The following is a 57,671-nucleotide window of genomic DNA, read 5'->3' on the forward strand; positions in this document are numbered from 1 at the left end:
TCATTCTCTCCTAGCGCGGTGGCTCTAGTTCTTCTTTTGCCACCGTTCTCATCTTTGGTTAGTCTAAACTACAGTAAAAGAATGCAACTGTAGGCCCGTGATCCAAACCATGAGCTTCCTCAGTCATTCCCAATTCTTTAATTGAAAATCCCACATCAAACATGGTATGAGATCCTGTAGCCAGTGCGATCGCCAGATAGCTTGAGAATGCAAGAGAGCGCTCAAACAAATTTGTGCGTAAATTCACTGGTAAAATCCACTCTCCCTTTGCGTAACATTGCAGGATCTAATCTTTCAGTGGTGTTGCAAGTCATCAAAACTACGAGTTTTTGCTGAAATTGAATGCCGTGTTCGTCGATGACGCTTTGATACAAAGTTCCATCCAGCAAACTCAAAATATGTTCAGTTTTGTTAGTGCGTTGGCCCTCTGCGGTCGATCGATCTTGAGCCAAATTATCAGCCTCATTGATAATAATACAAATCCGCTCTAAATAACTCGGTGGCACAAAATTTTCCACAGCATCGTGGTCTAAGATAAAAATCACATAACCCAGCGGCACTAAAATTTCCTTTGCTACCGCTTGCGTCCAAGCAGTTTTGCCCGTGCCCGGTTCCCCACTAACCAAAACAGCCAACTGATTTTGATCCAAAATTGCCTGCTGAACTGTATCGGTAAAACTTTGAACCTCCGCAGAAAACGTGCGAATTGGGAACTGGCTGTGAACCTGTCCGACGCGGCTTTTGTACCCGCCCAGAATCACCGCTAAATTATAAGTTGCCTTGCTAACGAGCGGCGCAATATCTTGACAAATCAGAGTGTAGCAGCGTCTTCCCCTGTCGTAGCTGTCAATTTGCAGCCAGCAGCCGAATCGGGCCCAAGAAGCATAAACAGTACCCAAAACTTCCAAGCGTTCCCAGCTAATAAATCGCTCCGGGGGATAAGAAAAATGTCGCTCCATAAAAGACTGGGTAATTGCATCCGGTTTCCCTAGCAAATCCAGAACTTTAAAAACAGTAATCTCTTGGAGTTTGTTGAGAACGTAGTCAATGGGAATGCTAGCGCGGCTGACCAATTGCACCACAGGCGTTTCGGTAACTAAAACATCTTTGTAGCGGTAATCCGGGTAAACTGGCTGCGGAGTAATGTAATCCCAAAATTCATCAATTTCGTAGCGAGTATTTTCCGAGAATACATTTAAAATATTTGCCCACCAAGTATATTGGTGTCGTCCCATTGCGTCGGCAATGTCGCTAGCTGCACCTAAAGTTTTTTGAGCTAGTTCTAAGGGGTCGCTAGACGCTAAATGTACCAGGTGTTCCAAATCAAATTGACGGTAAAAAGGTCGCCAACCAGAGCCTAGCAGACCTCTATTGGGAGAATTGTTTTGATGAAAATTGTTATCGCGATCACCCATATCTTCCGCACTCATTTTGCAAAACTCCTACTTACTCTTATTTTACAGTTTTTGTGGTACACATTCTACAAAAAAAGTGAAAATAATCAACTTATTTTGAGATAAGCGGGCGGCACAAAATCTACTAACCAAACTTTATTTTCCGAGCAGTAAAATGTATGACCGTCGCGTTGCATGGCTGCGGCATCTACAGTAAAGACTGCCGGGATGCCATGTCTTGCACCTACTTGGCGCGCCGTCTGAATATTCACGGACAAATGAACGTGATGCCGCGACATTTTCCTAATTCCTTGACTGAGAATAGACTCGACGGCAGTGCTACCTGTTCCGTGATATAAAATATCCGGGGGAACACCGGGTTCTAACTGCAAGTCAACCTCTACGCTGTGTCCTTGGTTAGCACGAATTAGAGTGCCTGTGGAGTCAAATGAAAAGCGCTGCTTGTCGTTTTGCGCGACTACTTTTTTGAGTTCTGCAAGCTGAACAGGAAAGTTATTTTTTTGGCACGCATCGAGGAGTTCGCTAACAGGAATCCAGCCACCGGGAGCGAGTTTAATACCGATGCGCCCGGGCGCGTGGCGCAGGTGTTTGCTGAGATATCTGCTGATTTTTAGTAATCGAGAATCGTTCATAATTTTACTTTCTTTATTGAGCTTTTAGAATCACCTTTTACCCAATGTCAGTAGCGGGTTATATCGTTGATTGGATGCGGGTTTGTTGAATCTGTTTGCACTGCCAGAGGGCGCTTGAGTGAACCCGCCTCTACAGGTGTTCGGAAAATGATTCCCGGAGGCAAAAAATGATCTGGCGCGCGAATTATAGCGGTAATGTGCGCCATTAAAGACTACAAAACCCGGTTCTGCGCCCGGAACAAAAGAGTGTTTGGTGTGCCGTTTTTTACGAGCTTTATATTTTGAAAATTATCAAAAACTTTGCCGTATGCCGAATGCCTTCTACCTTGGGATAACTCCGCCAAAAATAGCAAAATTTAGATAGCGCCAGTGACATCCAGCGTCGGCAAAACCAGCTTCGGCAAGCCACATTGTCTGGTCTTCCACAGAGGATGGAATATCTTCTTCTCGATATTTTTTAAACCAGGCTGCATCGTCTTCTCCGTTAGCTTTCATGTACTGCCGCCACAACTGTTCGTATTGCTCAGTCAGCCGGGGAGTAGCACCTGTGACAATATCTCGAATTAGCAATATTCCCCCTGGATTCATCGAGTGGAAAAGTTTGTGAAATAGCTGTTGTTTGCCTGCGCTGTCGAGGTGGTGGATTGCCAAGCCTGAAACTACCAAATCGTAACCGCTGCCGAAATCATCTTCGGCAAAGTTTCCTTGCTGCAAGGTCAGCCGTTCTCGGAAAGCGGACAAGTTAGTTTGGCAAGTTTTTAGCATATTTTGGGCGATGTCAAAGGCTAGGACTTTTGCTTGAGGAAATGCTTGCAGAATCATAGCCGACAGTATGCCAGTTCCCGCGCCTAAATCCAGAACTTTTATGTTACCATTAGTTTCAGAAGTGATTAACTGCAATATTACATCGTGTTGCTCGCGATAGCGCGGAATGAGGCGGGGAATTAAACCGTCATAATCAAAGGCTCTTTGTTCAAATTGCTCGCGTACAGCGTCTAAATTCACAGACTATTTTCCTCAAATTCTTAATAGTTGAGTACGCCAATGCAGTTGGGTGGTTCTCTTCTCGGAAGTTATATTACATTTATAATACAAAAAATATACATACCTGTCAAGATGTAGAATAAAATAATTTAAAAGAAGTTACGGACGATCGCCAGATAGGGACTTTGTGCGCCCAAACCCGCCCCTGATTTGGGAACTGTCTAGCCATGCACATATATCTCATTTAGTGCAGATGAGGCAGAATGCCACAGACGCGAAAGCCTGCCGAAGACGAGACTTTGTGCCAGATACTAGGAGTAATTGTGAGCAAAAAGTTGACGGTTATGATACCCGTTTCAAACAAGAATGCAACTGTCGGTGTGTGATCCACACCATAAAATTCTCAGTGATTCCCCTTAGTAAAATATAAAAGATACCAGATAAGAAGGAATGAGCCACCAGCCGACGATCGGCTAGACATGAAAAAATCCGTCCTCAGATTGACAAACTTTAGCCAACTATAAACAAAAATTAAGGTGACTCCCGAGTGGATGTGGTGCCTGCCAATTTTTCAGGAAGATGAAGAGATACAAAATATTACACCCGCCGGTGCGGGAAAGAAAATTGTGATAATGAATCAGGATGCGAGTAGATTAGGTGTCAGCCGTCAGGGGAAGATAGAAGCAATGGAAATCCAACAACGGAGTAAGGATAAGCCCGATCGCCAGCAACAAAACGCGTCCGATCGGCTCGGTCAATTTTCTACGACAAAAGAACTAGATTCGTCGCTACAAGAATGTTTAGATTTTAAAATAGCGATCGACAGATCGGCACTTGCGGTGAGGACAAACGCGCGAGGAATTATTAACTATGTCAGCGATCGAGTTTGCTCCATCTCCAACTATTCGCGCGTAGAACTAATCGGCAGCCATTTCGGCATCCTCCATTCGGAATATAAATCTTCGGAAATAATTAAAAATCTGCTATCAACTGTTGCCAAAGGTGAAGTTTGGCAAGGAGACATTCAGAATAAAGCTAAGAATGGAACTGATTATTGGGTGTACTCCGCAGTAGTTCCACTGTTGGACTGTAAGGGAAAACCGTGTCAGTATTTGGCGATCGGATTCGACATCACCGATCGCAAAGCCGTTGAAGCAGCCCAAGCCGAAGCCAACCGGGCAAAAGACGAATTTCTGGCGATCGCCTCCCACGAGCTGCGATCGCCCCTGAGCGCGATTTTGGGATGGGTGCAGCTAGCCCGATCGCGCAATTTAAACGAAGCCACCACCAGCCGCGCTTTGGAAATCATCGAGCGCAACGCCAAATTACAAAACCGACAAATAGACAATCTCCTCGACCTCTCGCGGCTGCTGCGAGGGAAAGTGTGCCTGAACATCGGCCAAGTTCACCTCCCGTCTATCATAGAATCTGCGATTGACACCCTCCGCCCCGCCGCCGATGCTAAAAACATCCGCGTAGAAACACATTTCGACCCCGCCGTCAGCTACATTTTGGCAGATGCAGAACGCTTGCAGCAAGTAGTCTGGAACCTCCTTGCAAACGCCATCAAATTCACCCCAGAATCGACACCAGGCCCAGTTCAAGTGGGGATCGAGCCTACTCCGTCGGGCGTCTTGATTCAGGTCAGCGACAGCGGTTGCGGCATCGATCCCAAATTTCAGCCGCACATCTTTGACTACTTCCGCCCTGCAGACAACTTCCAGACCAAGGAACAAAATCGGCTGGGGCTGGGGCTCTCAATTGTGCAGCAGTTGGTAGAACTGCACGGGGGAAGTTTTTGGGCTTCGAGTCCCGGTATCGGTCAGGGGGCGACCTTTGGGGTGCTGCTACCGATTGCCAACAAAAATGCACCCGACGATCGCAGCAGTGCGATCGCCCAAAGTGAAAGCAGACCCGGATCGGTTTCCAAACCCCTAGCGGGAAAGCAAGTCCTGGTGGTGGAAAGCAGCGCCGAGATCCGGAAATTTCTCAAAACTGGCCTCGAAGCATTTGGAGCCAAGGTAACAGCGGTGGGTAGCGCCTGCGAAGCGATGGCGGAGTTGCAACAGTCGCGACCTGACGTGTTGGTGAGCGATATGACGGTATCGGGAGCCGACGGCTGCGATTTGATCCGCCGCATCAGAGCAATGGAACTGTCCGAGCACAGGCAACTGCTGCCGGCCGTGGCGCTGACGGGAGGCATTGAGGAAGAAGATTCGGCATCGGCGCTGGAGGCGGGGTTTCAGAGGCATTTGTCGAAGCCGGTGGAAGCGAATCAGTTGGTGAGCGCGATCGCCCAATTGGCTGGACTGACTGGATTCGGCTCCGGAGAGTGGGGTTCGGGGAATATCCGGGCGACCACACCCCAGGCCCTGCTACCGGAACCTAACAGTTTTGACGACAAAAATCATCTGGAACAATTAACAAGTGACAGCAGAGAATTACCGCTGTTGCTGGTAGTAGAAGACAATAATTTTCTGCTGGCTTACCTCCAAACTTTATTAACTCCGTACTATCGAGTCGCTGTGGCGATGGACGGGGTTGAAGGTTTAGAAAAAGCCAAAACTTTGCAGCCAAATTTGATTGTGAGCGACCAAATCATGCCCAGACAAAACGGACTGGATTTGCTCAAGGAGATTCGGAACACGCCAGAATTGAAATCGACTCCGGTAATTTTTTTGACAGCGCGATCGGGGATGGAAGCTCGGATCGAAAGTTTGGATGCGGGTGCTGACGATTATATTTCCAAGCCTTTTGACGAGAGGGAATTGCTGGCGAGGGTGAGAAATTTGTTACGATCGCACTCAGCCGAACAGCAGTTGGCGGAGCTCAACCGTCAGTTGCAGCAGCAGAAACAGCAGTTAGAAACAGTGAATCGAGCCTTGCAGTATTTGGCCAATTACGACAGTTTGACTGAGGTAAGAAACCGCCACTCTTTTAATGAATACCTCGATACGGAATGGCGGCGTTTGGCAAGGGAAGAAGCACCGCTGTCTTTAATTATGTGCGACATTGATTATTTCAAACTTTACAACGACACTTATGGTCACCAAGCGGGGGATGAATGTTTGCGGCAAGTGGCGACGGTGATCCAACATTCGGTAAAGCGACCGGCAGATTTAGTAGCGCGTTACGGTGGAGAAGAATTTGTAGTAGTTTTGCCGAATACGGATATTGAAGGTGCGACTTGCGTAGCTGAAATGATCGCACGACAGGTGCGGGGTTTGCAGATAGTTCACGCTAAGTCTGCTGTCAGCGAATACGTGACGTTGAGTTTGGGTGTAGCTTGCTGCATTCCGGCGCCGATGTCGCAGCCGGGGGCGCTAATTGCGATCGCCGATGAATCGCTTTATCGGGCGAAAGAAGCAGGGCGCGATCGAGTTTCGGTTGCCGCATTTGAAGGATAATATAATAGTTAAATCAACTTGTATGGTGCGTCAGAAATCTATAGTTTCAATTTAAACAAGTTTTTTGGATCGGACGCACCATACCAATGTGCTGGCAAACTTGGGTGAATTCAAATTGCTATAAATATAGTTAAAGGAGGTCGTGCCATGACAGCAACCTTAGACAAACCAAAAGACCAGCGCCTAATTCACTCCGCGATTGATTGGCAACAATTCAAGCTAATCGAGCAGGGGTTTTCTGACTCCCCCGGCATCCGACTTTTTTATTTCAAAGGTGAGGTAGAAATCTTGGCAGTTTCGCAAGAACATGAAGTCTTCAGCGGTGTCATCGCCCTGTTGCTGGGTACGTATTTTGTAAAAAAAGAAATCGATTTTACTCCCACAGGAAGCTTTACCCAGGAAAAAGAAGGAAAAGCTTCTGCACAAGCAGACCAATCTTACTTAATTGGCAAAGCATCGGGAGGTATTGCACACCTCTCGATCGAAGTTGTATTTACTAGCGGCAACGAAAGCAAGTTGAATCGTTACCAAGCCTTGGGAGTCCCCGAAGTTTGGTTTTGGGAGGAGGGAGTATTTAGCCTGTATCATTTGCGCTCGCACGGATATGAAAAAATTGACCAAAGGGAAATATTGCCTGATTTAGATATTAATTTATTGTCTCGCTGTCTGCTGATTGCTTCAAGGGTGGAAGCGGTTAAAGAATGGAGGCAAGGCATTTCGGGAGATTAGATGAAAAGTGTTTTGTGAGTGCGACATCGCCCGCAGTCCGAGTTACAAATTGCAATACTGGCGATCGCGATCGGGTGGTTAATAAGTGCGTGCGATCGCTGGCATAATCCCCAAAACGCCAGAGATATGTTATTTAAGGTAGATACCGACATCAGATTTTAGCAACTTTTCTAGGAGGTTATTGCCCTATGTCCTCTCAACAACCAAACCCTACGACCACTTCTGACTGGCGCTTGCACTTTGGCAGCCTTTCACAAGAAGCGAAGCATACAGTTAAGGTGCTGTTGTTAACAGCACGAAAGTCTGGCTTTTATAAATTAGAACAAATACTGTCAAATTTGACAGATCTGAATCTGGAAAACAATCAAATATCAGACCTAACACCCTTGCAATCTCTGACCAATTTGACTAATCTGAATCTGGGCAACAATCAAATATCAGACCTAACACCCCTGCAATCTCTGACCAATTTGACTAATCTGAATCTGGAAAAAAATCAAATATCAGACCTGACACCCCTGCACTCTCTAACCAGTTTGAAATATCTGAATCTGGACAACAATCAAATATTAAACCTAACACCCCTGAAATCTCTGACCTGTTTGATATATCTGAATCTGGACAACAATCAAATATCAGACCTAACGCCACTGAAATCTCTGACGATTTTGACATATCTGAATCTGGACAACAATCAAATATCAAACTTAACGCCGCTGAAGTCTCTGGTCACCAATTTGACATATCTGAATCTGGACAACAATCAAATATCAGACCTCAAACCCCTGCAATCTGTGACCAATTTGAATAATCTGAATCTGGTAAACAATCAAATAGCAGACCTCAAACCCCTGCAATCTCTAACCAGTTTAAAATATCTGAATCTGGAAAACAATCAAATATCAGACCTGACACTCCTACAATCTCTGACCAATTTGATAGAGCTGAATCTGGACAACAATCAAATATCAGATCTCACCCCCCTGCACTCTCTGATCAATTTGAAAAAGCTGTCTCTGCCTAACAATCTTTTATCAGACCTAACACCCCTCCAATATCTGTGGAAAGCTATCGCCAATTCCACAGAGCGAGTCGATCGCACTCGTGCCGCAGCCGCGATCGAATTTGCCTACACAGCTCTCGGCAAGACTTGCCCGAAAATTATTTTTTGTTCGAGTCCCCACTCTGCCATAACACAGTTAAAAAAATTGAAATCTCCCACTAATAAAAATGATTTTTTTCAGCGTATCTACAAACAGCTAGAACCAGCCTGTCTGCCGTTTAGGTATATATTTTTTTTGTGCTTGTATTATTTCGCACTAACAAGTGAGCAACCACAGCCAAAAACAGCTTTTTTCCAGCTTATTTACGAACAGCTAGAATCGACATATAGGCCGTTTAACTTAATAAGATATAGTAGTTCGTATTTGCCACAATTAATAGAATGGGAGCGGCAGCTCACACAAGAATTGCAACGTGATTTTTGGGACTATTGTAGAGACAACTCAACGTCGATCGTTAATCGGGCATCCCTGTGGGATAAAATCTGTGTGGCTGACTTCTGTGTCTCTGTACTTAGAATTGTTCTCAACCCAGATGCACAAAAAGCTTTTGAATGCTTGAAGCAGCTTTTAGTTGAATGTGGCTGGATTTTTGCGTTTGACAAGGTTTGCTATGTGTGCGATCGCCCTTTAAAACTCTCCCTCGACAGCGAACATCGGCCGCACGCAGAAGGAGAAAGCGCGATCGAATTTAGCGACGGCTACAAACTCTACTCCTACCACGGCGTCACCTTGCCCGCAAAATACGGACAAATTCACCCCAATCAGTGGGAATCTACCTGGATTTTAGAAGAAGAAAATGCCGAATTAAGGCGAGTGTTAATTCAGGGAATTGGTTAAGCCAGAATTTGCCAAGAATTGCAAGCCACAGAATTAGATTGCTGGCGAGAATACACCCTGCTAAGAATTGATGCTGATATTGATGGCTTCGATCCTGCTAATTTCGATGCTGATGATGATGTTCCTGAAAAAGAGGCAATCTACTTGTTAAAAATGACTTGTCCGAGTACCGGATTCATTCATGCTTTGCTGGTTCCGCCTGAGATGCAATCTGCAAGGGGAGCGATTCGCTGGGTGAATTAGGATGTCGATTATGAGGATTTTTCGGTGCCAACTTGAAATTTAGGGCAAGTTAGAAACCTCGTTGATAAGAGTCGGCAGTTGAAACCTATCCTACACAAACTTTCGTCCAAGTGCGCGGACTGAAGACTAACCTTTATATTCTTGCATTTGCTGGCGAATGGCTGCCTCAAGCTTAGTATCAAAATCCGAATCTCCCACTTTTGTTATAATTGAATTCGAGCGCTTTTTCCGCCGTTCTAAGTAGGCTTCCAGTGCAGCTTTATCCCCGCGATTTTTAAGAAAATAACGCTTCAATTCTCCATCTGACATTGCAGTATAATCTACTTGGCTCATTAAACTACCTCCGCATTTGGAGCAATTTCAATCTCAATTTCCTCGTCATATCCAGCCAATACGAACAAGTTTTTGCTTCTCTCGTCAACACAGATGAGGTGAATAGGTTGCAATGCCAAATATGTCAAGTAATAACTGATTCCATAAATTAACCACAATATTTGTAGTGGCGGGTTTCACCAACAATCTTTCATTCACATCGACAATATCTATAAACCCGCCCTCACCCAGGCGACTTTCACCTTCCAAGATAACGCCTGTCAGTGCAGCAAAGAGTTATGGAATTTGGTTTGTGGCTCTTGACAGCTATGTGTTACAAATGTAGTATAAAGTGGCGCTAGAAAAGCTCGCTCGACACCAGCAAACAAAATGGAGAAAAAACCTATGCAACCCATCCGACAAGGCGACGTAATTCTCACTCCCGTACCGAAAATCGAAGGAGAAAAAAAACCTCACCTAACTCTCGCCGAAGGTGAAGTCACCGGACATTCTCACCAGATTATTGAGGGACAAGCTGAACTGTACGAAAAAGACGGCACTCTGTACTTGCGGGTGCTTTCACCGACAGCTTTATTGAGTCACGAAGAACACCATGCGATCGCAATTCCCGAAGGTAATTGGATGGTGCGAATTCAGCGGGAATATGAGCCACAAGGTTGGAGGTATGTCGCAGACTAAGGTTAAAAAACTAACGCCTGAACAAGCAGCTTTGATTCCAGTTTATCGGGAAAAGTGGAGAGCGAGATCGCTTTCCACTGGCCCGATAAATCGATCGCAAGCTGCGGAAACAGTTAAATCAGCTTACAGTGTGATCGGCAAAACAGCACCGGAAATCATTTGGCAGTTTGTTGGATTTTTGCATTTTGGTTCTAAATTTACCTCATTCTTACGGCAGAAATTGGATTGTTTTTCAATCTCTTGTGCGGGATTGCGGCTGGATTTATCCATTCGAGCGAGTTTGTGTTGTGTGCGAAAAGCCGATCGCACTTTCTGCAGATAGCAACTACCGCTTGCACGCCGAAGGAACACCAGCGGTACAATTTGCCGACGGTGTTTCGATTTACGCCTATCACGGCGTGATTTTGCCCGAATGGTACGGTAGGCTGCACCCGCACCAGTGGCAGTCTAAGTGGGTGTTGAAGGAACAGAATGCAGAAGTTCGGCGCGCGTTAATTCAGGGAATTACTTACGATCGCATTTGTCAAGAACTAGCGGTGACAGAATTAGACAGTTGGCAGGAATACACTCTCTTAAGCATCGAGTTTGACGATGATTTTGATGACGTGGGTAATCCCAAGCCAGTTTATTTGTTAAAAATGACCTGTCCGAGTACGGGATTTATTCATGCGTTGCGAGTGCCGCCTGATATAGAATCAGCTAAAGAAGCAATTCGCTGGGTAAATTGGGATATTGACCCAGAGGAGTTTTCCGTACAAACCTGAGTAATACAAATTTAAAAAAGTCTTGCTACAATCATCACTCTTATACCAATTGTTAAAAGTCACAGAACCCCGCGCCGGACTTAGGCTCAGCCGTTTCCCTAGCCGAGCATCTGTAGTTCACTCAACTGAAAACCTTTATATTGACAACAGCCTTAACCCATGAAACACCGATAAACGTTCCCGCAGTGTGCCAGTTCCCAGGGTGGAATGCACCAACCACCGATCGCCCAAAAACAGTTAATAACATGAAGAAGAAGCCCACCCTCGATCGAAGGTGGGCTCAGTTCATGCCAGCTTACCGACAGCTAGGCAATCGGGTCTCTTCGCTGGTAGACGTAAAAGCTGGGAAAAAGATCCGAACGTCCGAAAAAACTTCTCGCCCACCATTAAGCTTCAGTTTACCCAACCGGATCGGGAAAATTGCGCCCGCAGCGATGTTCCCCGGAAATCGGGGAACGCTGGGGCTTCAACTTTTCAATAGACTTCTGCAAAAAAGCTCGTCTTGAGCCGACAGGATGCCCAACCCCTACTCCGCACAAGAATTAAAATTTTTCGAGAAGTCTCATAATTCTCCTCTTTAACTTTGATTTCCCAACTGATTAGGCATCGTGATCATGTGCAAAGCGACGGAACAGGAAATCTAGGGCGTAGTTCCGCAAATTGTAGTATTCTGGATCTTCCATCATTTGAACCCGATCGCGCGGACGTGGAAAAGGAATCTCCAGAACCTCGCCAATCGTCGCTGACGGGCCGTTAGTCATCATCACCAGTCGATCGGCCAAAAACAGCGCTTCATCAATATCGTGAGTAATCATCAACACCGTACAGCGGTGATCGTTCCAGATTTTCAGCAATTCTTCCTGCAATTCCTCCTTGGTAATTGCGTCGAGAGCACCAAAGGGTTCGTCCAAAATCAGCACTTTCGGGCGAATTGCCAAAGCGCGGGCAATAGAAACCCGCTGCTTCATCCCCCCCGAAATTTGCGGCGGTCTTTTCTGGGCAGATTCTGTCAATCCCACCATCGCCAAATGCTCGTTGACGATCGCATTTTTTTCGACCTTCGACTTATTCGGAAATACAGCATTAACCGCCAGATAAACATTTTCAAACACCGTGCGCCAAGGCAACAAAGCGTAACCCTGAAACACCACCATGCGATCGGGGCCCGGCTTAGTAATCGGCTCTCCGTTAATCGACACGGTGCCCTGGCTCGGATGGCTAAAACCCGACACCATATTTAACAGTGTTGATTTGCCGCAGCCCGAGTGTCCGATCAAAGTAATAAACTCTCCCTCAGCTACATTCAGATTGACGTTTTCTAAAGCCCTGTAACCGTTTGGATATTCTTTGTAAACATTGTCTATCACCAAAAAAGGTTTGCGGCGGCCTTTTCCCGGCTGGATTTGAGTTTTGGTGTTCGTCTGGTTTTTAGTGGTGTTGAGCATGGGTTTAGGAAATGGTGAGTGGGTGATTCGCAAAGAAAGAAGGAAGTTAGGGAGCGAGCAATGTACGGGATTTAACGGATGTAACGGAGGTCATGAAGAGGGAATTGCTCACTAGCAATTAACAGCTAAAAACCAACAACTAACAATTAGCAATTACCCTGTTTTTGTCGAACAAAAAACCGCTCTAAGCAGCTCTGCGGCCAGAATCCAGAATCACTTCAGCCATCGTGAAATCGCGTTTGATCGCGAGATTGTTGAGATAGCCGATCGGATCGTCAGCATTAAACACCGAGCCGTCAAACAAGCTGAGAGAACCGCGAGTGTAAGTAATATCAGCCATCCCCAGCTCTCGCGCCGCCGTGCTGAACGCACCGACTCGCACCACCCGTTCCAGAATTTCCACCCAGTTGCGCGGGAACACAGTATCGCCCCAGCGCGCCATCTGCACCATGTGCCAGAGTTGTTCGGTGCGACTTGGGCGGTTCACCCCATCTCCAGAGAACAAGTGGTGGGCGTATTCCCGCATCGGAGAAGCCAGGTTGCAAGCATTAGATTTTGGGTCGCCTAGTTGGATGTAACTCTTATCAGTAGCGACGTACTCCCTTCCCGCGACAATTTCCGAAACCTCGGCGGCGTGATTTGGATCGGCGCAATAGTGGCAAGCTTCCAGCAAAGCTTTGACTAGAGCAATGTGAGTGTTGGGATAAGCATTCGCCCACTCTTCCCGAACTCCGAGAATTTTTGCCGGGTGTCCTGGCCACAGTTCCAAATCCGTAGCCACGGTAAAGCCGACTCCTTCCATCGAGGCCCGCAAATTCCAAGGTTCGCCGACGCAGAAACCGTCAATAGTGCCGCCCTGCAAGTCCACGATCATCTGGGCCGGAGGGATGTTTTTCAGCAAAACATCGTGATCCGGGTCAATGCCGCCGGAAGCCAGCCAGTAGCGCAGCAGCAGGTTGTGCATCGATGAAGGGTGCACGATCGCCATACGGTGCGTTTGCGCGGGCGTTCTCTGGAGCATTTCTTTAAAGTCTGCCAGAGTGTAGATCCCTTGGTCGTAAAAGCGCCTCGCGAGGGTAATTCCGTTGCCATTGCGGCTCATGGTGAGGGCTGTAACCGTCGGAATCGGCTTCTCTTGGTAGCCCCCCAAGCTCAACCACACCGCCATCCCAGAGGGCATTTGGGCTGCGTCTAAGTAACCGGCGGCGATGCCGTCTACGATGCCGCGCCAGCTTGTTTCCCGCACGAGGTGGACTTCATCGAGTCCGTGTTTGGCAAATAAGCCTTTTTCTTTGGCGATGGCTAGGGGAGCGCAGGCGGCTAGGGGGATGAAGCCGAGTTCGAGGTTGACTTTTTCGAGGCCGTGGCGGGCGATCGCGGGTACTTTCCGTGCCCGCAGTTTTTTGACGCGCTTCTGCTGGTTGAGGAAGTAAATCATTTCGCTACGTAGAGCGTAGTAGCTGGGGTGCGTGACTACTTCCATCCGTTTGCGGGGGCGGGGGATGTCTACTTCGAGAATGCCGCCAATCTTCGATTCAGGGCCGTTGGTGAGCATGACGATGCGATCGCTCAACAACACTGCTTCGTCCACGTCGTGCGTTACCATCAGGGCGCTGATTTCGTACTCTTGGCAAATTTCCATCAACTTTTCTTGCAAGTTGCCGCGAGTCAAAGCATCCAAAGCGCCGAAGGGTTCGTCCAAGAGTAACAGTTTGGGGCGCAAAGCTAGAGCACGGGCGATCGCCACGCGCTGTTTTTGTCCGCCGGAGAGGAGTGCCGGTTGCTTCTCGGAGTGGGGCCCCAAGCCTACCATATCGATGTGTTTTTGGATGATTTCGAGGCGATCGGCTTTGGGTAAGCCATTCATTACCGAGTCTACGGCTAGGGTAATGTTTTCTCTGACCGTCCGCCAAGGTAGCAGCGAATAGTTTTGGAATACTACCATGCGATCGGGGCCCGGCTGGGTGATTCTTTGTCCGTCGATCGTCACCAATCCTTCTGTGGGCAAGTCCAAACCTGCCACCATATTGAGTAGCGTAGATTTACCGCAGCCGGAGTGTCCGATTAAGGAGATAAATTCTCCTTTTTTAATTTCTAAGTCGATGCCTTTGAGGGCTACGTATGTGCCGCCGTCTGACAAATTAAATACTTTTCCGACTTGTTCTACTGCAATCAAAACAGACATGATTTTCTTGCCTTTTTTGTAGGTTTGTTATTTCGCTAGATATTGATTGTTGATTGTTGATTGTTCGCTATTAGCTGTTAATACATAACAGCTAATAGTTAATACATTCCTGGATGCCTAAAACTGGTCTTTAAACTAACCAAAATACTTTGTTTGATCCCTCAACAATAGTTTAAAAAACTCGTTTCTGAGCCTCGGAGTTCGTAATTCCTGTAACTGTCAACCGTCAACTGTCAACCGTCAACCGTCAACTGTCAACCGTCAACCGTCAACTGTCAACTGTCAACAGTCAACCGTCAACCGTCAACCGTCAACTGTCAACAGTCAACTGTTAGTTATTTGCCTTGAGAAGGAGCAATCTTGTGCTGCAACCAAGCCATCATGCGATCGAGGAACAAACCAACAGCCCCAATGTAGAACACCGCTAACAAAATTTCGCTGATGTAGTTTTGCTGGTAAGCGTTCCAAATAAAGAAGCCGATACCAGTAATCCCCGACATCACAATTTCCGCTGCAATAATCGCCAGCCAAGCCAGCCCGATCGCAATTCTCAATCCTGTAAAAATGTAGGGAAGCGCCGACGGAAACAAAATATTCAGGTAATACTCTTTCCGAGTTAGTTGCAACACTTTCGCTACGTTGTTATAGTCATCGGGAATTTGGCGAACACCTTCAGCCGTGTTGATCAAAATCGGCCAAACTGCGGTGATAAAAATCACGAACAAAGCAGCAGGTTCGTTTTGTTGCAGTGCAGCCAGGGCGATCGGCACCCAAGCCAGAGGCGCTACCATCCGCAAAAACTGAAAAACCGGATCTAAAGCCTTGTTCAGCAACGGATTTGTACCTACCAAAACACCCCCAGCAATTCCCACAGCAGCGGCTAGAGTGTAGCCTTTTGCTACCCGTTCCAAACTAGCCAAAGTCTGCCAAAACAAGCCGATTCCGTAAGTTTTGGAGTTCATAAAAGGATACAGCAACAATACCCGCGTCCGTTCGTCAGTCCAAACGCTGATTGGTCCCGGCAGTTTGATCAGTCCTGTACTCGACAGGAATTGCCACACTAACAGAAATCCCAAAATCCCTAAAATTGGCGGCAAAATATTTGGTGAATTCTTCTGCCAAAACTCTCCCAACGCTCCTTGTGCAGCGCCTCGATCCCTTCGATTTGTACTTACAGCCATGCTATTAATCTCCTGTGTTTGCGCTATTTCTTTTGATCGTAAAATTCGAGACTAAATTATGGGAAGCTAAGACCCCATCAAACTTTTTTAAAGGTCAAACTCTTGAGGTAATCTTCTGGCTTTTCCGGGTTAAATTCTTTGCCATCAAAGAACTTTTCAATGCCGCGAGACGTACTTTTGGGAATGTCAGCATCAGCAACTCCGGCAAATTTTGCTGCGGCTTTCCACAAATCTTCGCGGTTGACTTTGCCGATAATTGTCTTAGAATCTGCCAAGGTGTTAGTTGGCAGGAAGCCCCAGCGCACGCTTTCGGTTAAGAACCACAAATCGTGACTCTTATAAGGATAGGAAACGTTGCCGAGGTCGTCTTTCCAGTACAGCGGGCTCATTTTGAAATCGTCGATATCTGGTTGACCGTCACCCATCATGTACTTGCCCTGGTAGGGAGGTGTTAAAACTGCCGGAGGTACGTCAAAGTAGTTTCTGCCAGAAGTAATGGCAACTAATTCGGCGCGATTTTCTGGTTTGTCGCACCACTGCTGCGCTTCGATTAGTCCTGCTAGCATGGCTTCGGTGGCTTTGGGATGTTTGTCTACCCAGTCGCCGCGCATAGCTAGATACTCTTCGGGGTGATCTTTCCAGATTTGGGCTGTGAGGGCGGACATGAAGCCGATGTCCTCTTGGACGATCCGCAGGGGCCAGGGGTCGCCGGTACTGAAACCGTCCATGCTGCCGGTTTTCATGTTGGCTACAGTTTGGGCTGACGGTACTGTTAGCAATTCGGCTTCTGTGTCGGGATCGATGCCGTTAGCTGCTAGCCAGTAGCGAATCCAAAAGTCTTGGTTGACTTTGGGGAAGGTGTAGGCTGCTTTGAAGGGTGTGCCTGCTTTTTTGAGGCCTTTCATGTAGTCTTGGGCCGCTTGGTCTAGTTTGAGCCCGATGCCTTTGCCTTTGTGTTTTCCGGCGATCGCAATTCCATTTCCTTGAGTGTTCAACTGGGCTAGAACATACATCGGAATTTTGACGCTACCTTTGGTAATCAGACCTTCACTAATTTGATAAGGCATGGGCATTTGCCACTGGCCTCCGTCAATGCCGCCGCCTGCAGATCCGATTTCTAAGTTGTCTCTAGCCGAACCCCAGTTGGCTTGTTTGGCAACCGTGACTTCGGTCATGCCATACTTGGCAAAAAAGCCTTTTTCTTGGGCAATAATTAAAGCTGCTGCTTCGACGATCGGGATATATCCCAAGATAACTTTCGTAGTTTCGATACCCTCTACTCTTTTCTCGTTGGCAACAGCAACTGCTGATGTGGCAGCGGGTACTTGGCTGTCAGCACCGGCAGTAGCACCGGGTTCTGGGGGATTTCCCAAACAGCCTTTGAGGAGTATTGTACTGACGGCAGATGCACCTGCGGTAACAATAAATTTACGCCGGGAAAATTGCTCTGAAAATTTTGTCATAGCCTAGGTTCGCTCCTATTCATAAATCTTCTGTAACGACATCACTGAAGTTTATCAAAGTGCTTTTTTCCTTCGCTAATTGGGTTTAGCGAACTATTATTAGCGCAGATTGGCAAGGAAGGAGCAAAAAAAATTATTGCTACCATAAGTTTTTCAACTCTCCTTGCTGGTTTGACTCTTTTGATTAACTCAATATCTCCAACGACCAAGTTGCGTTAACTCGCAAAAAGCGAACTCCACATTTTCTTGGCTTAATCATTGAGTTTACCGTACTCTTGCTGTAATTATAAAACAAATATTAAATTTAACTCATAAGTAAATCTTTTAGGAGTGCGCTATCGATAACGAACCGTTGGGAAGGGCGATCGGGTCTGCTTATCAAAACTGGTTCAAAGCAAGACCTGCTGGGTAAAGGTTGTAGCGAATGGCGATCGGGGGCAATTCAAATCGATTGTCAATAAGCTCTAAATATCTGAGCGATCGCACATTTACTTTGTTAATATATGTCTACTTTTTTTAAGGTGGCGGTTAATTGTAGTTTAGGATACAGACAAAATTTTGGTCTCATGAGTGATATCAATTCCGGTTGCACCGGAATGATAGAGGAGACGGCAGTGCCGTGTCCCTACCGTGATTAATTGTAGGGAAACGGCACTGCCGTCTCCTGATTGTGGGTAATCTAACCAGTAGACAGTTAGCATTCAATGCAAGCCATTAAAAAATTCTCGAACCGCAGCGGGCTGATTATCTGGCTGAACGAAGCTAGCCAGTACAACCAAATCGAGTTCCGGGAAAAATTCGCTATTCTCACATTGTTGATACGTGCCACTCTGCGATCGGTACAGCGAGAATTGCCCATCTTGCCAAAACCAAACTTCAGACACATTTAAACCTAAATAAACCTGTAATTTATCGATGCCACCGCTAGTAACAATGACTTCGATCGCAAAATCTGGAATATCCTTTAATTCTCCCACACAATAGCACTCATCGGGTTCTAATCCCCTGGCTTCTGCTTCATTGCGATAGGTGGTAGAACCGCAACCATGTAGATCCAAATCTTTAGCAAAAGCATAGATTTCCAAAAGGCGACCGATGGTTGTTTTTTCGCGTTCGTGTCTGGGAGATAGGGTCATAACTTCAAGGATTCCTTGGCAATAGGTGAGGCGCAGTCCCGGTACCTCTTCGAGAACAGAATCAATGGTAAGATAGTCCTGCCAACTGATTCCTCGTAGAATCAGGTGTTGTTCGGTTTCAGTATCGAGTTTTTCGAGAAGATTTGTGTTCATAGTTGAGCGGCGTTCTATGTTGATAATATTATAGACATAAATATATGTAGGTTGGGTTTCGGGACCTCAACCCAACTCTTTATTTAACATCAGGTGTTGGGTTTCGCTATCGCTCTACCCAACCTACTTTATCTATTTGAGAAACGCTATATAAAACATAAAAACCCGGTTTCTTCAAGAAACCGGGTTTCTGAACACCCAAAATTACTAATGCGTGGCCGTAACTACAAATTCGATTAATTGGGCGGGTCGAACCGGTTCACCGACAGAGCAACACCGATCATCGGTAGCGCTACACCAAAACAAATTAGCCACTGATCCAGATTCATCGGAGCAGTCTCAAATATTTGATTGACAAACGGAGAATTAGCAAAGATAATCTGCAAAATCACCGCCAGGACAATTCCCACACCGAGAGCGGGAGCGCCACTAACTTCTTCCTGAGAACCGCTGAATTTAGCAATCAAAGAAGGCAACAACTGGCTGAGACTCAACAGGTAAAAAATTCTCCCCATTACCAAAGCTTGAATAGCCATTGTGCGGGCGAGTTCGATCGTTCCCCAAGGAGCTTGGCGCACCCATTCAAACATTCCGAAAATTATAGTCCAGTTGTAAAGAGAAATAGCGATGATTCGCTTGATCCGATTTGTAGTCAGCAAAGGTTCGTTTGCCGATCGCGGTTGTTGCTGCATCACTCCCGGTGACTTCGGCTCAAAAGCTAGCGGCACAGTCATCGTAATCGAGTTGAGCATATTCAACCAGAGAATTTGTAGCGACAAAATCGGCAATTCTCGGCCCAGCAGTGTGCTGAGCAAAATTGTCATCGATTCTCCGCCGTTGACTGGGAGAATGAAGCTGATTGCTTTGAGCAGATTTTTGTAAACCGATCGCCCTTCTTCGATCGCACATTCGATCGACGCAAAGTTATCATCCGTGAGAATCATATCGGCGGCTTCCTTAGAAACCTCCGTACCACTGCCCATCGCAATCCCGATATCAGCTTGTTTGAGAGCGGGCGCATCGTTAACACCGTCTCCCGTCATCGCCACAATTTCGCCTTTTTGCTGCAAAGCTTCTACCAGGCGGAGTTTTTGTTCTGGGGCGACGCGGGCAAAAACTGAACCAGCTTCTACGGCTTCGGCGAGTTCGTTTTTGCTCATTTCGGCGAGTTGAGCGCCGGTGTAGGCGACAAGTTCCCTGTTATGTTTAGTTTTGCGGAATCCCATGCGACGGGCGATCGCCTTAGCTGTCGCAATGTGATCGCCGGTAATCATTTTGACTTGGATTCCAGCCGTTTGACAAGCTTGAACAGCCGCGATCGCCTCAGCCCGTGGCGGATCGATCATCCCCTGTAGTCCCAAGAAAATTAGCCCAGATTCCAAATCTGCATGATTGACGGAATTTTGGCTTTCGGGTACTACCTTTTTGGCTATAGCCAAGACGCGCAAGCCTTGCTTTGCCATTTCATCGACTTGATGGTGAGTTTGTTCGCTCGCGACTTCGGCGGGATTTCCTTGGGTATCGAGACTGGAACCGCAGCGGCTCAGAATGGATTCTACGGAACCTTTGGCATACAAAACTTTGCCACCAGTGGGAGTTTTGTGAAGCGTCGCCATGTATTGAAACTGAGATTCAAAGGGAATTGAATCCAGTCGTGGCATGGATTTTTCCAAAACTTGCTGACTCAATTCTGCTTTTTTGCCAACAGTAATCAACGCTCCTTCTGTCGGATCTCCAACGACAATCCAATCATCATCTTTAAATTCCAAGTGAGAGTCATTGCAAATCATTCCGGCTTGCAAACATTCTTGCAAAGTTGGAGCTTGACTGACACTAATTGGCAGTTGATTGAGCTGAATTTCCCCTTCAGGGCTGTATCCCGTACCCGTAACCGAGTAGGATTCGCCACCAGAATAGATTTCTTGCACCGTCATCTGGTTTTCCGTCAAAGTTCCGGTTTTGTCGGAACAGACGACTGTAGCGCCGCCTAGGGTTTCGACTGCGGGTAATTTGCGGACGATCGCGTGGCGATTTGCCATCCGGGAAACGCCTACGGCTAGGGTGACGGTAATGACGGCGGGTAAGCCTTCGGGAATAGCGCCGACAATCAGGGCGACTGCGGGTTCGACTGCTTCTTTAAAGGCTGAAACTCCCGCAGGAACTGGCCGCCCCAATCTGACGGCGAAGGTCAAGGTTGCCATTCCCAACACGAATAACAGCCAGTTTTGACTGAATTCGTTGAATTTGCGGGTTAAGGGCGTGGTGAGGTCGATGTGCCTGTCTAATAGTTGGGAGATTTTGCCGGTTTCGGTTTTATTGGCGATCGCAATTACAACCCCGCTACCTTGCCCAAAAGTGACAAAACTTCCCGCATAGGCCATGTTATCCCGTTCTGCTAGTGGCGTTTCTTGTGGCAGAACCAAGTCTCCAGACTGTCCTAGTTCCTTTTCGACAGCAACGGATTCCCCGGTAAGTCCAGATTCGTCAATTTGCAAGTCGCGCACTTTAACTAATCGCAAATCTGCCGGTACTTTGTCGCCGGAAGTCAAGGTTACTAAGTCACCAACAACGAGTTCTTTTGAGGGAACTCTTAATTTTTTGCCACCTCGAATGACTGTGGCTTCTGTAGTGACAGCTTTAGCTAGGGCATCGATTTTTTTCTCAGCCCCAGCTTCTTGGATGAAACTGATAATCGCGTTGGTAGTTGTGACACCCCAAATTACGCTAGCGTTGAGCCATTCTCCAATCAGTGCTTTGATTAAACCGGCACTCAGTAAGATGATCAGGAGGGGTTGGTTGAATTGCAGGATGAATTTTAACCAGGCTGGTTTCCCTGCTTTAACTGTTAGTTCGTTGGACCCGAATTTCTGTTGGCGATGGTTGGCTTCTGTCGGTTATAAACCGCTTTCCAGGTTGGTTCCTAAGATAGTTGCAACCTTGGATATTTCTAGGTAGTGCCAATATTGCTCTGCTACGTCTACATCGTTGGCGGCTCTTGATGGCATGATTCTTCCTGAATATTGGGGGTGTGTGAGGAGCTTCGATCGCTCCTTAATAGGCACGCTCAATACAACTCAGCGCTCGTTGGAGCGTGAATATATTGAGCGGCTTAATTGTTGGTTGATTACTTTAACGGGCTGTGACTTACATCTATATTACAACGGATGTGGTCGTTTGTGGCAAGAAATTTGGGGAATTATTTGCGGCGCTACATCTTGTTTGGGACTGGGTGGTTCAGGTGGGGAAAAGTCGATCGAATCCCTTGACATTTTGCAAATTTTAGGTGCGGTTGAAAAAAGGGAGGACACGGAAGTCACGGATACACGGATTCATTATTGAGCACGAGTCAGGAGTTATCGATCGCAGTTTATTTAAGGGCAGAAATTCCCTCGCCCTGGCTGTCGCGATGCCATCGCCTGCGATCGTTTTGACTTCGATGCCGGCTGTTTGACAAGCTGGGAGGGCTGCCAGATCAATTCATGACTCAATGCTATCAATTGCTAGTCTGCTAGCCCAAAAAACTGAGCGCCCTTTAGACAATAGAATTGAGATTTTGGGCGGCATCGTTCAATTGTTGAGTGCCTATTTTGGTTTGAGTAATCCCACTAGCGGTTTCTTTTGCTGCTAGGTTGAGGCTGTTCATCGCATCCACTACTTGTTGAATTGCCACGGCTTGTTGTTGAGCAGTTAGAGAAATTTGTTGATTGTTCAATACCACATTGTTAACAGCCTTTGCTACTTCCGAGAAAGCTGCTGCCGTTTCTTGACTGATTTTGGTTCCTTCTTCTACTGTTTTAGTACCTTCCTTTGTCACCGCTACGGTGGAATTTATCGCATTCTTGATATCATCGACTAGGCGGTTAATTTTCTCGGCTGATTTCTTACTTTGGTCTGCTAGTTTGCGGATTTCTGTGGCTATGACAGTAAAACCTTTGGCGTTTTCGCCCGCCCGGACTGCTTCTACTGAGGCATTCAGGGCCAGCATATTTGTTTGATTGGCTAAATCTGTGACATCAGTAGAGATATTGCCAATCTGATGGGTTTGTTCGCTCAATTTCAGAATTTGTGTCGCTATCGCCCCGACATTTTCTTTCAAAATTATCATCGATTCCAGGGTTTGCTCCACTGCTAGGGTTCCCTTTTCAGCGATCTTTAAAGCTTGCCGTGCAGATTCCGCACCAGCTTGGGCTTGCTGGGCTGATTGTTGGGAAGCCACGCCCAACTCATCCATTGTGATTGTCGTTTGATTTACAGAGCTCGATTGCTGTGCGGCTGTGCGTTCCTGTTGTTCCACTGTGGCCGCAATCTCTGTGGAAGAACTGGCGATCGTATTTGCTACCTGATTGATTGGTCGGATAATTTTATCAAAAACAAATAATACAATAAATGAACCCAATACTACAGCAACAACGGTACCTCCTATAGAAACAGTCGTCGCTAATTGCTCCGACTGTTTTGCTATTTTTGTTCTTTGAAGCAGTAGATTATCTTCTAGCTTAAGCATTTCTGCCAGCTTATCCCTGATTTCATCCATAAATATCTTGCCTTTACCTGAAATCACCAAGGCTCTTAGCTCTGGTTCTTTCCCAGCTCTTTTCAAGGATATAGTTTCCGCTAATTCCTCTAGTTTTTGCTGACCCAGATTTTCAACTTCCTCCAACTTGTTAACTTGTTCAGGGTTATCTTTTATTAACTCTTTTGTCTCATTTACTGTTTGATTAAAGGCGACGGTTCCCTTTTTGTAAGGCTCTAAAAATTCCTCCTTACCAGTGAATATAAACCCGCGCTGTCCTGTTTCAGCATCCACTAAATTTTTTTCTATGGCTTGCAAATTTGTCTTAACTACATAAGTGTGCGTTTGCAACTCAATAGCTTCGGCTAAATTATCCATACTCAATTTAGTGGCTAATCCGATGCTAATCATTAACAAAAAAATGGAGCCGAAGCCCAACGGAACTACTTTACTAAGCCGAATAATATTTTGCGACATTTCACTTTTTACTCCTTGAGTAGTTATTTGGTTTTGTGGGTAAGTTACAGCATCAATAAATTCCTGCTCTTTTTAACCCAAGTAGTTATTTAATTCCTAATAGTCATTCAGAATTAATGCCCCTTTTTTTGTGAAAAAAAACTTCCAGCGCTTCTTTTTGCTTTCCTTGCTTTACTCACTCAACCATTGACTCAGACTGATCAAGAAAAATCTGGTAAAACTTAATGTCGAGCAAGCTATGCAGGTCAAAGCCTTTAGGATTGATGGTGGTTTTACCTGCTGCGATTTTGTTGGATAAATCCTGTTTATTCGATTGTAGCGATAAATTCAGGAAGGAAACCCAAACATCGTCAAATTCTCTTCCCCACTCTTCCTTTCTCTCACTCTTCCTCTCTCCCGCTATTGATTGGGGTTCAAGTCGATCGCATAAATGTTACAACCTAGTTAAGCAACAAAATTTTGAGTTCATGGAAATAGTAGTGACGCTGGTGCTGGGTTCGGTGCTGTTTGTCTGGGGAATGCGGTTCGGGCGAGTGTTAGTTCGCTCTGGAGTGACGGCTAATGATTTGTTTAAGGGCAGAAATTCGATCGCCCTGCTGTTTTTGGGTTTTTATATTGCCTTGCTGCTACTGGCTCTAAATCTGCCTCAAATGCCTGCTTTGCCGATCGAGTGGCGCTTTCACGGGATGCGAGTTACTTGGACTTTGCTACGAGTGATGCTGATGGGAGTCTGCGGTATTGGGTTTAGTATAAGTTGGTTGACGGCGCGATCGCAAGTAATCGCAGTAATTTTAATTTGCTTGTTGGGATTGGGAGGATTTACAGGCACTGAAAACTATTTTATGGCGCCCATTTACGATGATTTAATAGATAATTTGCAGCCAAACGGTGTATTTCGACAAACATCCAACAGCAGTTGCGCCCCCGCCGCCCTAGCAACAGTGTTAAGGCGTTGGGGAATGGATGCGACGGAATCGAGTGTAGCGCGTTTTGCCGGCACGAGTCGCTTGGGAACTTCGATGCCACAGTTAATAATAGCAGCAAGAGCTTTGGGCGTAAATGCGATCGAACTAGCGCCGACTTGGGAGCAAATTCAGCAAATTAATCGCCCCGGAGTGCTAGCAGTTTGGCTGTTAGACGGCCCTCGGAAGCTACCGCACGCGGTGGCTTTGCTGGGAATGAATGACAGTGTAGCTGCCATTGGAGACCCGGCGCGGGGCAGGATTTTCTATTTAGATAGGGCAACTTTTGCCCAGATTTGGCGGCAGGAATACGTGCCGATTTTCCGTTCGGCGGATATCTTGTTAAGTGACAAACAAGCGATTGACTATTTGAGTAAATTAGGATATAATAGCGGCGATTTAAAAGCAGATATCGAGCGCTTTCAAACAGATAAAAAATTGCAAGTCAGCGGCAACTTAGACCGGATGACTGAGTTAATGTTGAGCGGCAGTTTTTTGGAGGGTGTGCCGAGATTGGATGGGAAATAGTTATTAAAAAAAATATCAAGGGCAGACGCACTATTGACCGACCTAAAATAGGAATCATGCGGTTTTTTCTCAAACATTTTTTGAGTCATTTGTTCATAGCGATCGCCAATATTTGATCGCCCCAGCAGATGATCGACGATCGCACCTTGGTAGGGTGGCTGCATGAAATTACCGTAAGCGTAGGCAGTTGCATCTAATTCCTCCTATATTCTTACGGTCGATCACACCTTGGCAACCCCTCACCGTTTTTGACAATTGGGAACAGTTGAATCGCTCATTTTAGGCTCAGACAGCTTGACTTCCCATCCAGGTAAATTCCACCAATTAACTCGCTGATTCGGCTGAATCCAGAAGTTTAGTTGCACGATTTTGCCATCCTCAAATCTGAGTTTGGGAAAGGTAGGATAACTGGTATCATCGGTTTCGCGGTAAGTGCGTCCCAGGTAATTCATGCAGGTCGTTAATCCCTCATCAATTCCCAATTCTTCCACTCCTTTTCCCTTCAATTTCGCATCATCGTAGGTGAAAGAACCGTTGAATGAATTGCCCGCTAACCCGCCTTTGCTAACAGTGATGGTGAAATCGTAGGTAACTGGAACTGCGTAGGCTTGGGTTGCAGTTACAACTGTGCTCAGAAGAGTCGTGGCTATGGCCACCGATAGTTTTGAAATTGCTCGCACACTCGCATCCCGAAACAGAACAACACTATAAATTTCGCTTTCAGCCATCGGGAAACTCCTTAACTACGCTTCTGTCGTAAGTGATTTAAGCTATTCTACATTTAAACTGTGTGTCAAAAATCAATAAAACTCTTGTGGGACGGGCTTATAGCCTGTCCAGAATTTCCAATTTGAATGCGTAACAGCTTACCCGATATGATATCATAAGCTATCAGTTAAATGCGATCGCAGCCGAGTGCCAAGCAAACAAAAATTACCGCCTCTGCCTAATCCTGTATACTTTTTTCCACTGAAAACCCCAAGAGAAACCACTCGTATTTAATCGCCCAGAATTAACTCAGTAGATTGAACAATATTCATTCCCGCAGCCGCAAATTTTTGATAAGCTGCATCTGCTTGTTCCGTAAAATCAACAACACCCGGAACAACCACAGGCGAAGTGCAATCTTCCAGCAAATAAACCTTCTTTGCCAAATTCGGATCTCGCGTCAAAATTTCCGTTAACAAATCATCAATTGTCCAAGCAACGCAGTGACTTTTGGCTTGTCCGGCAATAATTACTGCATCAAAATCGAGCAATTTATCAATAAACTTAGCATTCTTTTCCGCAATCGGATAACCGTCGAATCCATCTAAAACTTCAGGCCGCAAAACAGAATAGTTTTCTGTTAGTGGATTCCCGCCTTTGATTTCAAAAAGTGCTTGGCTGTTGCGCGCTATAGTATGAAAAAATATTGCTTCTTCCACCGCCGAAACCAGCGCGTGTCCGATGCCACCTAACATCGAGTGATAAGGCCAAATTGTTAGGGGATATTTCCCATCGGCGCTAAGTTTTTTGACGTAGTGGCAAGCCTGTTTTTCCAGTGCTGAAAAATTGCCCCCGCTGATGCTATCGGCGACGGCGGGATTGACTTTCCAAATACCTTTTTCTACTTCTTCGAGTGTAATAGAAGTTGCGGCGGGTAGGGGGTGTTCGCCTGCTTCATTGATCCAAAAGATTGGATGAAAAATTTGCATGGCGGTGTGGGTGTCCATTGTGGGTGCAATGGTTGTAATTGCGTTTAAATTGCGGTAGATAAATTCGCACAGTCGCAGGTTGTCATCAACTGCACCGCTACCGGAACGTCCGCCAACAAATAGTTCAAATTCGGGCAAACAAAAGGTATTTTGGGCATCGATTATCAGCAAACAAATGCGGTTTGTGTCGCTGGATGCTGACTGAATGCTGTGCTGCTTTGCCCAATCTTTCGCTTGGGCGGCGCGTTCTCGGTAGGGTACTCGCCAGACTTCGCCTACTTTTTTGGGGTCGAAATGTTCGGGGATTGGAAGTTGGGCTTTTGGTGTCATGACGATCGCTTGTAGGGTAGTTTACAGCAATAATTTAAGTTTGGAGTATAATGCTGATAAATATTTGCGGGTTAATCATGGCAAAAGAACGAATCCAAGATTATGCTAGGGTAAAATTTAAACGCATAGTGTTGTTTTTTTTGATCGCACTTTTGCTTGCTCTCTTGATTGTAGCAACTAGATCTGCCTACATTCAAGATGTTTTGAGAACTCTGTTAATGCGGATTGAGGATTTAGGCTGGTGGGGGCCAGTGGCTTTCGTAGCTACTTACAACTTGGCTACTGTGCTGTTTGTACCGGGTTCGGTACTGACGCTGGGAGGCGGGGCGATTTTTGGTTTGTGGTGGGGTTCTGTTTACGTCTTTGCGGCTTCGACTTTAGGTGCTGTATTTGCTTTTGCGATCGGGCGCTATTTGTGCCGCGATCGCGTGGTAAAATATATGGAATCTCACCCCAAGTTTAAAGCTCTCGATCGCGCTGTTTCCCAACAAGGATTAAAAATAGTTTTTTTGACTCGTCTTTGTCCTTTATTTCCTTTCAATTTATTGAATTACGCTCTGGGAATTACTCAGGTTTCTTTGAAAGATTACGTGCTGGGTTCCTTTGGCATGATACCGGGTACAATTATGTACGTTTACTCCGGTTCTTTGGTGGGAGAGGTTGCTGCGATAGGCACGGAAACTCTGTATGCAAGTCCTCAAGATTTCGCCATAAAATGGTTGATTAATATTATCAGTTTTCTTGCTACAGTCGCTGTTACTGTCTTTATCACTCGCATAGCCAGCAAAGCTTTGGAAGAAAGTATTTAATTAGGAGGATTTGTGAATGCCGCAGTCAAAAGTCGATCGCGTAACTGTCCCCCCGATGGACGAACACAACCAGAAATTAGTCTCCTATTTGCATCCGCCCGATTGGGTGAATCCGCAGCCGGCTAGTTCTTATAATTTAGTAGTAATTGGCGCGGGGCCCGCTGGATTAATTGTTGCTGCGGGTGCCGCAGGTTTGGGCGCAAAAGTTGCTTTAATTGAAAAACATTTGATGGGCGGCGACTGTTTGAATGTCGGTTGTGTCCCGTCAAAAGCCATGATTCGATCGGCCCGCGCTGTCGGCGATATCTGGCATGCGAGTAAATTTGGCGTTAATGTTTCTAACACTCCAGAAGTAGATTTTGCCGCAGTCATGGAACGGATGCGCCGGATCAGATCGGGAATCAGCGATGTGGATTCAGTTGAACGCTACCAGCACAAATTAGGAGTCGATGTTTTCTTAGGTTCCGGTAGTTTCACTAGCAATTCTACCATAGAAGTGGCCGGTCAAACTCTGCGCTTTAAAAAAGCAGTAATTGCCACAGGTGCAAGGGCGCGACAACCACAAATTCCCGGCTTACAGGAAGCTGGATATTTGACAAATGAAACCGTATTTAACCTCACTCAAAAGCCTCAGCGTTTGGCCGTAATTGGCGCTGGGGCAATCGGCTGCGAATTGGCTCAAGCCTTTCGCAGGCTGGGTTCGGAAGTCGTGTTGCTGCACAAAAATGCTCATATTTTGGACGAGGAAGATGCGGATGCTGCGACAATTGTGCAGCAGGTTTTTCTGCGGGAAGGAATTCAACTAATACTTGAATCCCAAATATCTCGCGTTGAGCAAACAAATTTAGGCAAAGTAATTTATTATCAATCGCAAAACCAGGAAGCATCGGTAATAGTAGATGAAATTATTGTGAGTGTGGGGCGATCGCCCAATGTGGAAGGATTGAATCTGGAATCTGTCAGCGTAGAATACGATACACAAAAAGGCGTATTTGTCAATGACAATTTGCAAACTACCAATCCCCGCATTTATGCCGCTGGGGACATTTGCATGAAGCATAAATTTACTCACGCTGCTGATTTTGCCGCGAGAATGGTGATTCAAAACACTCTGTTTTTCGGGCGCAAAAAGCTCAGCGCTTTGACGATACCTTGGTGTACTTATACAGATCCGGAAATTGCGCGCGTCGGAATGGGCGATCGCGAAATTCAAGCCCAAGGAATTGATGTCGATACATTTTTGATTCCTTTCGATAAAGTCGATCGGGCAATTATTGACGGCGAAGAGGAAGGTTTTGTGAAAATTCACGTCAAGAAAGGCAGCGACAAAATATTAGGTGCAACAATTGTAGCGCGACACGCTGGCGATATGATCAGCGAGATTACATTGGCAATGGTTAACAATATTGGTTTGGGAAAGATTGCTAGCACAATTCACCCGTATCCGACGCAAGCGGAAGCAATTCGCAAAGCTGGGGATGCGTACAATCGCACTCGGTTAACGCCGTTTGTGAAAAATTTGTTCAATAAATGGCTGGCTTGGACGCGGTAATGTGAAATGTACCGAATCAACACCAGATAAAATTGAACCGTAGGGGCGGGTTCGCCAACCATCTCTGGGAAAAATGAATAATCTCGCAAACCCGCCCCCACCCGATCGCAAATACAAATCTAGCCTTAATGTATGGGATAAAATGTTGATGTAAAATTGGGCGGTGGAGGGCGGGTTTAACAGATTGTTCGATTTGTGTTCGAAATGTCGGTGAACCCGCCCCTACGAAATGTGCGGTTTTCAACATTCCCATTTACGTTTCTGTTTCTGTTTCAAATCCAACACCTTCATACAAAAGTGCGATCGGCAAATCAAACCCAATACTTGATAAAGTGATAATCTCCCCAGCATTGTAAGAATAGTACAGCCACATTCTGCCTTCTCCCCGACAGTAACGCTCAACAAAAATCTTTTGTGAATCAATCAAGATATACTCTTGCAAAGTCGGAATTTTCAGGTAACAAGTAAATTTTTCATCCCTATCCTTAGCACTTGTACTAGGGGAGAGAACTTCCACAATTATTTTAGGATTCTGAATGAATGTGCGGGAATTCAAGTCTTCAGGATCGCAACTGACTATCACATCAGGATAGTAGTAACGGCTTTGAAAACTGACTTGCAATTTCACATCTGACACGTTCATCCGACAGCCTCTGGAACGCAGATGCGGGCGCAATGCAGTGTAAAAGTTGAGTGCAAGATCGTTATGAGGAATTGTACTGCCTGTCATGGCAAAAACTTCGCCGTTGACATATTCGTGGCGAATCTCTTGTTGAGCTTCCCATTCGAGGTATTCCTCAACGGTCATTTTTTTGGGTGCTTGGGGAATGGCTATCATAACAATTTTTTTTTCAATCTTAGTTTGATTTTAGCATTAAAGTTGGTTTGAGCATCACCCGCAGTAAACAAACCTTTTGAATCGACATAGCAAACCGAATTAGCATTAGCATAAAGATAATTAATTTGCTTTCAATTAACCCAATTCTTGTAATCGCGCTCTTCCTGCATCAGTCATCCAGTCTCCTATAAATTTAGAACCCGAATATTTCCGCTCATCAATCAATCCTTCTTCTTTAAGTGCTTTAATTTCGTTAAAGTACGGACCAGGCGTTTCTGGATGACGGATACTAAGGTAGCGGTCAATTTGATACCAATACCACTTACCATCATTTTGAGCTACCAACTGTAAAATTTCTTTTTTAATTTTGGTTCTCATAATTTAACTGCCAAGTAATATTATATCCTGCAAGTAGATTCGCGCGTGGAGAGTCAGAAACCCGGTTTCTTTGTAAAATTTGGTGGGGATGTTGAGATTATCGCAGAAACCCGGTTTCTTGGATGTCGCGCATTTAAGATATGTCACATTTTACGTTTAACTATGTTAACCTAATTGCGATCGCCAAACCCAAACAAACCCTGCCTTAAAAATCCCCTTCATCTACTTGAAATACCGTCAATCCCAAGCTTCGCCACATATCAACCACCTGCTGGCGATCGTCCAACACAAACCTCACATTATGTTTCCCTGCAATATGCTGCCAGTAAAACTCCTCCTTCATAATTGCATCCTTCCTCATATCCCCAGTTTTCCGCATATAAAGACTGTGATAATTCACCTCATACTGCTGCAACCATTGTTCAGTTTGAGGCTGACAGTCATCGGTTCTTCCCGACACTACAATAATATTAGCGCTGGACTGCCACTTGCGGACGGTATCTAAGACGGGCTGATTCGGTAAATCGCGATCGCACTTTGAAGCATCAAAAGGATTTCTACCATTGAGAAGTGCCAGCGTACCGTCCATATCTACAAGAATTGCATCCGGCAAATCCGGGTTATATTCCGGCGGCGCAACCGGAACCCGCACATACTTATTGTACATCTTCAAAATCACATCTTTCCCCACCGAATTAAGTCTTTTCAAATCCCGTTTAATACATTCCTCCACCGGAACTTGCAGGAAAGAATCATTAACCTCAACGATAGCTTTCCCCTTCACCAACTGTTTGATCTGCTCGATGTGAGGCCCGAAATTAGTATCATCAACAATTACGTGCTTGCCACTTTCCAAAGCCATCAAAATAACCGTATCTCTCAACTGCAAAATAAACTTTTCATGCGCCGGCGACCAATGGGAAGCATGAGCCATTTCTCTCAACAAATCTTTATTCGTCCGCACCCATCTTGCAGGTTCAGACAGCAGCAATTCTCGCGCAAATTGAGATTTTCCCGAAGCAGGCAAACCGACAAGTACAACAACTCTTTTCATTGCAATAAATAATAGTAACTGGTAGGGTGCGTCGCCCTCAAAAATCTCTAAATTTCATCGACAATCTCATGGCGACGCACCTGTGCCTACTGGGGAGGCTGGAAATTGTACACTCGCATCTTACTTGATGCGACTACAAATCATCTAGCGGTTAGTTTACAAACCTAAATTGATGTAATCCAAACCCAATAACTCCTCTATCTTATGAATTGTAACATCGCGCAGAGCTTCTTTCACGCCCGCAACTCTGCGGTTTCGCAAAGAAAACAAAATCCCCGAATACGGCAAATGTTTCACAGCCAGCGCAAAATCTTTCTGCACTTCGATATGTTCTTTTTGTCGGTAAACCTCCTCAATTTCTTGGACTAACAATTCATATTTTTGCTTAACTTTTTGATACAAATCAATCCACTCAGGAAAATAAGCTAAAAACTCTTCTCCTTCATTAGTCAAAATAATTTCGATCATCCGGCGCGTAGAAAATCCTTCGCGAAGGTGAGAAATCGCGACGTACTGGGGAGACTTAACTTTAACTTTGTTGAAGTTAGCATCGCAAATAATATACCCTTCCGAATCCATCGGATCTAAATGTTGGGCTGCTTCGATGACTTCTTTCCAGCTAGTTAAAGGATAGGATGCGACTAATTCCCAGCCGTATTTTTGGGCCCAAAAGCTCCGATCTATTTCGAGGAGTGTTTGAGTATTGCGAACTCCATGCAACACGATTTGATTGTTGGCTTGTTGAACAACTATTCTATTGTAAGGTGTCATCAACTCAAAGATAAAACAATGGTCAGTTTCTGTCGGCAATTGATATCCCAATTCTTGCCAGACTTTCCAAAACAGTTCCGCAAAGCTGAACCCAAAACCGTTAACTTCGCCCGCTGCGTCGGGAGTGCCGCTAGATTGAACTCTCCATTCTCCTTGATAAAAATAAAGTACAGTCAAAGAACCGTCTAATTTTTCGTAAACCTTGGCATGACTCCAATCAATTGCCGCGGCGTGGCCTTCCCCGTAATTAAAAAATTTGTCGTAGGGATAAGAAACAATCTGCCAATCTTGAGACTCATCTAAAATAATACCGCGGCACTGCTGGACTATTTTTTCTCCCAGGGGAGATTCTATCTGCGAGTATTTCAAACAGACTAGATTGGGGTATTGGCGGTGGCGGGTAACTTTGATATGATAAGTTTCGCACAAAGTTTCCAATCCGTGCTGGCGTAAATACTCTTGCAGTTCCACGTTCGACTCCTAAGTTTGTCGCTTGCTCTATTTTATCGGCAACTGTATATTTTGGCGAATTTGTAAACAAAAATTAAACTATTTTTTCTGGGAGCCATCTGATGATTTTTGTATTGTGGAGTATCGTTGTAAATAGGTGAATGCAGTTGGGGACAAAAAGGGAATGTTTCAACATCTAGGACAAAAACAGTGAACAATAAATTATTACTTTTGGCGACTGCTGCGTGCGTGTTGACTGCTTTAGTACCTGTATCGCGAGTTTTGGGTGCGGGCGAATTGTCGCAGCGGTTGCCGGAAACCCAATCTGTGGCTGTAGCGGGTACTGCTGTCCCGGTAAGTCAAATCTTGGCAAAATTAAAAGGCAAAACACAAGTGCCGATTTTTATTCCCACTCGGCTTATTGTTTCGCGGAAGCTTTACTATTACAGCCAAGCGCAACCAAATAGCTATGCTATTTCAATAGATTATACAGCAAATTGCCGGGGTGCGGGAGCTTGCAATTTTGGGGAAGTTCGAGCTCAAAAAGGCGGTGAATTTTCTAAGAAAGTAGAAGGGGTAACTAAGACTTTAAAAAATGTTAAACTTGCCGGCGGAATGAACGGAGTTTTTCACAACGGTTGCGGTGCTTACTGCACGGCATCTATTCAGTGGAAAAACCAGGGGTTTATGTATACCATATCAATTAAAAACGGAGGAGAATCGGATTTAATTTTAACAGCTAATTCTGCTATTTTAGCGAGAAAACGTTAAGTTTTGCAGTCTTGAATACAGGAAATAATTATGTAGGGTGCGTCTTTTGGGCGTATCTTACTGTTATTGTATGATATGGCAGTTAGAGTGAAAAATGAGGTATTGATATCAAGTCAGTTCGATTGACAACGATAAAATTTTGTTCATTATGCGGACTTTAGTCCGCGCTATGAACCTTTTTTATGGTGGTAATCTACCGGACAGGATATGAGCAGTCAATCCTTCAATTTCTCAATCCATTAATCTAAAACTTGTAGGGCGAAATCGAAGTATCTTAAATTTAAAATCGATTGACTTCTCACCTGTTTTAGAAAGGCTATAAATGTTAATCGACAGCAAGCCGCAGCCGAATGTAATATGGTTTGTTATACTTATCTACTTGGAGGGAAATTATGATGAGGGGAAGATGGCTATTTGGGGCGATTGTTGTTGGTGTGGTTACTGCTTTGACGATCCTCTTCGATGGCTTCGCTAACGCAGTTTTGATACCATACTCAGCCCTAGCAAGGACAGAAACGCAAATCACAGAAATTCGCTGGTTTAATTATACTTCTCAAGATGGCTGGCAATCCGCCCAATTTATTGTGCCCGATCGCAATACTGCACAATCTACCAGCAGCCGCAAGCTGCGCCTCTACGATGTTCATATTGCCAAGATGTTTGAGATTTCGCGTTTTTTGTGCGATCGCGATCGCACTTGGGCCGGTTACAATTGGTCATACGGAGCCGCCAATGGCAACATTGACATGGGAAACTTCAAAATTAGCTGCAATCTCGCCCGTACCACAGCCACAACTTACGGGTTAGGGAAACCAGAAATTACAGTAATTCGCCGCAATTTCGACCTTCCAGGCGGCCAGCCATCTGTTGCTGTAGAAAAATATTCTATTCCTACTCTGAACGTTGAGAAAACTAGAGTTGTACAATGGAGAAACTTTGTCCAAAAATTTCCCCCAATTCCCAACAATTCAGGTACAAATCAAGCTAATACTCGTTTTCCAGTAAGTAACATTTCTCAGCAAATCAAAGGCAAAACACGAGTACCTGTTTTTCTACCGAGCCTACTTCCTTTATCTGACACTCAGCAACTTGATTTTGATGTGCAAGCTGGCTCCCACGGTTACATTGTTGAAATGTATTTAGGCAAAGACTGCCGCGGCGGAGCTTGTGCTTTTGGCACAATCACAGCTAAAAAAAATGAACCGTTTTCGCCTCCATCGCAATTGCCTAGGGATACTTATAGAAGCATTGAATTAGCAGGCGGAATGAGGGGAATTTATTTCCAAACTTGTGGTAATTACTGCATTTCTTATGTGGAGTGGCAAAGGCTGGGTGTACTTTACCGAGTAAGTCTCAAAAATGGAAGGCAGTCAGAAGTTGTTGGGATAGCAAATTCTGCACTTCAAGCTGGGTCACGTTAATACTATTTTAGATTTTAAATTTGAGATTTGGTAATAGCTATCACTAGACTTGAATTGCCTTTTTTCGCAAAGAATCTAGAAATTATCTGCGTCCATCGGTGTTTATCTTTCTGGCATCTGCGGTTGACCGATCGAACTTGTGATTTATGCAATAAGTCCACTGTTGATGGTAAGCTATTAGGTGGCTTGAGAAGTTCGATCGCAATTACATTGCCCTTTTCCCCTTATTCCCACATTTCTCTCCTCAAATCCTGCAACCTGGGAGCAAACTCTTCAGCTTGCACCAGCTTAGGCCCGATCGACCCTAGGCAAATCATACAGCGTCGGCTGCCTTTCGCTCTCCAGGTCGATCGGCTCAGTTTTATCCCCCTAATTGTGCCAACCAGCAATTAAAGTCCCCACCTGCGGTACGCTAGATCAGGTCAATATATTGGCTGATTTCAAGCTATCCTCCAATCGATCTTATGTCCCCAACCACATCTGCCCCCTCCCGAACCGTCCGCATCGGTTCCCGCAAAAGCCAACTCGCTCTAGTGCAAACCCACTGGGTGCAAGAACAGCTACAGAAACACTTCCCGGAACACACTTTTGAAGTCCACACCATGTCCACCCAAGGGGACATAATTCTTGATGTCGCCCTCGCTAAAATCGGCGACAAAGGACTTTTCACCAAAGAATTAGAAACGGGGATGCTCAACAATGAAACGGACTTTGCCGTTCATTCCCTCAAAGATTTACCTACCAATTTGCCCGAAGGTTTAATTTTAGGATGCGTCACCGAACGGGAAAATCCCGCTGACGCCTTGGTAGTTCACTCCAAGCACAAAGACAAGCAACTAGATACCCTCCCCGCAGGTTCCGTAATCGGCACTTCTTCCCTGCGGCGGCTGGCTCAACTGCGGCACCATTTCCCTCATTTTGAATTTAAAGATATTCGCGGCAATCTCAATACTCGACTCGCTAAATTAGATGATGGCGGTTACGACGCCATTATTTTAGCAGTTGCAGGATTGGAAAGATTGGGAATGGGTGATCGCATCCACCAAGTTATCGCTCCCGAAATCTCCCTTCACGCCGTCGGACAAGGTGCATTGGGCATCGAATGCCGCGCTGGAGACACAGAAATCATGGCAGTGATCAAAGCTCTCGAACATACGGAAACCGCCCAAAGATGTTATGCCGAACGCGCATTTCTGCGGGAATTAGAAGGCGGCTGTCAAGTACCAATCGGCGTCAATACCAAAATAGAAAACGGTCAATTAACCTTAACCGGAATGGTATCGAGTCTCGACGGCCAGCGCTTCGTCAAAGATACTGTTTCCGGCGCTGCCGAGACTGCTGAAATGCTGGGAATTGACCTCGCTCACCGCCTGCGCGAACAGGGAGCCAGCGAAATTTTGGAGGAAATTTTTATCGAAGTTAAACGCGGTTCCTAAACCAATTCAGCATTTATTTGTCAATGCTTTTAAACGCGAAATATCGCCTTTTATTTAAAAATAATAACTGGCGTTTCGCTTTGACAAAAATGAGTAAATTAGTAGTATGTTTCTAGGTGTTTGATGGGAATTTTAGAGAAAATTGCGGATGATTTCACAAATATCTGACTAATTGAGGACTGCTGTTGAGAAACCAGGTTTATGGATGGATGCCAAGGTGCAAAGCCTAGGATTTTTCGGAAAAACCGGGTTTCTTGGGTCTTAGTCTGATTCTTGTCAACATACCAATCCAAAATCTACAATCAAACATCCCAAATAAATCAGCAATCTATTTTAGGGAAAGGCAAAAACATGAGCGCTAGAGCAACTCAATTAAAGCTGGAAGTGAAAAAAGTTCAGGAACTTTATCGCAAAATGCAGGCAGACCAAAAAGCTTTGCAGCAGCAATTGAAAGAGTTCAAAACTCAAGCAGGAAGTTTCTCGGATGTCGTCGAACAAATCTTGCCGTCGATAGTTTCAGTTTACGTGATGGATTGGGATACAGAACAAGAAATTTCTTCGGGAAGCGGCTTTTTTGTATCGCCGGACATAATTGTCACTAACTATCACGTTATCGAAGATATTGCGGATGAAGATTACTTCTATGAAGAAGATGAAATCGAACAGGTTTTAGTAGAAACTAATGACGGAAAGTTGAGATTGGCCGAGGTGGTGTTTACTGGTAATGCTGAAGAAGATTTAGCATTACTTTTGATTAGCGATTTTACCTTCGATCCGGAAACAGGGGAACAAGTGGAATCTCCCCAAGAACATCCTCCTTTAGAGTTATCTTTTGATGTGAAAGTGGGCGATCGGGTAATTGCGGTGGGTAATCCTTTGGGACAGTTTGCTGCAACTTTAACTCAAGGTATTATTAGTGCAATTCGCGAACCTGACGAGTCTGAGGAAGGGGAGGAAGAGGATCGGGTTGCTGAGGTGAAGGTGTTGCAAACTGATGCGGCGATTAATCCGGGAAATTCCGGCGGGCCGCTGATTAATATGGCCGGTCAAGTGGTTGGGGTGAATGTGTGGGGATTGGAGGATGCTGATAGTATTAATTTGGCGATCGCTTCTGAAGCTTTGGATGACTTTTTAGCTGGATTTGAGGAAACTTTTGAGGAAGATTCTCAAAATTAGTCGGGAATTGTTGATAGATTTTCCAGATTTGTAGGGGCGGGTTGACCCAGATATTTGACACCAAACGACAAATGATCAAAACCCGCCCCCACCCCACCCATAAATTAACAATTAATTGAATTTAACGCTGAGGTGAGGATGATTGTTCCGGGTTATTTGATAAAAACCCCATAGCTTTTTTCTCCCCAAATTTCAGGAGATGTAGGTATTTAGGAAAAAGCCTTTTATTTTTACGCACAGTGCGAATTTTTGTAACAATAATTTACACGATCGCCCCAGCGACATAGATAGTCAGGTACAGTAGGTGCGATCGCTCTAGCAATTGGCAGTGTTTGTATCCCAACTATCTGCCGGCATCCGATATGGCAGAAACTCCATACTTCCTACCTTGAAAGTCGATTGCAGACTGGAGATTTGAAACTTGAGATTTGATATTTCCTTCACAGCCTCGACTAACTGTTTAAAGGGATCGCTAACATTTTTTGCTTAACCACCGACAATAGAGATTTATACTTGTTTTTGGACAGCGCGTTAACATTGTGTCCCTCGCCATTTAAACTTAATCTAGACTAACTATCCCAAGGAACACACAAAAATAATGCGAATTTTATTTGTATCTGCCGAAGCAGCACCCCTGGCCAAAGTTGGCGGCATGGGCGATGTCGTCGGCGCTTTGCCTAAGTTTTTGCGGCGCATGGGACACGATGTCCGCATCTTCATGCCCTACTACGGCTTCGTTCCCGACAAAATGGACGTTCCCAAAAAACCTGTTTGGAATGGGGCGGCGATGTTCCAAAATTTCTCAGTCTTTGAAAGTGTTTTGGCGGGAACCGATGTACCTTTATACTTATTGCAACATCCATCTTTCTTGCCGCGCCGCGTTTACGGTGGTTTAGATGAAGATTGGAGGTTCACTTTTTTTGCTAATGCTGCCGCTGAATTTGCCTGGAATTACTGGAAACCCCAGATTATCCACTGTCACGACTGGCACACGGGGATGATACCTGTTTGGATGAAGCCTGACCCCGATATCAGCACGGTTTTTACTATTCACAATTTAGCTTATCAAGGGCCGTGGCGCTGGCGTTTGGAACAGATGACTTGGTGTCCTTGGTATATGCAAGGTCACAATACAATGGCTGCTGCAGTACAGTTTGCCGATCGCGTAAATACAGTTTCGCCAACCTACGCCGAGCAAATCAAAACCCCAGCTTACGGCGAAACTTTGGAAGGTTTGCTGTCTTACATCGGCGGCAAAGTTTCGGGAATTTTGAACGGAATTGATACAGAATCTTACAACCCAGCAACTGACAAGTACCTCCATCAACAATTCAGTGTTGATACGCTAGAAAAGCGCCCAGCTAACAAAATTGCCCTGCAAGAAGAAGTCGGTTTGGAAGTGAATAAAGGTGCCTTTTTAATCGGCATGGTGACGCGGCTGGTAGAACAGAAGGGATTGGATTTGATCATTCAAATGCTCGATCTGTTCATGGCCTATACCGACGCTCAGTTTATTGTACTCGGAACGGGCGATCGCTACTACGAAACCCAACTCTGGCAAATGACAGCCCGCTATCCCGGTCGGATGTCCACTCAATTGCTCTACAACGAAGCCCTCTCCCGTCGCGTTTACGCAGGCTGCGACACCTTCCTGATGCCCAGCCGTTTCGAGCCCTGCGGCATCAGCCAAATGCTCGCCCTCCGCTACGGCTGCGTCCCAATGGTGCGCCGCACCGGCGGTTTAGTTGATACCGTTTCCCACAATAACCCGATCGACAATACTGGTACTGGTTACTGTTTCGATCGCTACGAACCCCTCGATTTGTTCACCTGCATGATCAGAACTTGGGAAGGTTTCCGCTACAAAGATAAGTGGAAAGAACTGCAACAGCGCGGCATGAGAGAAGATTTTGGGTGGGATATTTCTGCCAAGAAATATGTCAATTTGTACAGCGACATTTTGGGGATATCGCCCGAAGAAAACGCACCGGAACCAGAACCCGAATTGAGCGGTGGTAAGGGTTAATTGGTAATGAGTAAGTTGACAGTTGACAGTTGACATTTGACTGTTGACTGTTGACTGTTGGCTGTTGGCTGTTGGCTGTTGGCTGTTGACTGTTGTTATTTGTTATTTGTTATTTGTTCTTTGTTAGTTGTTAGTTTTTTGCTCCAATGCCCGATGCCCAATGCCCAATGCCCAATCCCCAATCCCCAATGCCCAATCCCCGATGCCCAATGCCCAATGCCCAATGCCCAATTAATCAACAAATAAATCGAGAGGTAAATGGCCGTAAGTCCCGCTAACTCCATCTTCCGAGGAAAATTGACACGACACTAAAACTCCTCGGTAAGTTCCCGGATAACCATCAACATAATAGGAACCCTTCAAAGTATTGAACTTAATATAAACCGAACCGGTAAAGGTCGAACCAGTATTTGGATCTAAAACAGCTTGATATCCGAAAGCTTTCAAATAAGTTTCTAAAGCTAAAAAACCCTCATCCGTCGAAGCAGCGCAAACTCCCAGCATTTGATAATCCGACAAACTTGCTACTAGCAAAATCGCTTGACGTAACGCCTGTTTTTCCAGCGGCGACGCTACAGATTGCATATCCAGACAAGTAAAATCTTTGAGGATTTGCTGTGCTGCTTCAACAGTCAGGGTAGTCGGGTTTTGAGTAGACATGAATTGCTCTGATATTTACCAAAAGTACGATCGACAATCTGGCACTCGTCAACGAATTTCTGCTATTGCAACCCTCGATCGACGGCGGTAACAGTCGCGCCAGCCCTGATTATAGCCTAATTGTGGATCGGGAAATCATTTTGGGCGATCGTCTTCAATGGCTTAGCCAACGCCCGAATCGCACAAAAAAGCTAGTAGTTTTTACCCGCGTTTTCAAGTTTAGATCAGTCCGCGTTTTTTCAGCCTAGCTAGTGCATCTTCTGCCGCATTTTTCTCAGCATCTTTTTTGCTTTTGCCTTTACCTTCTCCATAGAGTTTCTCTGCGACATAAACTTTAGCGAGAAATTCCGGCTTGTGGGGTGTGCCTCCTGCTTGAACTGTCACGTATTTAGGGGGAGTCGTGTCACCGTTGGCTTGTACCCATTCTTGAAAGCGATTTTTCGAGTCTACAGTCGATCGAGTTTCCACCACATTTTCGGGAACAGAATCAAACATTTGCCACACAAACTGGCTAACTTTGTCCATATCTTGCGTATCGAGATAGTAAGCGCCAATAAATGCTTCAAAAGTGCTGCTGAGCAAATTTGGATTAGTAATCCCACCTTCTCGATAAGCTCCTTTTCCGAGCCGCATTTTTAAATCTAAATTGATTTCAGTAGCAAATCTGGCTAATTGTTTTTCATCTACTAGGGCTGAACGTCTGCGAGTCAGTTGGTCTTCTCCCATTTCTGGATGGCGCTGATAGAGATATTCGCCGCTGAGAAAAGTCAGCAAAGCATCGCCGAGAAATTCTAAGCGTTCGTTGTCTTCTTCGCGGAACGTGGGGTTTTCGTTAACGTATGAACGGTGGGTGAGGGCTTGGCGCAGCAGTTTTTCATTTTTGAATTCGGGAAGGGTAATTTTGAGTTCTTGTGTTGGATTAGTTAATGGCATAGGAGTTTGGTAATTGTTATTACTTTTACAGTTTGGTGTTATTATGTGGACATGAAAGAGCCGCAGATAGCGGTAGGTTTGGAGAATCTAGTTTATCAAATAAACTGGATTTTTGCGATCTGCGGCGGGGTAAATTTTAACAGATATCTGGCGCTTTTACCATTAGCCCGTTAGCCCGTCAGTCCGCCAGGGGTTTTAACCCCTGGCTCATAGCTCAAGTCCTCTTAAGAGGACTGAAGATTGTATTTTTTAACTGTATGTCAGTCGGTTTTAACCGACTTTAGCTATTAGACAGGGAATTCATTCCCTGGCGGACTGTGCAACTGTGCAACTTCAAGCAGATAATTTTTCTGCTTCTATTGACAGCTATTTTAAATTTTCAAGTTGCGGTTTCAATCCTGCACACAAACTAGACAATTCGTCTACATAATGAAAGTTATCCTCACCAACGAGCTTAATCAGTTTTTTGCTGGCACTTTCGCGCCGTGCAAAAACGATGACTGTTTTACCCAAAGCCATCAAAACTGCGATTAAACCTGCAAAGTCCCTATCTCCTGAAACTAGGATAATTTTGTCAGGAGAAGGCTTAATTGCAACTCGTTTAATACAGTCAAACACCAATTGTTTATCTACACTATTTTTGCCTGAATTGCGAACTGGAACGCCTTGAAAACCAATCTTTTCTAGCTGATTTTTGGCGCTAACTTGATTTTTGTGCTGCGGGTTATAGTAATGTATTTGGCAATCTAAACACCCTTTTGATTGGGCAAAAGCGACCACTAATTCACCTTGCTTTGGATTTAATTGGACGTTCTCACCATCCGAAAGTAGAAAAACTCGCTGAGACTGGCTTTTTTGTTGGGCTGTGGTTCGATGATTGTCCGCCATTGTATTATTTCCTAAAATTAGGTTGACTGGACAGCCTCGACATATCGCGCATCTAGCATTAATGGAGTTTTGTCTGTGGATTTGCTCAAAAATGAACATCTCGGCACAGGAAAATCTGTTACCACAAAACACTGTGACTTTGTAGGGATTTGATTAGCGTCTTAGCTACAGGGTTTACAGAACTGGAACGAGTTTAGTAGCAGCCCGTTGAAGGGAAATGAAACTCAATAATGTTTCGATTTTCTCAAGCTTGTATCAACTTGTTAAAACGACATTAGACTTACTTTCCGCTCAACGGGGTGCTAGAAACTTGCCCCAGTTTTATAAACCGTGTAGCTAAGACGACTCAATCAACATTCCTTGATTTTGAATGCGATATTTAGTTTTAGCTGTGCTTTGAGTATGGCGTTTTAATTATGGGATGTCAAGTATTCGGTAAAAATTATTTTTCTGACATCTTTGTATATCTGAATGGGGTTTCCACCCACCTGATACCGCCAGTTACGCACCCTCAGAAACCTGGTTTCTATGAGTTTTGGCCACGAGTCACGAGAAATATCCCAAGAAACCCGGTTTCTCGCCTGACAAGTACGATCGCCCACAAGCCCCTCTGCCCCCAGGCCCATCCCGTTTATCTCCGGCATTAAAAAACCAAATGTAAAAATATGTTGCAATGTTTCTACTCTTGTGTTAAGTTTAGTTACATAAGGTTGAAATTAAACGAGGTTTCTGGTCATGGAAAACAAAGACGCAAAAGTTGGCTTCACTGAGTTTGCTGAAACCTGGAACGGCCGTTTGGCAATGTTGGGCTTCGTTATCGGTCTAGCTACCGAATTCCTCACCGGTCAAGGCATTCTCTCTCAAATTGGTTTGATGTAATCAGCTTAACTGCATACAATAGCTGAAATTCAGTCGGGCGATCGACCCCATCACAAGTGCAAAAGCCCCCCGCTAATAAGTCCCCTTCACTTCACACGGAAGGGGCTTTTGCATTTTTTATCACAAAATCCAACAGATTGCACAATCAAAAATCTTTTCCGTCTCAATATTTATCGCGAGACTAACTCCAGCAAACTAAGCAATTTCTACAGAATCAAAAATCCTCAATTTAGGAGTCAAATTCGCAACCTTCACCAAACCGTCGCGTTTGTGAGTCCGCGCGCTGTTACGTAAAATCATCTCCGACAGATCCGGCATTTCCTGCCAGCAGTGCGAGCAGAACCAGTAAACGCGATTGTGGCGAGCGTGGCGGAGCAATTGAGAGGAGCAACAAGGGCAACTATTCATGATATTTTAAACCTTTTTTGAAGATATGGAGCGATAACCCAATCATTAGAGAGATTCACGAATGCCTGCACATCTCAATTCCAGGCACCAAAATAAAAAATCTCTTTCACTCACAGCTTTGAGCGTCGCGCAAGTAGCACTTTTGGAGGCCCAAGAGTAACACCACAATCAAAAGCTGAACGCTCCAAGGAGCCCAAGAGAAACCCCAAATAAAACAACCCAGCCCGGCCCAAGCCACAAGAACAAAAATATCTTGAGAGGTTTGCCAGTAAACCCAGACTGCTGCCAGAGAAACTATTAGTAGCAAAATGTAAGCTGAGGGCATAGTCGTCTTCTCCCAATGTGTCTGCCAACAGTCAGGAGCGATCCCTGACGTTCTGCTTAAACATAAAACTAAAACCTGAAGAACTTATGAAGACGAGTGAGTTGTTACAAAAAGTAAAATAATCCTGCTAGCTTATATTTTCCCGATACATCAGTAGGAATACTGTTCTCATGGCTGAGGCCGAATTCGGTTAAATGAACTCACTACCCATAGGGATTTAGGCATCCCTAATTGGTATCAATTTCACCCCAATACCGACAGGGTTGAAACTGATACCGGACTGAGGTTTTTAGTCTTAAGCTGACAGGACGAAAGGTACGGCGCCTAAGTCGCTACATATATGCTGTCCGATCGCCCCGATTGGATCTAAGGAACCATACCAAGAAACCAAGTTTTTTTAACTCTCTTTGCCTGCAAAACTACTGCTTGAAAAGCTGCACAATTCAATGCGCGCGATCGATCTATTCTTGCTCCCAGCCCAAAGCCTCAGCGACCTGAGCCGCCAAAAACATCGGTTCAAAAGGCTTAGCAATCACGCTCACCACCCCCAAATCAGCGAACATCCGCCTGTCCCCAGCCAGAGCCTTAGCTGTCAATAAAATTACCGGAATGTGCTGCGTAGCATTATTAGCTTGTAACTGTAGAAAAGTAGTAGGCCCGTCTTGGTCGGGCATCATCACGTCCAATAGAATAGCATCAGGCTGTTCGGCAAGAGCCTTAGCAACGCCCTCGCGGCCCGAACTCGCTGTCAGGACTTCCCAGCCCCCCACCAGTTCAAGACTGACTTGAGCTACTTCCCGAATATCTTCCGCATCGTCAATAACCAAGATGCGCTTCGCAGTCAAAATTAACATTTTTTTATGAATGAGAACTGATCATAGATTAGAGGCGAAATGTGAATATTTTGTAAAGCAAATTATCTTACCAGATCGGACTGTACAGTAAATTTTCAAAACTGTATAGCAAATGTTGAAGGAAGAAGGAACAAGGAAGACCTAAGTTGCCATCGACAGCCAGGGTTTCAACTAAGAACTTCCTAACCGTCTGGCGCCGTTGCTGTAAAATATCCCACCCAAAAACAGCCGCTTTTCGACCTCAAATTGTGCTTTTTGCCCGCAGTCCCCAAACTGCAGAAAAGGCTGAGATTGTTTATCGATGACTTGATCGAACAATCTGCACAAAATCAGTAACTTTGGGTACACCTGCGTAGAAATTAACTTTCAGTTGCCAGCCCCTCCCTCAGAAGTGGCAGACTTAAGAAAAAAGTGCTGCCCTCCCCCACAACGCTCTCCACCCACATCCGCCCCCCGTGCTGCTGTACGATACTGCGACAAATAGCCAGCCCCAAACCAGTACCTCCCTTCTGGCGAGAATCAGAAGCATCAACTTGTTGAAAGCGTTCAAAGACCATCTCCAGCTTGTCTGGCGGAATACCCCGCCCTTGGTCTTTCACAGCAATCACGATGTACCACGAGCTCGGAACTGGCAAGTGCGGAGGCGCGGCGGCAGGCTCAGGAGACAACAAAGACGAAGACGACACCGACTTGTGCGCTGCTTTTTCTGCCACATCCAGATTGTGGGTCAACTCCCCACTCAGCCAAACAGTAGCGCCGGAGGGAGAAAATTTTATAGCATTACTGAGTAAATTTGTCAAGGCTTGAATTAGCCGATCGGGAACAGCTTGCAATTGCGCCCCCACAGGCTTCACCGACAGAGTAACTCCCGCCTGCTGAGCCATTCCCTGCATCTCGTCAGTCGCCTGCAACATCAGCTCAGCCACATTGCAAGTTTGTTTGATGACAGTGCTGTAACTCGACTCCATCCGCTCTAAATCCAGGATGTCGTTGACCAACCGCACTAAGCGGTCAGTATTAGTGACAGCAATCTCCAGCATCCGCTTAGCTTTCTGGGGGTAAGCGTCCAGCAGGCCGCTGTTGAGGAGGCCGAGGGCGCCGTGAATCGAGGTCATGGGCGTCCGCAGTTCGTGGCTGACCACAGAGATGAATTCATCTTTCATGCGCTCGACGGCAAGCCGCTCCGTGATATCTTTAAAATTCACCACAGCTCCAATAATTTCGCCTTCTTCTCGCATCGGAGCAACAACGTACTCAACCGGAAAACTGCTGCCGTCTCGCCGCCAAAAAATCTCATCGGTGACGCGCCGCGCCTCTCCGTCTTCCAAGGTGGCTAAAATTTGAGAACTTACCCGGTTCGGCAGCAGTTTGTCCGCCTGCTGTGCGGCGCAGTGTGGGACAAGTTCAGAGCCTGAATTGATGTTTGTTGCAGGTGACAGTTGCTCGATCGCCTTTGAGAATTTTTCATGTGAACGGTGTAAGCTTTCATAGACTGGTCGATCAATCAATTCCTTCGATTCACACCCAGCCATTCTCACCGCCGCCGGATTGACAAAAGTTACTTTTCCCTGTTTGTTCAACCCGCAAATTCCTTCTCCTGCGGAGAACAAAATCATTTCTGTTTGGTGGCGGAGTTGTTCAAAGGCTTTTTCGACTCGCTTGCTGTCGCTGATGTCGCGAGCGATTGTCGAAATGCCCGTTAGCGCTCCAGTGGCGTCTTTAATTGGAGAAATAGTCAGAGACACATCTATCTGTTGGCCGTCTTTCCGCAAGTGCACGGTTTCGTAATGGTCGATGCTGGCTCCAGCCCTAATATTTTCCAGAATTTGGGGCATTTCCTTGGGGCGTTCGGGTATGGCTAAAATCTCGATCGACTTCCCCTTGATTTCCGCCGCACAGTAGCCGTAAATCTTCTCTGCTCCTGCGTTCCAGCTCTGAATTGTCCCGGCGAGGGTTTTGCTGACGATGCCGTCGTCGGAAGACTCGACAATCGAGGCTAAGCGCACGAGTTCGTCTCTAGTTTGCTTGTATTCCGTGATGTCGCGGCCCAAAATCACGATACTTTTGCGTCTGCCGTCGGGGTGAAATACGGGTACTTTAATCACGTCGTAGATTTTCACAGTACCGTCCGATCGGGGAATCATTTCTTCCCCCCTAGAAAGCTTACCTTTTGCCCACGCTTCTCGATCGCTGACCTCGCACGCCTGTAGGGCCTCGCGGTAAAAACTGCTGAGTTCTCCTAGCTCAGAATCTGTGAGGCCGTGGTAGTCTATTTTTTCTAGCTCGAACACTTCCAATATCGCTTTATTTGCCTCCAGCCACCTGCCCTCGTGATCTTTGAAGCAGACAATATCTGGCATGGCATTCATCAGCGAGTCGAGATAGGAGTTTTCTGGCGGTACAGCTTCTACCTCCGCCCGCTTGGCGGTTTCCCGTTGCAGGTTTTCGTTTGCCGTTTGCAGCGAATCGATTAACAAACTTTCTGTAAAAGTCCTTTCTTTAATTGCTTCCTGAAGTCTGTGGAGTTCTAGCGACAGCCGCCTGCGGGCCAACAAATTCTCTACCCGCAAGTGCAGTTGGGTGGGTTCGACGGGACTTAGACTTACTATCAAATCGTCTATTCTGCGTTCGAGTTGTTTTGCCTGCTGCGAAAATGGCTGCTCAGAAAGAGCAGGCGTTTGGGATTTACTAACAAGCAAAAACGGTAAAAATATCGGCTCGGCGGCAGCTTTTAATGATTCTACCAGCGGCCCGATGCGATCGAAATTTGCCTCGTCGAGAATGCACAAGTCAAAAGCGATTTGGGGAAAGGGAAATTCGGAGTTGGGATCTAAAGCGCGATCGAGTACAATCACCTCATGCTCGATGTTGAGGTGTGCGATCGGCAAATTAGGTTGTTGGTGGCGATCGACCAATAGCAAAATGCGACTCATTAGTTTGTTAATTTCCCACTGACTAATGATGTGATGTTCGGTAAATTCACCCAGTCTCAGGTTTGTAGTGAGGACTTCAGTCCTCATAAGACAGAGGACTGAAGTCCTAACGCTCGAACCAATTTTATAGCGGTAGAACGACCGGACACAATAGGACTAATGACCAATGACCAATAACTAATGACCAATGACAACTGTCAACTGACAACTGTCAACTGTCAACTGTCTTTTTACGGCATTCCGATCGGAATCAAAGCATCTTCCGGCATACAGGTAGAGTAACGCTCCCCTTCCGATAAAACTGCAATCAGCCTCACCTGCCAGTCGGGCATAATCTGCAAATCCGCCCAGGGCACTGCTATCTCCAAACATTTATCCAATCCCACTTGGGCCCGGCTGAGGCGGGGCTGCCACTCATCCCCCTCTCCTGCTTCGTGAAACGCAATTGATTTCGTCAGCAAATTAACCTCTAACTGATGGTGGAATCGGTAGTTTAGCGGTGCTTCGTCGGGCAAACCCGACAGCGGAATCCGACTGTTTTTCATCGTGCGATCGGGATAAAACCAGAACAAATTTAACTCTGGAGGACAATCAATTCCCGGCCGCACCCCTGCCTTGAAGTCGGCGCGAATGTAAAAATTCAAGTGGTCAACCCCGTACCAAAGCCGCTGAATTGCCGAACTCCGGTGCATCGTACCCCTTGCTCCGCCAACTTCAATCCGACCGGCTTTGTCCCAATCCTGTTCGTTGCCGATACCGTCAATCACCGGGTGAATAAAGCTCAGCGGCTGGTGGTCGCCTTGAACCTCATGCACCTCTACTTGCCGCCGCACTTCCGGGGGTACGGGCTCGCCAAGAGCCTCGTAAATCGCCGCTACGTGTTCGCGAAATAGCTGGTCGAACATAGCATCTTGGTTCGACGTGTGGCCTTCGCCAAACCACCAGAACCAGTCGGAACCTTCGGCCGCATAAAGCGCTTCCCAAGCTTCTGGGTTGCTTTCTTCTGTGGCCTCTGGATGGTTGGCCAGCATTTGTCTCGCCGCCCCTAACAAGTCCCAAGCCCGATTTTTCGCGGGATCGCCGATCCAAGTTGTCAGGGAACCGTCCACCCAGGAACCGGTGTGCAGTTGGGCTGCGGGTATTGTTTCGGTTGCTGGGAATTTGTCGAGAAATTCCGAAACTGTGACTAATTTGATATCTGGACTGTCGCTGAGAGTTTCATAGAGCGATTCTAAGAACGGTTTGCCGTCCTCGGGATAGAATTCCCAGCAATTTTCGCCGTCTAGGGCGATCGTCACCAACCAGGGATTTTCTAAAGCTGTTTGGCCGTCGGACTGTCGGTGTTTGAGAGTTCTGCCGATCGCCTCCAAGTGTCCCACCAAATCTGACGCTGCTTTTTCCGGTTCCATCGAACCGTAGGTAAACCCAATCAAATCAGACAATCTGTGGTCTCGAAATACGATCGCCAAATCGCCATCTGGAGTTTCTAAACGATAAGGGCGATACAACAATTCTGGTTCGCAAACATTCCCCGCCCCATCCCGGTTAAAAAACTGTTTAATTGTCCACCCCAATACTGCCTCATCCGAGACAATCCATTTAAAACCTTGTTTAGCAATGTAGGGCAAAATTTCCGGGCTGACTGCTTGTTCCGACGGCCACAAACCGCGCGGTTGACAATCAAACCTTTCTTGATACATTTCCCAGGATTTTCTCAAGTGTCTGGGAATATCTTCTGCCCACTCAAACCGGTGTTTTGGCAGCGTCATGTTAGGAATAGCTATGCGCCCGCTGTTGGTATCGGCAAGCAGCGGCAAAATCGGGTGCGTGTACGGGGTTGTGGAGACTTCCAACTGTCCCTCAGCTTGCATTTTTCGGTGCTGGGGAATGATTTTGGCGAGGATTTCTTTTTGTTTTGAGTAGATTTTTTTTCTGTCTACCAAACTAAAATTTTGTCCTTGTTTCAGCCACCCTGCAATCTCGGGGTCGTCCCAAAACAGCGGGTCCATCCAAGCTAAATTGTGCCAGGCCAGCAAGTCGCTAAAATCCTGCAATTTCCAGTTTGCCAAACACCACTGAATGCCTTGTTCCTGCCGCTGAGTGTAGAGTTGAGCGTACCGGGGATGTGGCTGAATCAGGGTGTGGTAATTGGCGTCAAAGAAGTGTTCTAAAATGAACTCTTGTTCTTCGATATTTAAATTTTCTACTGGCTTTAATGTCACCGCCAAGTAAGGGTCTAATGCTCTGTCTGCGATGCAGTCTTCTATCTGCAAAATTAAGGACGGAACCAGGTTTACTGTTTGATGTAGTTTGGGATATTTTGCCAAAATCAGCACTAAATCCAAGTAGTCTTTGACTCCGTGCAGGCGCACCCAAGGCAGTCGGTATTGAGCCTCTTTTGCTGTAGCGGATACTCGGGATTTATACAGCGGTTGGTGTTGGTGCCAAATGAAGGCTACGTAAAGGGGGTGAGACATCGAATTTGGTAATGGGTAATTGGTAATTGAATTTGGTAATTGGTAATGGGTAATTGGTAATTAAATTTGGTAATTGGTAACAGTCAACAGTCAACTGGTAATTTGTAACAGTCAACAGTCAACTGCCAACTGTCAAACGTCAACAGTCAACAGTCAACTGCCAACTGTCAAACGTCAACAGTCAACTGTCAACAGTCAACTGCCAACTGCCAATTGCCAACTGCCAATTGCCAACTGACTAATTACATTACCTGTTCGACTTCGGCAATTTCTGGGATAGCCTCGCGCAGGCGACGTTCAATGCCCATTCTCAGAGTCATTGTGGAACTCGGGCAAGAGCCACAAGCTCCTTGCAGTCTCAGGTGTACCACTGGGCCGTCAATTTCTACGAGTTCGACGTTGCCACCGTCAGATATCAGGTAGGGGCGCATTTCATCGAGAACTGTTTCGACGTTATCTCTGGTTAGTGCTAGTGTCATATTTCGCCTCTGTGATGATTTCTTGCAGTTGATGAAAGTTAGATTTGACTCAAGGACAGCATTCTCAACCCGCGCGGGATTTAAGAAACCGGGTTTTTTGATAAAATACTTAGGCACTCAGGTGAGCCCGCGGCAGGAAACCCGGTTTCTGTCACGCTGATGCTCGATCCCAATTCGCTCTCTAGTTCGATCGTAGCGTTACTTGCCGCCAAATCAAGTTGATTCTGATACGTTAACCAAAAAAACCCGTTTTATTTAAGAAATCGGGTTTTTGATCGCGCTACACTACTGCTGGTTCTAGCAGTTTGACATGGGAGTAGTTGAACTCGGTTGTTGTCAGTTGACCTTTTTCTTTTGCTCGAACTACTTGCTTTGTCATGACATAATAGTCGCCTATCTTCTCAAAGGTATCTTCAAATTCGAGTTCTTTGATGATTTCGTCGGTTTGAGGGTTGCGGAAAACGGCATCGTAGTGGCTGGCCAAAGAACCTTCGGGTGTCTCTAAGCTTTTGTGCGTGTCAATTACGAAAGCCATGCGGCCCATCACCCGGCTGACTTGACAAATTGAGAGACCTCGGATTTTATAATTCGATCCCATTGAGTCGCCTTGCACCAAGATGTCCACAGCGTCGGTGCTGTCTTTCTCGCCCAGGGTGAAGCTATTTTTGCCGTGAGATTTTTCAAATGTCGAGCGCTTGCGGTGGGTAACAATGTCCCGCATTTGGGTGTAAACGCTCTGCTGCACTTCCTCATCTTCAATGCCGCTGACTTCCACGCTCATGTCGGGTTTGATGGAAACATGACCCGTATATACTTCGTCGCCCTGTTTGAGTTCAATATCGGCACTATAACCGGGAAAATTGGCATCCCAGGTATAGCGGTGTTCGTAAGCAGCGCGAAACAAATCGCGAGCGTTGGCTTGCTCTGTCATAAATCCCTCTTTCTCTTGACACCCATCTAGTTTAGCTTAACCGCGAGAAGCCCCACATTCACTGGGTAGGGGAGTTACCCGCACTCCTGGCGAGCACTTCTTGGGGGTGCTGCTGGGCTGGCAATTAGGGCGCCACAAGAATTTACTTTCTCTATCGGTTGCTATGATTTGAAAATAAAGTCCCAAAATACCTGGTTATTGAGAGCGCGATCGGTCGATCGCCAGACACCAGTCTTAGTTATATCGATTCCGGTTGCACCGGAATCATTGTTGACTGTTGACCCTTCGACTTCGCTCAGGGCATCGCTGTTGACTGTTGACTGTGAGTCAAAAAAATGAAAATTGCGCGAATTATTTGTTGGCAGCTTGATTCGACTTTACGCCCGACGATGAAGCGCGGATTTGATATCATTCCGGCGCAGCCGGAATTGATATTATGGGTTATGTTGAAAAAACTTGTGTCCGCTTTTTAGGGGTTGCACCCGCAGGCAACTATTAGATCCCCCCCCTTAATAAAATGCTAGAAACTGTCTACAAACACTTAGAAACATTGCAGGAACAAGCTAGGGAATTGCCACATCCGCAACAGGCAATTTTCACAAAAATCTTGGAAAATTTATCAAATTCTCTACATGAAATAGCAGGCAGCCACTTGTTTGAAAGCGCGACATATAACGCAGCAAAGCTGGTTGAAATCGAAAAAAATAATCGCCTATTGGAACGCACTGTAGCCCAGCAAGTAGGGCAAATCAGACAGCTACGGGAGCAGTTGGAAAAACAAATCAGCCAGCATCGCAGGGACAATCAAGGGTTAATTAAAAGCGAAGCAAAACTGCAAGCTATGCTGCGTAATTCTCCCGATCTAATTAGCATTGTTGGCTCCGACGGGCGAGTTCGATACCACAGCGGAGCCCTACAGCGACTTTTGGGTTACAACCCAGAAGAAAGAATTGGCAAATTTCACGGCGAGTTAATCCATCCAGACGATTTGCTGGCTTGGCAGACGTATTTTGGTAAGTTGTTAGAATTTCCAGGAATTGGGGGGGCAATCGAATATCGGAAACGCCACGCTGACGGTTCTTGGATCTACATGGAGTCGATAGGTAACAGTTTGCTTTCCGATTCTAGCGTGCAGGGAATTATAATTAATTCGCGGGAAATAGGGGAACGAAAGCAAGCTGAAATCGCAGTCCGAGAGTCGGAACTCCACTACAGAGTTATGTCGCAAATTACTTCGGATTTTGCCTATTCTTTTAAGGGACTGCCCGAGGGCAAGTTCGCCTGCGAGTGGGCGACAGAAGCTTTTGAGCGCTGCACCGGGATCGTTCCTGAAGAATTAGAATCGTTTGGTTGGTGGAACTCCGAACTCGTTCATCCCGACGACAGGGAAATGTTAATTAAACAGTTAGAAGGCTGTACTTTTAGCCGCACTGGAGCTAATGAGTATCGCATTATTAATCAAAAAGGCGAGGTGCGCTGGGTGCGGGACTACTGGCAAGTGGTGTGGGACAAAACTGCTGAACGGGTTGTCCGTTTGTGGGGCGCTTGTCAGGAAATTACCGATCGCAAGCAAGTAGAATTGAAACTGCAACTCGTTAACCAAGTTTTGCAAGCGCAGATAGCATCGGCGCCGCTGGCGATTAACTGTACCAGCAATGACGGCAATACCGTTGTTTGGAACCGCGCCGCCGAACAACTTTTTGGCTGGACTGCGGCTGAGGTTTTAGGGAAACCTTTACCGAATATTCCTGAAGGCCAAAAGCAAGATTTTTACGCGCTGCTAAAGTCTGCGTCTAATGGCAAGCCGCAAAACGGTTTGGAAATATCTTTGTTGAAAAAAGACGGTAGTTCGATCGATGTTTGGCTGTTTGCCGCACGCGTGCGAGATGCGGGCGGTCAGGCTGTCGGCAGTATCAACATATTTTCTAATCTTTCAGAACGCAAGCGCATAGAGGAAGAGCGCCAAAAACTAGCAGCGATGAAAGATATGGAGGAACCTTTTTGGGCGCGCTATGTCAGCCCTCAAAAAACTCCGAAAAAAAAGGGAAGTGGTTCAGTTGACAGTTGACAGTTGACAGTTGACAGCACGGGTAGCGACCTCTACCTGGAAGGAAGAGGATTGGAGTAATGAATAGTCTTCTTTTAATTTCTCCCGATCAGGCTTGGGGCTTTAAACCAATTTTTTCTGGTAATTATATCAAGCACAAGTTAAAAGCATTAAAAGTGTGAAAGTGCAATCTTATGCTTGCCATATCCTTTCCGGTCAAATAACCTATTTGATGGGAGTCGTTCGAGCGGACATAATCTGATAAATACACCGGGCTACTACGTGTAGTAGTTGCTATGCTGTACTGTGTATAGCAGTTGACAGTTGACAGTTGACAGTTGACAGTTGACAGTTTTTAAACTGCATCAAACCGTTGATGCTACAAGGGTCAGGGATCTATTCATGAGCTTATTTCTGTCCTTACCGATGTGGCGATTGCTATAAAACTATAATTCCCTAAAAATAATTGATGAACCAGCTACCGAATTTAGTGAGGGAATCTATCGATAAAGTGTCAGCTTTTTCCAGGGTAAAACTTGTTGGAAGGGTAAATATGAGACTTGTTAAATACGCCACTAGAAGGTTTACTGATGCCCAGATTTTTCCTGACTCCTGAAAGTGGCTAACTCTGCGTGAGTTTGGCAAGCTTCACTTAACTCAATGTAATCTAAGATATTGGAAATTACCTGAGAAAGGTGGATAGCCGAACGGTGAGCTTCTTGGATAAAATCTCTCTCTTCTATGGGATCGTCAGCTTGGTCGTCTATGGTTAGTTGTAGATAGCCGATGATGTGATTTAGGGGAGTGCGGAGCTCGTGAGAGGCCTTCAACAAAAATTGCTTTTTGAGCTGGGATAGTCCTTGTACTCGCTTGCTGCGCTCTTGGTAGAGGGTGGCGAGGGCGATCGCACTTCCTACTTGCTCGGCAAGTTCTTGTGCGAATTCGATCTGGCATTGAGTCCAAGGTCGATCGGCATTACCCTTCCCAGACGATCGACCTTTGCACTGATGCAAGCTAATTATGCCGTTAGGTTGCTCTTGGTAAGCGGTAGCCACCACTAGCAGCGACTGCGGCCCAAAATGGTCATTAGCTGCAAAGGAGTCTACTACCACCGGTTCGAGGGTGGCTAGAGCTTGAAGGAAATGAGGTGCTGCTGTGAGCGAGATTTCCATTCCCAGCATCGGTAAAAATGGTTCTTGGCAGTATTCAGCAGCTACTTTGACTTGCAGGCTAGAACTTTCATAGGGACAAAGGATACAGCGGCTGACACCTAGTGTTTCTCCCAGACTGTTAACTGTTTGCTGCCAGATGGTATTGAGATCCAAGGTTCGACGAATATTTCTGCCAATTTGGAGTAAAAGCTTTTGCGATTGAGCTGATATTTGCTGATTCATAGCAACCCTTTTTCTACTAGACTGGCAAAAGTTTACCACTCCGGCAACAGAGCAGGGAGTTACTGAATTTACCAGCCTGCCGCTGTGCTACTTATGGATTACGTAATTCTACTTAAATGTTGCCACAGACCGTCAAACATTACTAAGTATTTGCGGTGTCTTTACTAGGATGTGTGGGCTGCCAGCCTACAGATTAAAGATGAGCTGTTATCCGTATTCCCCGGATTTGATTTATGCCAATTCTGGGTGGGATCGGAAGTGGCGTGGGTGATCAATATGAGTCCAAAACTCCCAAGGAGGGAGCTTGGCGACGGATAAAAGTCAAAATTGATACGTTGGTGGGCGATCGAACTGTGGGGAGCATTTCACTTTTGCAGCCAAGCTAGAAATTGGAGTTTTGAGGCAGGAGACAGGAGGCAGGAGCCAGAAGGAAGGAGCAAAAAGAAGTGTTTTTACAAATATGAGATGCTCCCGAACTGTGTTTATAGGATAATTACCAATTATCGATGACCTTTATTCACGCAACGGAACTCACGGATACACGAATATAGCAATTTTTAAGGGAGTAAGATACAGTTTGGTAATTGGTAATTGGTAATTGATATCCATTCCGGTTGTATCGGAATGATTAAACCGCAGAGGACACAGAGGATACAGAGAAAGGGAAGAGAGAGATGAATAATTCCGATGCCAACGGATTTGATATGATAAGAAAGCTGGCGAGTACCTCACGAAAGTTGAGAACCGCTCTAGCAGTTTTTTTTTCGGCTTCCTGATTCCCTATTGCTTCTTAATTTGTGCTGATTCCTGATTCCTGATTCCTTCAAAGTCCTGATGACCAATTACTGATGATCAATTACTGATGATTAATTTTTAAAGAGTGGTTCTTGATAAAGCGGCACAGTAAAAGTAACAGTCGCTCCCAGCCCTTCCCCCATACTGTAAAAATTTACTGTACCCCCCATTGCTTCTACCAGTTTTTGAGAAATAGCCAATCCCAAACCAGTGCCGCCATATTGTCTGGTACGATTGCCGTCTACCTGAAAAAATGACTCAAATAATTTATCCTGCTTGTCGAGAGAAACGCCAATGCCAGTATCAGCAACTCGGATTTTTACCATTCCGGGGAACTGCTGGTTGTCAACAGTTACCTTTTTCTTAATAATTTCGGCACTGATGCGAATTCCCCCTTCCCCGGTAAATTTAATCGCATTGCCCGTGAGGTTCAAGATTACCTGAAGCAGGCGTTGGTAGTTGCCGTACACAATAATCTCGTCCTCCACAGGGGGTTTTTGGATTTGAAATTGCAATCGCTTTTGCTCGACTTGAACCCGTGTAAAATTCTCAACTTGTTGCAACAGTTCACCGAGTTTGACGGGAGCGAGGTCTAACTCCATTTTGCCAGCTTCGATTTTAGCGATATCCAAAATATCGTTAATCACATTGAACAAATGTACTGCTGATCGGTAAGCTTCTTCGATAAATTGGTGCGCTTCTTCGGGGTCATCTGCCATGCCGTCCATAAGCAGTTTTAGGAAGCCGATGATGCCGTTGAGGGGGGTGCGGAGTTCGTGAGAAGTATTAGCAAGAAATTGACTTTTAAGTTGGGAAAGAGCTACGGCTTCGGCGCGGGCTAGTTCTAATTCTTGGTAAAGTGTAGCGTGGGCGATCGCACTGCCGACTTGAGCGACTAACTCGCGGGCGAATTCGAGTTCGACATGACTCCATTTCGGGGAACTGCCGCAGCGGTGCAAACATATCAGTGCATTGGGTTGGTCTTCATAGGAGGTAGCTGCTACGAGCACGGAATGGCGGTGGAAGGGATCGGCGGCAGGGGAGGCGTAATCGACTGCTACTGGTTTTAATGTGGCTAAAGTTTGAATCCACCCTGGTTGTTCGGCTGCGCGCAGTTCTAATCCCAGCATAGAAGAGTAAGCTTCTTGGCGGTACTCAGCTACTACTTTAAAAGTTTTCGATTGGAGATTTTCGATTTGAGCTGGGGAAAGCGGGGGCGAGGAGTCTGTGGCTATTGACTGTTGTAATTCGGCTGCTGCGGTCGATTTTTGCTGATTTTCCGAGGCAAGGAAGGGGGATGTTTCGAGATTTTCGCTGTCTTTTTTGTAGGAACAGATGATGCAGCGACTTGCGTTCAAAACTTGACCCAAGCTGTTAACAGTTTGCTGCCAAATTGTGTCTAAATCGAGGGTTTTGTGCAGGTTTTGAGCGATTTGGGAGATGATTTTACGATCGATTTCCGAGTAGGGAGGGAGCGATCGACCGGGGATACGGCTCGCTGGAAGTGACATTGGTTGGCGGGCGTCCCAGGGGGATGGCAAAGCTCGATAGAGCATGAATTCTGGGGAGTCGGGCCGTCTGTCTGTGGGTTTGTCAGACAGCAGCCTTCCGATAACTAAGACTTTTGCAGCTTTGCCGTTTGAGTCGATCGCCGGAGTGAGTGTCAAATCGAAGAGAAAATATTGTCCGGCGTGGCAAAATGGATAGCTGAACCGTTGCGGCACGAGGGTTTCGAGCGCCCGCCGCAGGATATCGAGATAAGGCGCAGGGGGGATGGGTTGCAGGGTTTCGCTGAGGGGGCGATCGACAATTTGTTCTGCTGTAAGGTTG

The 57,671-nt window shown here is 45.9% G+C and carries 49 protein-coding genes and 1 pseudogene (1 of these 50 running past the window's edge); 19 read left to right on the top strand and 31 right to left on the bottom strand.

Going from position 1 to position 57,671, the window contains the following annotated elements; all coding sequences use genetic code 11:
- Positions 1-58: 58 nt before the first annotated feature.
- From QUA44_RS16390 to QUA44_RS16405, 4 genes are all read right to left on the bottom strand, one after another.
- Complete coding sequence (locus tag QUA44_RS16390) at positions 59-247, bottom strand: hypothetical protein (protein WP_333252477.1); 189 nt, start codon at positions 245-247, stop codon at positions 59-61.
- Positions 222-1,430 (bottom strand): AAA family ATPase, encoded by a 1,209-nt coding sequence (locus tag QUA44_RS16395; protein ID WP_333252476.1) that lies wholly within the window; start codon positions 1,428-1,430, stop codon positions 222-224. Before QUA44_RS16395 ends, QUA44_RS16390 begins: the two co-directional genes overlap by 26 nt.
- A gap of 71 nt (positions 1,431-1,501) precedes the next feature.
- Positions 1,502-2,047, bottom strand: coding sequence for an RNA 2'-phosphotransferase (locus QUA44_RS16400; protein ID WP_333252475.1), 546 nt, complete (start codon positions 2,045-2,047; stop codon positions 1,502-1,504).
- Positions 2,048-2,368: 321 nt separating this feature from the next.
- Positions 2,369-3,052 (bottom strand): class I SAM-dependent methyltransferase, encoded by a 684-nt coding sequence (locus tag QUA44_RS16405; protein ID WP_333252474.1) that lies wholly within the window; start codon positions 3,050-3,052, stop codon positions 2,369-2,371.
- A gap of 515 nt (positions 3,053-3,567) precedes the next feature.
- Here QUA44_RS16405 and QUA44_RS16410 point away from each other — a divergent pair.
- The 4 genes from QUA44_RS16410 to QUA44_RS16425 all read left to right on the top strand — a co-directional run bounded on the left by QUA44_RS16410 (position 3,568) and on the right by QUA44_RS16425 (position 9,311).
- Positions 3,568-6,438, top strand: a complete 2,871-nt coding sequence (locus QUA44_RS16410; RefSeq protein WP_333252473.1) for a diguanylate cyclase domain-containing protein — start codon at positions 3,568-3,570, stop codon at positions 6,436-6,438.
- A gap of 147 nt (positions 6,439-6,585) precedes the next feature.
- On the top strand, positions 6,586-7,167 hold the full coding sequence (locus QUA44_RS16415) for a Uma2 family endonuclease (protein ID WP_333252472.1): 582 nt from the start codon (positions 6,586-6,588) through the stop codon (positions 7,165-7,167).
- Between the two features lie 188 nt (positions 7,168-7,355).
- The gene (locus QUA44_RS16420; protein ID WP_333252470.1) at positions 7,356-9,068 is read left to right on the top strand and encodes a leucine-rich repeat domain-containing protein; all 1,713 of its coding nucleotides are present in this window, start codon (positions 7,356-7,358) and stop codon (positions 9,066-9,068) included.
- An 18-nt stretch (positions 9,069-9,086) separates the two neighbouring features.
- Positions 9,087-9,311, top strand: a complete 225-nt coding sequence (locus QUA44_RS16425; RefSeq protein WP_333252469.1) for a hypothetical protein — start codon at positions 9,087-9,089, stop codon at positions 9,309-9,311.
- A 126-nt stretch (positions 9,312-9,437) separates the two neighbouring features.
- On the opposite strand, the gene QUA44_RS16430 is transcribed toward QUA44_RS16425, so the two are convergent.
- Positions 9,438-9,644 (bottom strand): DUF6887 family protein, encoded by a 207-nt coding sequence (locus QUA44_RS16430; protein WP_333252468.1) that lies wholly within the window; start codon positions 9,642-9,644, stop codon positions 9,438-9,440.
- A complete protein-coding gene (locus tag QUA44_RS30705; protein WP_445243674.1) occupies positions 9,644-9,802 on the bottom strand; it encodes a DUF6888 family protein in 159 nt (52 codons plus the stop codon). The genes QUA44_RS16430 and QUA44_RS30705 overlap by 1 nt, the downstream gene beginning before the upstream one ends.
- 226 nt (positions 9,803-10,028) lie before the next feature.
- Here QUA44_RS30705 and QUA44_RS16435 point away from each other — a divergent pair, with 226 nt between their 5' ends.
- From QUA44_RS16435 to QUA44_RS16445, 4 genes are all read left to right on the top strand, one after another.
- Complete coding sequence (locus tag QUA44_RS16435) at positions 10,029-10,322, top strand: hypothetical protein (protein ID WP_006632553.1); 294 nt, start codon at positions 10,029-10,031, stop codon at positions 10,320-10,322.
- Positions 10,309-10,644 (top strand): hypothetical protein, encoded by a 336-nt coding sequence (locus QUA44_RS30710; RefSeq protein ID WP_445243673.1) that lies wholly within the window; start codon positions 10,309-10,311, stop codon positions 10,642-10,644. Before QUA44_RS16435 ends, QUA44_RS30710 begins: the two co-directional genes overlap by 14 nt.
- Positions 10,610-11,086 (top strand): DUF6745 domain-containing protein, encoded by a 477-nt coding sequence (locus QUA44_RS30715; protein ID WP_445243672.1) that lies wholly within the window; start codon positions 10,610-10,612, stop codon positions 11,084-11,086. Before QUA44_RS30710 ends, QUA44_RS30715 begins: the two co-directional genes overlap by 35 nt.
- Positions 11,087-11,226: 140 nt before the next feature.
- On the top strand, positions 11,227-11,592 hold the full coding sequence (locus tag QUA44_RS16445; RefSeq protein ID WP_333252467.1) for a hypothetical protein: 366 nt from the start codon (positions 11,227-11,229) through the stop codon (positions 11,590-11,592).
- A gap of 93 nt (positions 11,593-11,685) precedes the next feature.
- Here the strand turns inward: QUA44_RS16445 and QUA44_RS16450 are convergent, their stop codons facing one another.
- The 6 genes and pseudogenes from QUA44_RS16450 to QUA44_RS30720 form a co-directional block, all read right to left on the bottom strand.
- A complete protein-coding gene (locus QUA44_RS16450) occupies positions 11,686-12,531 on the bottom strand; it encodes a nitrate ABC transporter ATP-binding protein (protein WP_333252466.1) in 846 nt (281 codons plus the stop codon).
- 184 nt (positions 12,532-12,715) lie between these two features.
- Positions 12,716-14,716, bottom strand: coding sequence for a nitrate ABC transporter ATP-binding protein (locus QUA44_RS16455; protein WP_333252465.1), 2,001 nt, complete (start codon positions 14,714-14,716; stop codon positions 12,716-12,718).
- Between the two features lie 335 nt (positions 14,717-15,051).
- A complete protein-coding gene (ntrB, locus tag QUA44_RS16460) occupies positions 15,052-15,897 on the bottom strand; it encodes a nitrate ABC transporter permease (protein ID WP_333252464.1) in 846 nt (281 codons plus the stop codon).
- A 77-nt stretch (positions 15,898-15,974) separates the two neighbouring features.
- A complete protein-coding gene (locus QUA44_RS16465; protein ID WP_333252463.1) occupies positions 15,975-17,360 on the bottom strand; it encodes a CmpA/NrtA family ABC transporter substrate-binding protein in 1,386 nt (461 codons plus the stop codon).
- Between the two features lie 701 nt (positions 17,361-18,061).
- Positions 18,062-18,649, bottom strand: coding sequence for a Uma2 family endonuclease (locus tag QUA44_RS16470; protein ID WP_333252462.1), 588 nt, complete (start codon positions 18,647-18,649; stop codon positions 18,062-18,064).
- Between the two features lie 236 nt (positions 18,650-18,885).
- Positions 18,886-21,654 (bottom strand): annotated as a pseudogene (locus QUA44_RS30720) (cation-translocating P-type ATPase).
- Here QUA44_RS30720 and QUA44_RS16485 point away from each other — a divergent pair.
- Positions 21,653-21,988 carry a hypothetical protein gene (locus tag QUA44_RS16485; protein ID WP_333276607.1) on the top strand — a complete coding sequence of 112 codons (336 nt, stop codon included), beginning with the start codon at positions 21,653-21,655 and terminating at the stop codon, positions 21,986-21,988. The pseudogene QUA44_RS30720 and the gene QUA44_RS16485 overlap by 2 nt on opposite strands.
- Positions 21,989-22,181: 193 nt before the next feature.
- Here the strand turns inward: QUA44_RS16485 and QUA44_RS16490 are convergent, their stop codons facing one another.
- Positions 22,182-23,639, bottom strand: a complete 1,458-nt coding sequence (locus QUA44_RS16490; RefSeq protein ID WP_333252460.1) for a CHASE3 domain-containing protein — start codon at positions 23,637-23,639, stop codon at positions 22,182-22,184.
- Between the two features lie 224 nt (positions 23,640-23,863).
- Here QUA44_RS16490 and QUA44_RS16495 point away from each other — a divergent pair, with 224 nt between their 5' ends.
- Positions 23,864-25,129, top strand: coding sequence for a cysteine peptidase family C39 domain-containing protein (locus QUA44_RS16495; RefSeq protein WP_333252459.1), 1,266 nt, complete (start codon positions 23,864-23,866; stop codon positions 25,127-25,129).
- Between the two features lie 239 nt (positions 25,130-25,368).
- On the opposite strand, the gene QUA44_RS16500 is transcribed toward QUA44_RS16495, so the two are convergent.
- Both QUA44_RS16500 and QUA44_RS16505 read right to left on the bottom strand, forming a co-directional pair.
- A complete protein-coding gene (locus tag QUA44_RS16500; protein ID WP_333252458.1) occupies positions 25,369-25,857 on the bottom strand; it encodes a hypothetical protein in 489 nt (162 codons plus the stop codon).
- A gap of 270 nt (positions 25,858-26,127) precedes the next feature.
- Entirely contained in the window at positions 26,128-27,156 is a 1,029-nt protein-coding gene (locus QUA44_RS16505; protein WP_333252457.1) for an isochorismatase, read from the bottom strand.
- 77 nt (positions 27,157-27,233) lie between these two features.
- Here QUA44_RS16505 and QUA44_RS16510 point away from each other — a divergent pair, with 77 nt between their 5' ends.
- Together QUA44_RS16510 and QUA44_RS16515 are read left to right on the top strand one after the other, a co-directional pair.
- Complete coding sequence (locus QUA44_RS16510) at positions 27,234-27,965, top strand: TVP38/TMEM64 family protein (RefSeq protein WP_333252456.1); 732 nt, start codon at positions 27,234-27,236, stop codon at positions 27,963-27,965.
- Between the two features lie 16 nt (positions 27,966-27,981).
- Positions 27,982-29,517 carry a mercuric reductase gene (locus QUA44_RS16515; protein ID WP_333252455.1) on the top strand — a complete coding sequence of 512 codons (1,536 nt, stop codon included), beginning with the start codon at positions 27,982-27,984 and terminating at the stop codon, positions 29,515-29,517.
- 253 nt (positions 29,518-29,770) lie between these two features.
- On the opposite strand, the gene QUA44_RS16520 is transcribed toward QUA44_RS16515, so the two are convergent.
- The 4 genes from QUA44_RS16520 to QUA44_RS16535 all read right to left on the bottom strand — a co-directional run bounded on the left by QUA44_RS16520 (position 29,771) and on the right by QUA44_RS16535 (position 33,029).
- A complete protein-coding gene (locus tag QUA44_RS16520) occupies positions 29,771-30,355 on the bottom strand; it encodes a Uma2 family endonuclease (RefSeq protein ID WP_333252454.1) in 585 nt (194 codons plus the stop codon).
- A gap of 135 nt (positions 30,356-30,490) precedes the next feature.
- On the bottom strand, positions 30,491-30,733 hold the full coding sequence (locus QUA44_RS16525; protein ID WP_333252453.1) for a hypothetical protein: 243 nt from the start codon (positions 30,731-30,733) through the stop codon (positions 30,491-30,493).
- 205 nt (positions 30,734-30,938) lie between these two features.
- Positions 30,939-31,787, bottom strand: coding sequence for a phosphatase domain-containing protein (locus QUA44_RS16530; protein WP_333252452.1), 849 nt, complete (start codon positions 31,785-31,787; stop codon positions 30,939-30,941).
- Between the two features lie 156 nt (positions 31,788-31,943).
- On the bottom strand, positions 31,944-33,029 hold the full coding sequence (locus tag QUA44_RS16535) for an RNA ligase (protein ID WP_333252451.1): 1,086 nt from the start codon (positions 33,027-33,029) through the stop codon (positions 31,944-31,946).
- 189 nt (positions 33,030-33,218) lie between these two features.
- Here QUA44_RS16535 and QUA44_RS16540 point away from each other — a divergent pair, with 189 nt between their 5' ends.
- The 5 genes from QUA44_RS16540 to glgA all read left to right on the top strand — a co-directional run bounded on the left by QUA44_RS16540 (position 33,219) and on the right by glgA (position 39,838).
- Complete coding sequence (locus QUA44_RS16540) at positions 33,219-33,779, top strand: hypothetical protein (RefSeq protein WP_333252449.1); 561 nt, start codon at positions 33,219-33,221, stop codon at positions 33,777-33,779.
- Positions 33,780-34,171: 392 nt separating this feature from the next.
- Positions 34,172-35,200 carry a hypothetical protein gene (locus QUA44_RS16545; protein WP_333252448.1) on the top strand — a complete coding sequence of 343 codons (1,029 nt, stop codon included), beginning with the start codon at positions 34,172-34,174 and terminating at the stop codon, positions 35,198-35,200.
- 464 nt (positions 35,201-35,664) lie between these two features.
- Positions 35,665-36,636 carry a hydroxymethylbilane synthase gene (gene hemC / locus QUA44_RS16550; RefSeq protein WP_333252447.1) on the top strand — a complete coding sequence of 324 codons (972 nt, stop codon included), beginning with the start codon at positions 35,665-35,667 and terminating at the stop codon, positions 36,634-36,636.
- Positions 36,637-36,987: 351 nt separating this feature from the next.
- Positions 36,988-37,812 carry a S1C family serine protease gene (locus tag QUA44_RS16555; protein WP_333252446.1) on the top strand — a complete coding sequence of 275 codons (825 nt, stop codon included), beginning with the start codon at positions 36,988-36,990 and terminating at the stop codon, positions 37,810-37,812.
- Between the two features lie 598 nt (positions 37,813-38,410).
- Positions 38,411-39,838 carry a glycogen synthase GlgA gene (gene glgA, locus QUA44_RS16560; RefSeq protein WP_333252444.1) on the top strand — a complete coding sequence of 476 codons (1,428 nt, stop codon included), beginning with the start codon at positions 38,411-38,413 and terminating at the stop codon, positions 39,836-39,838.
- Positions 39,839-40,069: 231 nt separating this feature from the next.
- On the opposite strand, the gene QUA44_RS16565 is transcribed toward glgA, so the two are convergent.
- The 3 genes from QUA44_RS16565 to QUA44_RS16575 all read right to left on the bottom strand — a co-directional run bounded on the left by QUA44_RS16565 (position 40,070) and on the right by QUA44_RS16575 (position 42,319).
- Positions 40,070-40,498 carry a DUF1824 family protein gene (locus tag QUA44_RS16565; protein WP_194070672.1) on the bottom strand — a complete coding sequence of 143 codons (429 nt, stop codon included), beginning with the start codon at positions 40,496-40,498 and terminating at the stop codon, positions 40,070-40,072.
- Between the two features lie 219 nt (positions 40,499-40,717).
- Positions 40,718-41,431 (bottom strand): ribonuclease III, encoded by a 714-nt coding sequence (gene rnc / locus QUA44_RS16570; protein WP_333252443.1) that lies wholly within the window; start codon positions 41,429-41,431, stop codon positions 40,718-40,720.
- 366 nt (positions 41,432-41,797) lie between these two features.
- A complete protein-coding gene (locus tag QUA44_RS16575; protein WP_333252442.1) occupies positions 41,798-42,319 on the bottom strand; it encodes an NYN domain-containing protein in 522 nt (173 codons plus the stop codon).
- Positions 42,320-43,054: 735 nt separating this feature from the next.
- On the opposite strand from QUA44_RS16575, the gene QUA44_RS16580 reads away from it, so the two are divergent.
- The gene (locus QUA44_RS16580; protein WP_015176459.1) at positions 43,055-43,198 is read left to right on the top strand and encodes a chlorophyll a/b-binding protein; all 144 of its coding nucleotides are present in this window, start codon (positions 43,055-43,057) and stop codon (positions 43,196-43,198) included.
- A gap of 195 nt (positions 43,199-43,393) precedes the next feature.
- Here QUA44_RS16580 and QUA44_RS16585 read toward each other — a convergent pair whose 3' ends face one another.
- The 7 genes from QUA44_RS16585 to QUA44_RS16615 all read right to left on the bottom strand — a co-directional run bounded on the left by QUA44_RS16585 (position 43,394) and on the right by QUA44_RS16615 (position 51,605).
- Entirely contained in the window at positions 43,394-43,606 is a 213-nt protein-coding gene (locus QUA44_RS16585; RefSeq protein ID WP_333252440.1) for a hypothetical protein, read from the bottom strand.
- Between the two features lie 106 nt (positions 43,607-43,712).
- Positions 43,713-43,931, bottom strand: a complete 219-nt coding sequence (locus tag QUA44_RS16590; RefSeq protein WP_190655558.1) for a hypothetical protein — start codon at positions 43,929-43,931, stop codon at positions 43,713-43,715.
- Between the two features lie 461 nt (positions 43,932-44,392).
- Complete coding sequence (locus tag QUA44_RS16595; protein ID WP_242715629.1) at positions 44,393-44,785, bottom strand: response regulator; 393 nt, start codon at positions 44,783-44,785, stop codon at positions 44,393-44,395.
- Positions 44,786-45,144: 359 nt separating this feature from the next.
- The gene (locus tag QUA44_RS16600; protein WP_333252479.1) at positions 45,145-47,718 is read right to left on the bottom strand and encodes a PAS domain S-box protein; all 2,574 of its coding nucleotides are present in this window, start codon (positions 47,716-47,718) and stop codon (positions 45,145-45,147) included.
- A 230-nt stretch (positions 47,719-47,948) separates the two neighbouring features.
- Positions 47,949-50,195 carry a glycoside hydrolase gene (locus QUA44_RS16605; protein WP_333252439.1) on the bottom strand — a complete coding sequence of 749 codons (2,247 nt, stop codon included), beginning with the start codon at positions 50,193-50,195 and terminating at the stop codon, positions 47,949-47,951.
- Positions 50,196-50,437: 242 nt separating this feature from the next.
- Positions 50,438-50,674, bottom strand: coding sequence for a NifU family protein (locus QUA44_RS16610; RefSeq protein WP_006632519.1), 237 nt, complete (start codon positions 50,672-50,674; stop codon positions 50,438-50,440).
- Between the two features lie 280 nt (positions 50,675-50,954).
- Positions 50,955-51,605 carry a DUF3386 domain-containing protein gene (locus QUA44_RS16615; protein WP_333252437.1) on the bottom strand — a complete coding sequence of 217 codons (651 nt, stop codon included), beginning with the start codon at positions 51,603-51,605 and terminating at the stop codon, positions 50,955-50,957.
- Positions 51,606-52,122: 517 nt separating this feature from the next.
- Here QUA44_RS16615 and QUA44_RS16620 point away from each other — a divergent pair.
- A complete protein-coding gene (locus tag QUA44_RS16620; protein ID WP_333252436.1) occupies positions 52,123-53,673 on the top strand; it encodes a PAS domain S-box protein in 1,551 nt (516 codons plus the stop codon).
- A gap of 563 nt (positions 53,674-54,236) precedes the next feature.
- Here the strand turns inward: QUA44_RS16620 and QUA44_RS16625 are convergent.
- Both QUA44_RS16625 and QUA44_RS16630 read right to left on the bottom strand, forming a co-directional pair.
- Positions 54,237-55,046, bottom strand: a complete 810-nt coding sequence (locus QUA44_RS16625; RefSeq protein WP_333252435.1) for a GAF domain-containing protein — start codon at positions 55,044-55,046, stop codon at positions 54,237-54,239.
- A gap of 866 nt (positions 55,047-55,912) precedes the next feature.
- A protein-coding gene (locus tag QUA44_RS16630; protein WP_333252433.1) for an ATP-binding protein crosses the window boundary here: on the bottom strand, positions 55,913-57,671 show its 3' portion. The gene runs 137 nt beyond the window's last position; 1,759 of the gene's 1,896 nt are visible here — the last part of the coding sequence; its start codon lies beyond the right edge, outside the window; its stop codon occupies positions 55,913-55,915.

This window comes from Microcoleus sp. N9_A2, assembly GCF_036701775.1.
GTDB lineage: Bacteria > Cyanobacteriota > Cyanobacteriia > Cyanobacteriales > Microcoleaceae > Microcoleus.

Excerpts from the sequence above, each read along its gene's own strand:
- QUA44_RS16625 (WP_333252435.1), bottom strand. The coding sequence starts at position 55,046 with ATGAATCAGCAAATATCAGCTCAATCGCAAAAGCTTTTACTCCAAATT.
- QUA44_RS30710 (WP_445243673.1), top strand. The coding sequence starts at position 10,309 with ATGTCGCAGACTAAGGTTAAAAAACTAACGCCTGAACAAGCAGCTTTG.
- QUA44_RS16615 (WP_333252437.1), bottom strand. The coding sequence starts at position 51,605 with ATGACAGAGCAAGCCAACGCTCGCGATTTGTTTCGCGCTGCTTACGAA.
- QUA44_RS16485 (WP_333276607.1), top strand. The coding sequence starts at position 21,653 with ATGATTCTTCCTGAATATTGGGGGTGTGTGAGGAGCTTCGATCGCTCC.
- QUA44_RS16590 (WP_190655558.1), bottom strand. The coding sequence starts at position 43,931 with ATGCCCTCAGCTTACATTTTGCTACTAATAGTTTCTCTGGCAGCAGTC.
- QUA44_RS16505 (WP_333252457.1), bottom strand. The coding sequence starts at position 27,156 with ATGACACCAAAAGCCCAACTTCCAATCCCCGAACATTTCGACCCCAAA.
- QUA44_RS16515 (WP_333252455.1), top strand. The coding sequence starts at position 27,982 with ATGCCGCAGTCAAAAGTCGATCGCGTAACTGTCCCCCCGATGGACGAA.
- QUA44_RS16450 (WP_333252466.1), bottom strand. The coding sequence starts at position 12,531 with ATGCTCAACACCACTAAAAACCAGACGAACACCAAAACTCAAATCCAG.
- QUA44_RS16455 (WP_333252465.1), bottom strand. The coding sequence starts at position 14,716 with ATGTCTGTTTTGATTGCAGTAGAACAAGTCGGAAAAGTATTTAATTTG.
- QUA44_RS16585 (WP_333252440.1), bottom strand. The coding sequence starts at position 43,606 with ATGAATAGTTGCCCTTGTTGCTCCTCTCAATTGCTCCGCCACGCTCGC.
- QUA44_RS16595 (WP_242715629.1), bottom strand. The coding sequence starts at position 44,785 with ATGTTAATTTTGACTGCGAAGCGCATCTTGGTTATTGACGATGCGGAA.
- QUA44_RS16490 (WP_333252460.1), bottom strand. The coding sequence starts at position 23,639 with ATGTCGCAAAATATTATTCGGCTTAGTAAAGTAGTTCCGTTGGGCTTC.
- QUA44_RS16465 (WP_333252463.1), bottom strand. The coding sequence starts at position 17,360 with ATGACAAAATTTTCAGAGCAATTTTCCCGGCGTAAATTTATTGTTACC.
- QUA44_RS16435 (WP_006632553.1), top strand. The coding sequence starts at position 10,029 with ATGCAACCCATCCGACAAGGCGACGTAATTCTCACTCCCGTACCGAAA.
- QUA44_RS16415 (WP_333252472.1), top strand. The coding sequence starts at position 6,586 with ATGACAGCAACCTTAGACAAACCAAAAGACCAGCGCCTAATTCACTCC.
- QUA44_RS16395 (WP_333252476.1), bottom strand. The coding sequence starts at position 1,430 with ATGAGTGCGGAAGATATGGGTGATCGCGATAACAATTTTCATCAAAAC.
- hemC (WP_333252447.1), top strand. The coding sequence starts at position 35,665 with ATGTCCCCAACCACATCTGCCCCCTCCCGAACCGTCCGCATCGGTTCC.
- QUA44_RS16555 (WP_333252446.1), top strand. The coding sequence starts at position 36,988 with ATGAGCGCTAGAGCAACTCAATTAAAGCTGGAAGTGAAAAAAGTTCAG.
- QUA44_RS16495 (WP_333252459.1), top strand. The coding sequence starts at position 23,864 with ATGTCGAGCAAGCTATGCAGGTCAAAGCCTTTAGGATTGATGGTGGTT.
- glgA (WP_333252444.1), top strand. The coding sequence starts at position 38,411 with ATGCGAATTTTATTTGTATCTGCCGAAGCAGCACCCCTGGCCAAAGTT.
- QUA44_RS16545 (WP_333252448.1), top strand. The coding sequence starts at position 34,172 with ATGATGAGGGGAAGATGGCTATTTGGGGCGATTGTTGTTGGTGTGGTT.
- QUA44_RS16400 (WP_333252475.1), bottom strand. The coding sequence starts at position 2,047 with ATGAACGATTCTCGATTACTAAAAATCAGCAGATATCTCAGCAAACAC.
- QUA44_RS16520 (WP_333252454.1), bottom strand. The coding sequence starts at position 30,355 with ATGATAGCCATTCCCCAAGCACCCAAAAAAATGACCGTTGAGGAATAC.
- QUA44_RS16610 (WP_006632519.1), bottom strand. The coding sequence starts at position 50,674 with ATGACACTAGCACTAACCAGAGATAACGTCGAAACAGTTCTCGATGAA.
- QUA44_RS16565 (WP_194070672.1), bottom strand. The coding sequence starts at position 40,498 with ATGTCTACTCAAAACCCGACTACCCTGACTGTTGAAGCAGCACAGCAA.
- QUA44_RS16525 (WP_333252453.1), bottom strand. The coding sequence starts at position 30,733 with ATGAGAACCAAAATTAAAAAAGAAATTTTACAGTTGGTAGCTCAAAAT.
- QUA44_RS16470 (WP_333252462.1), bottom strand. The coding sequence starts at position 18,649 with ATGAACACAAATCTTCTCGAAAAACTCGATACTGAAACCGAACAACAC.
- ntrB (WP_333252464.1), bottom strand. The coding sequence starts at position 15,897 with ATGGCTGTAAGTACAAATCGAAGGGATCGAGGCGCTGCACAAGGAGCG.
- QUA44_RS16620 (WP_333252436.1), top strand. The coding sequence starts at position 52,123 with ATGCTAGAAACTGTCTACAAACACTTAGAAACATTGCAGGAACAAGCT.
- QUA44_RS16605 (WP_333252439.1), bottom strand. The coding sequence starts at position 50,195 with ATGTCTCACCCCCTTTACGTAGCCTTCATTTGGCACCAACACCAACCG.
- QUA44_RS16530 (WP_333252452.1), bottom strand. The coding sequence starts at position 31,787 with ATGAAAAGAGTTGTTGTACTTGTCGGTTTGCCTGCTTCGGGAAAATCT.
- QUA44_RS16575 (WP_333252442.1), bottom strand. The coding sequence starts at position 42,319 with ATGGCGGACAATCATCGAACCACAGCCCAACAAAAAAGCCAGTCTCAG.
- QUA44_RS16430 (WP_333252468.1), bottom strand. The coding sequence starts at position 9,644 with ATGAGCCAAGTAGATTATACTGCAATGTCAGATGGAGAATTGAAGCGT.
- QUA44_RS16420 (WP_333252470.1), top strand. The coding sequence starts at position 7,356 with ATGTCCTCTCAACAACCAAACCCTACGACCACTTCTGACTGGCGCTTG.
- QUA44_RS16600 (WP_333252479.1), bottom strand. The coding sequence starts at position 47,718 with ATGAGTCGCATTTTGCTATTGGTCGATCGCCACCAACAACCTAATTTG.
- rnc (WP_333252443.1), bottom strand. The coding sequence starts at position 41,431 with ATGCCATTAACTAATCCAACACAAGAACTCAAAATTACCCTTCCCGAA.
- QUA44_RS16580 (WP_015176459.1), top strand. The coding sequence starts at position 43,055 with ATGGAAAACAAAGACGCAAAAGTTGGCTTCACTGAGTTTGCTGAAACC.
- QUA44_RS16500 (WP_333252458.1), bottom strand. The coding sequence starts at position 25,857 with ATGGCTGAAAGCGAAATTTATAGTGTTGTTCTGTTTCGGGATGCGAGT.
- QUA44_RS16510 (WP_333252456.1), top strand. The coding sequence starts at position 27,234 with ATGGCAAAAGAACGAATCCAAGATTATGCTAGGGTAAAATTTAAACGC.